This window comes from Microvirga sp. GCM10011540, assembly GCF_042650665.1.
GTDB classification, from domain to species: Bacteria; Pseudomonadota; Alphaproteobacteria; order Rhizobiales; family Beijerinckiaceae; genus Microvirga; species Microvirga lenta.
Genome location: NZ_JBHSBQ010000038.1, coordinates 55,891 through 100,018, shown reverse-complemented (window position 1 = coordinate 100,018; position 44,128 = coordinate 55,891). Strand labels below are relative to the sequence as shown.

Here is a 44,128-nt window from a genome sequence, read left to right as displayed (position 1 = left end):
CGGGCACGCCCACCAGGCGGAAGAGCTCGTAGAGGATGGGCACGGCCACGGCGCCGCCGCCGACGCCGAAGACGCCGGCGAGCAGGCCGGTGAGCGCGCCCGCCAGCAGCAGCGCCACCGCCAGCCATGCCAGATCGAACAGGGGTATGCCATACATCGCGATTACTTCTCACGGCACAAAACGGCCGCTTCAGCGGGGAGACCAGGATCGCCGAACCATAGGGACCGGAGCACACGCCCGCAAGCAAGTGACACCGCGGCGGGCAATGCCTCGCCGCGGTGCTGCGTTACCGTCGCACGGCGCCTGAACGCGCCGTGCGACCCTTCTCGACGTCAGACGACCCGAACCTCGATCTCGCCGATGCCTTCGACGAAGCCATGGAGCACGTCGCCGCGCTTGACCGCGCCGACGCCGGCGGGCGTTCCCGACATGATGATGTCGCCGGGCTGCAGGGTGAACAATCCGGAGAGATAGGAGATCATCTCCGGCACCTTCCAGATCATCTGGTTGAGATCGCCCTGCTGGCGAACCTCTCCGTTGACCTTCAGCGACACGGCGCCCTCGGTGGGGTGACCGACCTCGCTTGCCGGGACAAGCTCAGAGCAGGGAGCGGAGGCCTCGAAGGCCTTGCCCACTTCCCAGGGACGGCCGAGCTTCTTGGCCTCGCCCTGCAGATCGCGGCGGGTCATGTCGAGCCCCACGCCATAACCGAAGACATGATCGAGAGCCTGCTCCACCGGGATGTCCTTGCCGCCCTTGCCCAGCGCGACGATCATCTCGATCTCGTAGTGCACGTCCGAGGTCTGGGGCGGATAGGGGAAGTTGCCGTCGGTCACGATGTTGTCGGGGTTCTTCTGGAAGAAGAACGGGGGCTCCTTCGAGGGGTCGTGCCCCATCTCGATCGCGTGTTCGGCGTAGTTGCGGCCCACGCAATAAATGCGGTGGACGGGGAACAGCTTGTCGCTGTTCCTCACCGGCAGCGTCGGGATCGGCAGCGGCTGTACGACGTAGCCTGCCATGGAGAGTGGCGCATTCATCATCTTACTCCTGCGTAGTATTCGACTTTTTTCTCGATGTGTTCGATGGCTGCCGACATCAGCATCGCCGCAGCGAAGAGGATGATCGTCAAGGCCCAGAAGTTCTCCATGTCGAAGCTGCGCGAATAAAGCTCGAACAGTTCGCCATATCCGATGATCGATACCAGAAGCTGGCCGATCACCACACCCTTTACGCCGCGGACCAGCCCCAGTCGAATCCCTGCCAGGATCTCCGGAAGCGCCGCGAGGAGAACGATCTTGCTGTAAAGAGCGAAGGGAGAGGCGCCGTAGCTGCGTCCCATCTCGATGAGCGAAGTCGGCACGTGACGGATGCCGGCTCGCGTGTCCAGAACGATGATCCATACCGCGAAGAGGAAGACGGTGACGATGACCGTCGTCTCTCCCATGCCGAACAGGATCATCAACACCGGGACCAGGGCCGAGAGCGGAGCGCTCACGAAGATGTTGACCCAGATCCCGAAGAGGTCGTCCACCGCCTTGAGGCGGCCCATAAGGACGCCGAGCGTGACGCCGACCAGGATGGCGAGCGCCATGCCGATCACGAAGCTGTGCAGCGTGATCAGCGCCGCCGCCTGCCAGGTCTGGGTCTGCACCATCGTCACGGCGGACGCCAGGATGCTCGACAGAGGCGGGATCAGGAACATCACGCCGGATTGTCCGACCAGTTCCCAGATCAGGCACCAGACGATGAGGGATGCCATCATGGGCACCCGATAGCCGTAGATTGTCATGGCAGCCTCCTCAATCCACGTAGTGCTTGAGGCCCTGCCAGATCTCCTCGACCGTATCGAGATAGCCCTGGTCGCGGCGGATGGCATCGGGGGAGGCCGTGCGGTCGATCTTCGGCTCGATGATCTGCGAGACCCGCCCGGGCCGCCGCGAGAGCAGCACGATCCGGTCGGACACGTAGACGGCTTCCTCGATGCTGTGCGTGACGAAGATGAAGGTCTTGCGCTCCTTCTCGACGAGCCGCAGCAGATCCTCCTGGAACTTGCGCCGGTTCTGCTCGTCCACCGCCGAGAACGGCTCGTCGAGGAGCAGCACCTCCGCATTCACCGCGAAGGCCCGGGCCAGCCCCACGCGCTGGCGCATGCCGCCGGAGAGCTCGTGGGGGTACTTGTCCTCGAAGCCGGACAGCCCGACCTCGGCGATGTACTTGCTGGCGATGGCCTGGCGCTCGGCCTTGCCCATCCCCTTCAGCTCGAGGCCGAAGGCGACGTTGCGCATCACCGTGGCCCAGGGCATCAGCGCGAAGTCCTGGAACACGAAGGCCCGCTCGGGGCCGGGGCCCGAGACGGGGCGCCCGCTCACGCGCACCTCGCCCGAAGTCGGCTCGATGAGGCCCGCGATGATCTTGAGCAGCGTCGTCTTTCCGCACCCGGAGGGCCCCAGGAGCGTCGTCAGCTTGCCGCGGGGAAAGTCGAGATCGATGTTGCGAAGGGCCTCGACCTCTCCGTATTTCTTGCAGATGCCGCGGACTTCGACGACGGCGTCGGTGGTTGCGCTCTGTTCCACATGAGCGACGGCAGCGGGGATCGACATGTCAGCCCCTCCTCTTTTCGGGACGCAGGACGCGGATCTCGAAAGCCTCGAGGGCTGCGAGCGTCACGGTCGAGACCAGGATGATGGAGACCACGGCGGCATACATCTCAGCGTAGTTCGCCACGGAACGATGATAGGTGATGAGATCGCCGATTCCGGTCGGCGTGATGAGCAGTTCCGCCAGGATGACGCCGATGAAGCCGGCGGCGAGGCCGAGTCGGAGGCCCGCGAAGATCACCGGGCTCGCATCGGGAATAATGACCTTGGTGATCTGCTGGAGCCGCGTGCCCTGGAAGGAGTAGCACATCGCAACCAATGAGGGATTGGCGTTGCGCACCGCCTTGTAGCCGTTCAGCACGATCACCGGCAGGGCGAGCATGATGACGGCGAGGGTCTTGGCCGCGAGCCCGATGCCGTAGACGAAGGTGATCAGCGGAATGAGCGCCGCCATGGGCGCGGATTGAAGGACGATGAACAAGGGCGCCACAAGCCACTCGGCCATCCGCGACAATCCCATCACGGTCCCGAGCACCACTCCGACGGTCCCTGAGATGGCGATCCCGATGATCAGCGGCTGCAGGGTCGAACCGTAGGCCGAGATCAGGCTGCCGTCCGCGATCATCGTCGCGAAGGCATAGAAGGTTTCGAGAAAGGTCGGGAACGCATAGCTGATCGGCACGCGCCCGGCGATTTCCCACACGAGGAAGAACAGGCCCAGGGACAGGATCCGCGAGATCGCGGGGTACCGGGCGAACAGCCGGCCGAGGCCGAGGCCCCAGCCGGCCGGCGAATGGACGGCCCGCACGGGGCCGTTCACGTGGGAGGAGGCCATCATACCGCCCACCTCACATGGTTCCGACTTTGGACAGGACGCGGTCGAGCGAGCGGGTGTCCCAGAAATTCTCCACCTTCAGGCTGGAGGGATCGCCCGTGAGCTGGCCGGACAGGGTGTAGAAGGCGAAGTCGTCCTTGGCCGCAGCCGCGCCGCCGCCATTGAGCGGGAACGCCTTGCCCTTCGCCAGCTCCGTGAAGTACGGGACGATCTCCTCGACCTGGGAGGCCGGAAGGTCGGGCAGAAGCTTGTACTTGGCCCGCCATTCGGTGACGACCGCCGGATTGGCGGTGACCTCGCGCCAGGTGGTGAGGATCGACTCGACGATCTTGTCGACGTCTTCGGCATTCTTTTCAAGGAAGGTCTGGTTCGCGAACAGAGCTTCGTCGGTGGCGTTCACGCCCTCCAGGGGCAGAATGACGAACTTGCCGGGGGCCTGCGTCTCGAGGAGGCGGCGGCCGGCGGCATCGACGATGGTCGCCTTGACGTTGCCCTGCAGAAGAGCGCCCGTGCGCACCTCGGAGCCCGGGATGTAGCTGATCTTGGAGAACTTGATGCCCTGGCGGTCCTCCATCAGCTTCATGATGGCCTCGGTGCCCGAGCCGCGGGAGTGCACGGCGATTTCCTGGCCGTCGAGATCCTTCCAGGTCTTGTAGAATTCCCCGTTCACCGCCGGATAGAACCGCAGCGTCGAGAGCTGGAGGAACATCCGGACCGGCGCCTTGACCTTCTGCACCAGGGCATAAGGACCTCCGACGCCGATATCCGCCTGGCCACTGACGACCGCCTGGGCCGCAATGTCCTCCGACTTCAGGTAGGTGATTTCGATATCGACGCCCTTTTCCTTGGCACGCTCCAGGGCCGTCAGCAGATGCAGCGATTCAACGCTGGCGATATCGCCGAACGCAACCCGGACCTTGGCCTCGGCCGAGGCGATGAGCGCGGCGCTCACGACCAGCGCCGCAGCCCCTGTCTTCAGACCTGAGAATCCTTTGAACATTTCCATCTCCCTAAGCCCCAGGCGGTTGTTCCACCTTCTCGATGGCCGCGTTATTCGCAACCAATGACATAATGGTTACAATTGGGGTGGAAGGCGTGTCAACAAGAAATGGCCTTGACGACCGTTGCACAGTGTTTCATATCTCCAACCAATTCAGTATTGGTTTGGATTATTGGGATGACGTTGATCAGCGAAGCAGGCTCCGAGCGGGGCACCGTCACGCAGCTGCGGGCCTATCTGGCGCAGGCGGAGCTGCCCGAGGACGGGCGCCTGCCGCCTGAGCGGGACCTGTCGGAGGCCCTCGGCGTCTCCCGGACGGAACTGCGCAAGGCGCTGGGCACGCTCGAAGCCGAGGGGCAGATCTGGCGCCACGTGGGCAAAGGCACCTTCGTCGGCAGCCGGCCCATCGACACCTTTGCGGATCTGACAGCCCTGGCGAAGAGAACCAACCCTGCCGAGGTCATGCGGGCGCGCCTGATCATCGAGCCGGAGATCGCGCGCGCCGCCGCGCTCACGGCGACGCCCATGCATATCGCCGAGATGCGGACCTGCCAGGCCCGCACCCGCGAGGCTGCCACGTGGCGGCAGTACGAGAACTGGGACAACCGCCTTCACCGCACCATCGCGGAGGCGGCGCAGAACACCCCGCTTCTGGGGATTTTCGACACTCTGAATGCGCTGCGCCGGGCCGTCACCTGGGGCCGCCTGCGCTCCACCCCGGTGAAGCCGCGCCCCGACCACCACAGCTTCGCCGAGCACGATGCCATTGTCGACGCGATCGCGAACCGGGACATGAACGGCGCAGCCGCCGCGATGCGCGCCCACCTGCAGACGGTGGAGCGCAATCTCCTCGACCGGCAATCCGCTCCCGGGGAGTAGGAGACGGGATATCGGCCGCCGCTTCGGCCGCGGCCCTACCGGAAGTGCTTGGACAGCTTCAGGCCCTGGGCCTGGTAGTTCGAACCCGCCCCGGCGCCGTAGAGAACGGCTGGCCGCTCGGCCATCCGCTCATAGACGAGACGGCCGACGATCTGGCCGTGCTCCAGAATGAAGGGCACGTCGCGGGAGCGCACCTCGAGCACGGCGCGGGCACCCTCGCCTCCCGCACCCGCATGGCCGAAACCGGGATCGAAGAAGCCAGCGTAGTGCACCCGGAACTCACCGACCAGGGGGTCGAAGGGCACCATCTCGGCCGCATAGTCGGGCGGCACATGCACCGCCTCCTTGGAGGCGAGAATGTAGAACTGGCCGGGATCGAGGATCAGGGTCTGGCTCGCGTCGGCATAGAGCGGCTCCCAGAAATCCGCGATCCTGCACGATCCGGGCTTGTCCACATCGACGAGACCCGTATGCCGCTTGGCCCGGTAGCCGATGAGATTGTCGGAGCCGAAGCCCGCCAGATCCACGCTGACGGCCACGCCGTCCTGGATCGAGGGCTCGGCGGAGGTGACCACCCTCTCCCGCTCGTGCAGCGCATGGAGCTCGGCGTCCGAGAGGCGCACCGCCCCTTTTCGCACGCGCAGCTGCGACAGGCGCGTGCCCGTCCGGACGAGGACCGGAAAGGTGCGGGGGGAGATTTCGGCGTAAAGCGGACCGCTGTAGCCCGCTCCGATCGTGTCGAATTCCTGGCTCCGGTCCGTGATGACCCGGGTGAAGACGTCGATCCGGCCGGTCGAGCTCTTCGGGTTTGCCGCGGCGGACAGGTCAGCCGGCAAGGCAAGGCCCTCCTGCAACTCGGCGATATAAACGCTGCCCGTCTCGAGGATGGCGCCGATGCCGAGGTCGATCTCGTGGAAGCTCAGCTGGGCAAGGCGGTCCCGCACCGTGTGGTTGCGACCGGGCAAGAAGCTCGCCCGAACCCGGTAAGCCCGTCGCCCGAGCCGCAGGTCGAGGCTCGCAGGCTGAACCTGATCGGAGGCGAAAGGCGTCTCCGGCCTGATCACGCCCGCTTCCGCAAGCTGCATGATGGCATCAGCCGATTGGATCCCGTCCCTCAACGCAACCATATGTTCTTCCGACGGGCCCCTGCCCTCTTCAAGGTTCAAGCGAGGCAATATCTCTAAGAGATGTTACGGAATTCTCAAGAACTTCCGTCATCGTCCTCCTCCTCGTCCCGGAAGGCGTACCAGGCCAGCACGATCCGGGCCAGGGCGCTCATGAAGGTCAAGCCGGCAAAGGCATAGGCCAGGATGGGGAACCAGGCGGGAACGAGGATCATGGCGAGGAAGAACAGGATCGTTTCCGTCCCCTCCATGAGACCGGCCGAGAAGTAGATCGACTTGATCCCCCGCGTCTGCGTGTCGAGACCCCGCTTGGCCGCAATGGCCGCGAAGGCGAGGAAACTGGCCCCGTTCACATAGAACGACATCAGGAGGACCGCCGCCGGCACCGCGAACGTATCCGGCTCCCGCAGGGCGAAGGCGAGCGGCACGGCTCCATAGACCGTGAAGTCGAAGACGATGTCGAGCAGGCCGCCCCGGTCCGTCCGCTCGGACGAGCGGGCAACGGCGCCATCGAGACCGTCGAGCACCCGGTTGACCGCGAACAGGACCAGCGCCGCCCCATCGAAGCGCAGCGCGATCATCAAGGCGGCGGCAAGACCCGTGACCAGGCCCAGCATCGTCACGGCGTTGGCCGAGACGCCTGCTCCTGCGAGGCTCCGCCCTGCGCGATCCAGGGGCGGGTCGATCAGGCGCCGCGCCAATCCATCAAGCATGATGGTTCTCCCGATGCCTCCGATTGACGAGGCTCCATGGCGGCCTTACCACGGCCTTGACGCCCTCTTCCAGCGCCGTTCTCAAAAGGGAGCACGATGTATCAGGCTGTAACCCGCGGCATCAGCGTGACGGTGACGCCTCGCTACATGCCCGAGGAATCGTCCCCCGACGATGGCCGCTATTTCTTCGCCTACACGGTCGAGATCATCAATACGGGCCTGCACCGGGTGCAGCTCAAGGCCCGCTACTGGAAGATCGTCGATGCCCACGGACAGGTGCAGGAGGTCCGCGGCGCGGGCGTCGTCGGCGAACAGCCCGTCCTGGGTCCGGGCGAAAGCTACAGCTACACGAGCGGCTGCCCTCTCCCGACGCCCAACGGCACCATGCAGGGCAGCTACATCATGGAGACGGCGGACGGCGAAACCTTCGAAGCCGAAATCCCCGCCTTCTCCCTCGACGTCCCGCAAGCGAAACGCATCCTTCATTGAGGTCCGAATGTCTGTCCAAGGTCAGCGGCTGACGCCGCTCGAAATGCTGGCGAAGCTCGTGTCGTTCGACACCGTGACGTCGAACTCGAACCTTCCCCTCGTCGAGTTCGTCGAGAGCTATCTCCAGAGCTGGAACGTGCCCTATGTCCGCCTGCCCAACGAGGCCGGCGACAAGGCCGCGATCTATGCCACCGTCGGGCCTCAGGACCGCAGCGGCATCGTCCTGTCGGGACACACGGACGTGGTGCCGGTCACGGGACAGGCCTGGACCACCGACCCCTTCACGCTGCGCGTGGAGAACGGGCGCGCCTATGGGCGCGGCGCGGTGGACATGAAGGGCTTCGATGCGCTGGCCCTGGCGCTGGTCCCCGAATTCCAGGCGGCGGGCCTGAAGACGCCGATCAACATCATGCTCTCCTACGACGAGGAGACGACCTGCCTGGGCGTGGTCGAGGGGATCCGCCGCCTCGGGCAAGACCTGCCCATGCCGAAGGCCGCCATCGTCGGCGAGCCGACGAGCCTCGAGGTGGTGGACGCGCACAAGAGCGTCGTCACCTTCACCACGACCGTGCACGGTTTCGAGGCCCATTCGTCGAAGCCGTATCTCGGCGCGAGCGCCGTGATGACGGCGGCGGAGCTGATCGGCGAACTGAACCGCATTGCGGACGAGATGATGGAGCGCGGCGATCCGAGCGGCCGCTTCGACCCGCCCTACTCCACCGTGCATGTCGGCACCATCCATGGCGGAACCGCGCGGAACATCATGGCGAAGTCCTGCTCGTTCCACTGGGAGTTCAGGGGCCTGCCGAGCCTCGATCCGCAGGAGATCCCGAACCGGCTCGACCGCTTCGTGCAGGAGGTCGCCCTCAAGCGCCTCAACCGCTTCGGCGATTTCGGCCGTGTCGAAACCCATCTGGAAGTCGCCGTGCCGGGCCTCGCGCCCGAGCCTGGCTCCGCGGCGGAAACTCTGGTCCTGCGGCTCGCGGGCCGCAACCAGACCGAGACCGTGCCTTTCGGCACGGAGGCCGGACATTACCAGGCCGCCGGAATTCCCACGGTGGTGTGCGGGCCCGGATCGATCAACCAGGCGCACCAGCCGGACGAGTACATTACGCTGGAGCAGCTCGAGGCGGGCGCCGCCTTCATGCGCCGCCTCGCCGCCACCTGCGCGAATTCTTAGGCCGATTCCTCGGCCTTCGCGATCTCGGCCTCCACGTCGGCGGGATCGAGATCGTAGAACTCCGAGCAGAACTCGCAGGTAATCCCGATGCGGCCATTGTCGCCGACCATGTCGCGGCGATCCTCCGCCGAGAACCGGCGCATCATGGACATGATGCGGGTCCTGGAGCAGCGGCACTCCTCGTGCACGCTCAGCCCTTCGAAAACCCGCACGCCGCGCTCGTGGAAGAGGCGATAGAGCAGACGTTCGCTCGATACCGCGGGATCGACCAGTTCGTGATCCTCGACCGTCGCCATGAGCGACTTCGCCTCGAGCCAGGCATCGTCCTCCGACGGCGCCACGAGATCGTGGGACGGATGCCCTTCCGGAATGTCGCCCGGATCGAGGTCGGCCTGCCGCAGCCTGTCCGGAGACGAGGGCAGGAACTGGATCATCAGCCCGCCCGCCCGGTAGGTGTGCCGTCCGTCCTCGAACTGCTCGGCGACCGCGAGCCGGACCTGGGTCGGGATCTGCTCGGACTGACGGAAATACTGATGCGCCGCTTCCTGGAAATCCTGTCCCTCGAGCGCGACGACGCCCTGATAGCGGCTGCGGTCGCTGCCCTGGTCGATGGTCATCGCAAGATAGCCCGAACCCACCAGATCGCCGGTCTTCAGCGTTCCCGTACCGAGGGCGTCGAGCTTCTCCTTGTCGAAGCGCGCCATTGCACGCAGGCGATCGGGCGCGTCGAAATCGACCACGATCATCTCGATCGGCCCGTCCGTCTTGGTCTGAAGCTGGAACCGGCCCTCGAACTTGAGCGACGAGCCCAGAAGAACCGTCAGGGCCGCGGCCTCTCCGAGAACGCGGGAGACGGCGGCCGGATAAGCGTGACGGCTCAGGATGGTGTCGACCGAAGCGCCGAGACGGACGATACGCCCGCGCACGTCGAGAGGTTCGACCGCGAAGGGCAGAACGACGTCGTCTTGGCCTTCGAACGGGGCTGAAGTCATGCCTCTGCTGCTCCCAGGCACCACGCCAGGATGCCTTTCTGTGCGTGAAGCCGGTTCTCGGCCTCATCGAAGACGACCGATTGCGGGCCGTCCATGATTTCGTCCGTCACCTCCTCGCCGCGATGGGCCGGGAGGCAATGCATGAACAGAGCGTCTTTCTGGGCCACGCCCATGAGCTTGCTGTTCACCTGATAGGGCTTGAGAAGGTTGTGGCGGCGGAATTCGTCCTCGTCGCCCATGGAGACCCAGCAATCGGTCACGACCGCATGGGCTCCTTCCGCGGCTTCAAAGGCATCGGTCGTCACGACGATCTCCGCTCCTTCTTTCCTCGCCCATTGCAAAAGCTCTGGGCGGGGAGCGAGTTCCGGCGGCGAGGCGATCTTCAGGGTGAAATTGAGCCGGGCCGCGGCGTGAACCCAGGATGCCAGGACGTTGTTGGCATCGCCCGTCCAGGCGATCGTCCGGCCCTCGATCGAGCCGCGATGCTCCTCGAAAGTCATCACGTCCGCCATGATCTGGCAGGGATGGGTCATCTTGGTGAGGCCGTTGATGACCGGGATCGAGGCGTGCTCGGCCAGCTCCGTCACCATCGCATGGTCCAGGGTGCGGATCATGATGGCGTCGACGTAACGGGAGAGGACCCGGGCCGTATCGGCGATGGTCTCGCCGCGGCCGAGCTGCATCTCCTTGCCCGTGAGCATCAGCGTTTCGCCGCCGAGCTCCCGCATGCCCACGTCGAACGACACGCGCGTGCGGGTGGAGGGCTTGTCGAAGACCATGGCCAGGACCTTGCCCTCGAGGGGACGGTCCTTGGCCCGCTCGCCCCGGCGGCGGCGGCCCTTGATTGCGGCTCCGACGTTCAGGACGTGGCGGATCTCCGCACCGGAGAGGTCGCTGAGATCGAGAAAGTGACGGGTCTTCATTCGGCGGCTCCCCGCTGAGCGGTGGCTTTCAGATCGGCCTCGATGGCTGCGCAGGCCGCATCGAGACGGTTCATCGCCTCCGCGACGTCGGCATCGTTGACGATCAGCGGCGGCAGGAGACGGGTGACGTTGTCGCCCGCCGCGATCAGGATGATTTTCTGGGCGCGCGCGGCGGCAATGAAATCGGTGTTCGGCACATGGGTGCGCAGCCCCATCATGAGGCCCGAGCCCCGCACCTCGGCAATGACGGCCGGGTGACGGTCCTTGAGCTCGGCCAAGCGCTGCCTGAGCAGAAGGCCCATGTGCTCCACCCTCTCCAGGAAGCCCGGCTCCAGGATCACGTCCAGCACCGCGTTCCCGACGGCCATGGCCAGGGGATTGCCGCCGAAGGTGGTTCCGTGGGAACCCACGGTCATGCCGCTCGCAGCCTCGGCCGTGGCGAGGCAGGCGCCCATGGGGAAGCCTCCGCCGATGCCCTTGGCGACGGTCATGATGTCGGGGGTCACCCCGGTCCACTCATAGGCGAAAAGCTTGCCCGTGCGGCCGACGCCGGTCTGGATCTCGTCGAAGATCAAAAGAAGGCCGTTGGCGTCGCACAGATTGCGCAGCTCCCGCAGGAATGCGTTCGGGACCGGCCGGATGCCGCCCTCGCCCTGGATCGGCTCGATCATGAGAGCGGCCGTCTCGGGCCCGATGGCGGCCTTCAGCGCCTCGAGGTCGTCGAAGGGCACCTGATCGAAGCCCTCCACCTTCGGGCCGAAGCCCTCCAGATACTTGGCCTGGCCGCCTGCCGCGATGGTGGCGAGGGTCCGGCCATGGAAGGCGCCCTCGAAGGTGACGATGCGGAAGCGCTCGGGATGCCCCTTGGAGGCATGGTGCTTCCTAGCCATCTTGATGGCCGCCTCGTTGGCCTCGGCCCCCGAGTTGGAGAAGAAGACCACGTCGGCAAAAGTGTTTTCCACCAGGCGCTTAGCCAGCCGCTCGCCCTCGGGGATCTGATAGAGATTCGAGGTGTGCCAGAGCTTGGAGGCCTGCTCGGTCAGGGCCCTCACCAGATGGGGATGGGCATGGCCGAGGGCATTGACGGCGATGCCGGCCCCGAAATCCAGATATCGCTCGCCATCTCGGCCGAAAAGCCAGGGGCCCTCCCCCTTCTCGAAGGAAATATCGGCGCGTGCATAGGTTTGCAGCAATGGCGATGTCACGGGGTCGTCTCCGCCTTGAGGGACCCAAGGTCGCACCCTGGGGCCCGGAAAAAGAAAGCGCCGCCCAAGCGGGGCGGCACGGGAACGGATTCTAACGAGGCCGAAGACCCTGTCAATTCAAGAGAAATGATGCGAGACATCACGCGGGAAACGGCCCCGGGGTGAGTTCCCTGGGGAAAACGACAGGGCCTGTTCGGGGACTCTTGCGCCCGAGTCCACCCATCTAGTAACTTCAGAGCCGTCGAATACGACGTTTCGTGCGGCGGTTTTCACCCTCAGGAGCGATCCCAGCAACGCGGTCGGACACAAAAACTCTGTCCGCGATGCATAACGGATTCGGCCCTGAACCGGACGGCCCCGATGGAGGCGGGAAAAGAAATGATAGATGCGGGCGTTACTTGGACGGATGAGAGGGTCGAGCTTCTGAAGAAGCTCTGGTCCGACGGCTTGAGTGCGAGCCAAATCGCGGCAGAACTCGGAAACGTGACCCGCAATGCGGTGATCGGCAAGGTTCACCGCCTCGGCCTGTCGGGGCGCGCCAAGGACAAGGCCGCGTCGACCGCCCAGCGTCCGCGCAAGGCCGCTCGCGCGCCCAGCGCGCCTGCTCCGATCGCACCTCCCGATCGCAGCAACGTGGTGGTGGCCCCCCTCCCGCAGCCTCCGCTGATCGAGGAGGAGCCCGAAATCCTCGCCGGAGACGACGTGGCCATCCCCATGTCCGAACGCGTGACGATCATGGACCTGCGCGAGTCCATGTGCCGCTGGCCCATGGGCGATCCGACCAAGCCGGAATTTCGCTTCTGCGGCGCCCGCTCCATCACGGGCCTGCCCTACTGCACACACCACGCCCGGATCGCCTACCAGCCGGTGACCGACCGCAAGCGTGAACGCAAGCTCGCCCGCGCCTGAGGCGCGACGAGGACCAGGACCGAACCGATAAAAACAAGAGGCCGCGTGAGAATGCTCACGCGGCCTTATATGTTTGAGATTGCCCCGTTCAGGCGCTGACGTTCTGAGGCGGTTCGGAGCGGGCGAATGTCTCGTCGAAGGAATAGCCGGCGCCGCGCACGGTTCGGATCGGATCGGGCTGCCGAGGCAGATTGATCGCCTTGCGCAAGCGCCCGACATGCACGTCGACGGTGCGCTCGTCGATATAGACGTCGTGACCCCAGACCGCATTGAGCAGGTGCTCACGGCTGAAGACCCGCCCCGGGCTCTGCATCAGGAATTCCAGCAGGCGAAACTCCGTCGGGCCGAGGTGGAGCTCCTTGCCGTTGCGCCGGACGCGGTGGGTCTCGCGGTCGAGTTCCATGTCGCCGGCCGTCAGGACGGTTGCGATATGCGCCGGCTTGGTGCGACGCAGGAGCGCCCGGACGCGGGCGAGGAGTTCCGGCACGGAGAACGGCTTGACGATGTAGTCGTCCGCTCCCGTGGAAAGACCGCGGATGCGGTCTCCTTCCTCGCCACGGGCGGTGAGCATGATGACCGGGAGACGCTCCGTCTCGGGGCGGACGCGGATGCGCCGGCACAGTTCTATTCCGGAGAGGCCCGGCAGCATCCAGTCGAGAAGCACGATGTCCGGCACCTGCTCGCGCAGGCGGATTTCCGCCTCGTCGCCCCGCGCGACGGAGTCGACCTCGTAACCTTCCGCCTCCAGGTTGTATCGCAACAGGAGCGTGAGGGGCTCCTCATCCTCGACGATCAGAACACGAGGCCCCATCCTCAGGCTCCAACATTGACCGCAGCATCGATCGAACGGTCGTTCTTGGGCCGGTCGATCGCCAGATTCTCACCGAGCACGAGGTAATGCACCGTCTCCGCGATGTTGGTGGTGTGGTCGCCGATGCGCTCGATGTTCTTGGCGCAGAACAGGAGATGCGTGCAGAACGAGATGTTGCGCGGATCCTCCATCATGTAGGTCAGGAGCTCGCGGAAGAGCGACGTGTAGAGCGCGTCGATGGCTCCGTCGCGCCGCCACACGTCGACGGCCCGCACCGTGTCCTGCTGCGCATAGGCGTCGAGAACATCCTTCAGCTGTCCCAGGACGAGATCACTCATGTGCTGCAGGCCCAGCACGATCTTCTGCGGCTGGAACTCCTCGCCGATGGCGAGCGCCCGCTTTGCGATGTTCTTCGCCAGATCGCCGATGCGCTCGACGTCGCCCGAAACGCGGATCGCCGAAATGGTCTCGCGCAGATCGACCGCCAGCGGTTGGCGCCGCGCGATGGTCAGGATGGCGCTTTCCTCCACCTCGCGCTGCAGCACGTCGAGGCGGCTGTCGGATGTGATGACGCTCTGGGCCAAGCCCTTGTCGTGACGGACCAGGGCGGCGATGGAGTCGACGAGCATCTTCTCGGCGATGCCGCCCATCTCGGTGATCCGTCGCCGGAGACCCTGCAGGTCGTTGTCGTAGGAGCTGACGATATGCTCCGCCATGGAAAGCCTCCCTTGAAGCGCCTCGGTCAACCGAAGCGGCCCGTAATGTAATCCTGGGTCTGTTTCTTGCTCGGGTTCATGAACATCTTGTTCGTCGGCCCGAACTCGACCAGCTCGCCAAGATACATGAACGCCGTGAACTGAGAGATACGCGCCGCCTGCTGCATGTTGTGCGTGACGATCACGATAGTGAACTCGGAGCGCAACTGCTCGATCAGTTCTTCGATCTTGCCGGTCGAAATGGGGTCGAGAGCCGAAGTCGGTTCGTCGAGCAGGATCACCTCGGGCTTCTGGGCGATGGTGCGCGCGATGCACAGACGCTGCTGCTGGCCGCCGGAGAGACCCATGCCCGACTGGCGCAGCTTGTCCTTCACCTCGTCCCAAAGGGCGGCCTTGCGAAGAGCCTCCTCGATGCGGCCGTCGAGTTCGGATTTGGGCAGCTTCTCATAGAGCCTGATGCCGAATGCGATATTGTCGTAGATCGACATGGGAAACGGCGTAGGCTTCTGGAACACCATGCCCACCCGCGCCCGCAACTCGTTCACGTCGACCGAGGACGAGAGGATGTTCTGCCCGTCGAGCAGGATCTCGCCTTCGGCCCGCTGCTCCGGATAGAGGCTGTAGATGCGGTTGAAGGTGCGAAGCAGCGTGGATTTCCCGCAGCCGGAGGGGCCGATCAGGGCCGTGACCTGTCGGTCGAAGAAATCCATGGAGATGTTCTTCAGGCTGTGGAAATCGCCGTAGTAGAAGTTGAGCGCGCGAACCGCGATGCGGGCGGGAGCGCTTGCATCGGCGACGCGCGCATTTCCGAGGGCGCCGCCTGCGGAGACGGAAATCTGGCTCATCGAGCTTGTTCCTTCCTGAAGAGCAGGCGCGCCACCACGGAGAGCGCCAGGATCGACACGGTAATGATGAGAGCGCCGGCCCAGGCGAGTTCACGCCAGTTCTCGTAAGGAGCGAGCGCGAACTGGTAGATCGTGACCGGCAGGTTGGAGACGCCGCCCATCAGGTCCGGGCTGAACCAGAAATTATTGTTCAGGGCGGTGAAGAGAAGCGGCGCCGTTTCACCTGCGATGCGCGCCGTCGCGAGCAGGATGCCGGTCACCATGCCGGACCGGGCCGCACGCCAGGAGATCTGTATGATCACCTTCGACATCGGCGCGCCGAGCGCCGCACCCGCTTCGCGCAGGGAGCCCGGCACGATGCGCAGCATGTCCTCCGTCGTGCGCACGATGACGGGGATGGCGATGATCGCCAGCGCAACGCCACCGGCCCAGCCGGAATACCCGCCCATGGGCTGCACCATGAGGGTGTAGACGAAGAGACCGATGAGAATCGACGGAGCGGCGAGCAGAATGTCGTTCACGAAGCGGATCACGCTGGCGAGCTTGGAGCCGCGGCCATATTCGGCGAGATACGTCCCGGCCAGGACACCGATGGGCGTGGCGACGACGATGCCGAGGAACGTGAGAACCAGGCTTCCGACGATGGCGTTGGCGATGCCGCCGCCTTCCGTGCCCGGCCCCGGAGTCGTCTCGGTGAAGACTGCAAGGGAGAGGCCGCGGGTGCCTTCGACGATGAGCATCACGAGGATCCAGCCCAGCACCGCGATCCCGAGCAGGGTGAAGACCGTGCTGATCACCTTGAGGGCCCGGTCCGCCGTCTGCCGGCTGCGCCGGACGCGCCCCCAGGCGGGAGCTGCCGCAGCCGAAACCTGGTGAGGTGTGGCATCCATGATCGAGCCTCCTCAATGGACCTTGACGCGGGAAATCAGGAACCGCGCCAGGGCAAGAACGGTGAAGGTCACCAGGAACAGGATGCATCCGAGCGCCAGCAGCGCATTGAGATGCAGGCCCGATGCCTCGTTGAATTCGTTGGCGATGCGGGATGCGATGGTCGAACCCGGATCGAAGAGCGACAGGGACAGGCGGTTGGCATTGCCGATCACGAAGGTCACGGCCATCGTCTCGCCCAGGGCGCGCCCCAGCCCCAGCATGATGGCCCCGATGATGCTGACGCCGGCCTGCGGGAGGAGGACGTAGCGGACCACCTCCCAGGTGGTGCAGCCCACCCCATAGGCGCTCTCGCGCAGCATCGTCGGGATCTGGTCGAGGATGTCGCGCGTGATCGAGGCGATGAACGGAATGATCATGATGGCGAGGATGATGCCCGCCGTCAGCACGCCGACGCCCGAGGGGACGCGGGCGTAAAGGACCGTGCCGAAGAAGGGCAGCCCTTCGACCAGGTTGGAAACCGGGATCTGGACGAACTGGGCGAAGAGCGGGGCGAAGACGAACAGGCCCCACATGCCGTAGATGATGCTCGGAACCGCCGCCAGGAGCTCGATGGTGGTCGAGACCGGCCGCCTCAGCCAGGATGGGCAGAGCTGGGTGAGGAAGATGGCGATGCCGATGGAAATCGGCACGCCGATCACGAGGGCGATGAGAGCCGAGGTAAGGGTGCCGGCGATGGCGACCCAGGCCCCGTATTGGTCCCGCCCGACATTCCAGACGCTCGAGGTCAGGAAGCCGAAGCCGAATTCGCTGAAGGCCGGCCAGCCGCCGTAGATCATGGAGCCGATGATGCCGGCGAGGACGACGAGGACCAGCAGAGCCGAACCGTAGCTTGCCCAACGGAAGACACGGTCCGAAGTGTGGTGGGAGGAGCGGCGGGCGATCTGCACGTTTGATGCGACGAGTTGATCAGACACAGCAGTCATCCGCCGCTCCTCACTATCCTTGTTGACCGGTCGGTCGATTACATCTTGTAGACCGGCTCACCCGACTTGTTCTTGATTTCCTTCGCCCAGGCATCGCGCACCTGGCCCACGACGTTGTCGGGGAGCGGAACGTAGTCGAGATCGGCAGCCAGCTTGTCGCCGTTCTTATAGGCCCAATCGAAGAACTTCAGAACCTCGGCGGTCTGCTCAGGCTTCTCCGGGTTCTTGTAGACCAGGATGAAGGTCGGGGCAGTGATCGGCCAAGCATCGGCGCCGGACTGGTTGGTCAGGGAGATGCCGAAGCCCGGAGCAGCCGACCAGTTGGCATTGGCGGCAGCAGCCTGGAAGGACTTGTCTTCCGGCTTGGGATACTGGCCGTCCTTGTTCTGGACGAGAGCGTAGGGAATGTTGTTCTGCTTGGCATAGGCGTACTCGACATAGCCGATCGAGTTCGGGACCTGCTTCACGGTCGCGGCAACGCCCTCGTTGCCCTTGCCGCCCTGGCCGACCGGCCAGCTGATGGTGGTGTTGGCGCCGAACTCCGAATCCCAGGCGTTCGAGACCTGCGAGAGGTAGGTCGTGAAGACGCTCGTCGTGCCCGACGAGTCGGAGCGGTAGACCGGAGTGATCGTCGCATCGGGGAGCTTCACGCCCTGATTGAGCTGGGCGATCTTGGGATCGTTCCACTTGGCGATCTCGCCGCGGAAGATGTCGGCCAGGACTTCACCCGTCAGCTTGATCTGACCGGATTCGACGCCCTGGACGTTGACGACCGGAACGACGCCGCCCATCACCGTGGGGAACTGGAACAGGCCGTTCTTCTCGAGATCGGCACCCTTCATCGGGGCGTCGGTGGCGCCGAAATCGACGGTCTTGGCCTGGATCTGCTTGATTCCGCCACCGGAGCCGATCGACTGATAGTTCAGGCCGTTCCCCGTCTCCTTCTTGTAGGCCTCGGCCCATTTCGAATAGACCGGGAAGGGAAAGGTCGCGCCTGCGCCAGTGATGTCAGCAGCATTGGCAGCGGTCGAAAACGAGGCGACGGCGAGGCCGGCCGCGAAGGCGTAGGACAGAATTTTCACGAAACTTCTCCCTGTTTGTACAAGCGTGGCAGGCAGACCGATCGATGGACATGCCGTTGCCGCCGGGACAGCTAGGATCTTCCGATGTCTCGTCTACGACAGTTGGATGACAGTTCAGTGACAACGCCCGCCGCCAGCATCCGGCCACCCGTTCAAGACAACGTGACCAACGCGAATGAAGTTCAGCCGGCGAAGCTCGATAAATCGAGCAATCAGCGTAGCTTAGACCGAGGCTGCTGGATGGGCGGCGCCCGACGCCGCGAAGACAACGCCTGGGAAAGCAATCTTGACCGCGGGTTCCGGTCTTTGACAGAACGGCTTATTGGGGACCGGCTGTCTCGCCCTGAACCGCCTCCGGGATCGTTACCGTGAAGCAAGCCCCGCGGCCGGGTTCGCTCGAGATATCCAGGATTCCGCGGTGGCGGTTGATGATATGCTTGACGATGGCGAGGCCGAGCCCCGTGCCGCCCTTGTCGCGGCTCTCCGCGACATCGACCCTGTAGAACCGCTCCGTAAGGCGTGGCAGATGCTCCGGCGCGATGCCCGGTCCATAGTCGCGGACGGAGAGCACCACCTGCGGCCGCGCTTCGCCGCCCGAAGGCTGGAGGGGCGCCAACTCGACATCGACCCTGCCGCCGCTCTCGCCGTATTTCACCGCGTTCTCGATCAGGTTCTCCATGACGCGCAGGAGTTCGTCGCGGTCTCCCAGCACCGGCACGGGGCGGTCGGGAAGGCGCGCCTGGATCGTTACCCCCCGGTCTCTCGCCAAGGGCGTGAGGGTTTCGACCATCTGCGCGACGATGGACATGAGGTCGACCGCCTCCGTGGGAAGGACATGGGCCCGCATCTCGATGCGCGACAGGGACAGGAGGTCGTCGATCAGGCGCTTCATGCGGTGCGCCTGCCCCCGCATGATGTCGAGGAACCTCTCCCGGGCGCGGGCATCGTCCCGAGCCGGCCCCTGCAGGGTCTCGATGAAGCCGAGAAGCGACGCGAGGGGGGTGCGCAACTCATGGCTCGCATTGGCCACGAAGTCCGCGCGCATGGCTTCCAGGCGCCGTGCCGAGGTCTGGTCGCGGAAGAACAGGACGACGCCCGACTGCACCCCGATCTGGGATGAGTCGCCCTTCAGCGGGCCGATATGGACCTCGAACGTCCGTTCCGTCGGAACCCGCTCCGAATACTCGATCCGCAGCGGCGCGCCCGAAACCAGGACCTCGTCGATGCCGTCGAGCACGTCGGGACTGCGCAGGGCGAAGGACAAGGGATGTTCGGTCTTCAAGCCCGGCAGCAGCGCGCGGGCGGCCGCGTTGGCCTCCACCACGAGCGCCCGCTGATCGACGAGGATCACCGGGTCCGGGATATGGGCCAGAAGCGCCTCGGCGATGCCAGTCCGCCGCGCCTCCCTCGACTGGAGGCGACTGCGGGTTCCCAGAAGCCCTTCTCCAAGCCCCCGTCTGGAACCTCCGACGGTAGCCGCGAGGGAGATCGAAACGACGGCCGCTGCCAGCAACCAAGCATCCCACTGGCCTCGGAACGCGGCGAGCGCAACGAACACGAGGCTTGCGACCAAGGCGCCGCGAACGGCGCTACGACGGACCGGGGAGCCGGCGCGCTCAGGCTCGTCCTGCGCCCTCATGTCGTCTGGTTCGTTCATCGGAGGCTGAAGATCCGAAAGGAATGGCACGCCCTATTTAGGGGAGACGCCCGCCGGTGTCATCCACGATGCCCAGGGGCCGGTTATTCCGCGAGCGCTTCTTCCTCGTCGGGCTTGAAGGCGTCGCGCGAAATCTTCATCCGGTTGCGGATCTCGTAGGCCCCCAGCAGGGCCAGCGCCACCACGAACGGGACGAGGTAGTAGCACAGCCGGTAGAGCAGAAGGGCGCCGAGAACCGGCTCCCGCGGATAGCTCGAGAGAGCCAGCAGGATCGTGGCCTCGAAGACGCCGAGCCCGCCCGGAGCATGACTGGCCACCCCCAGCATGACGGCAAAGATATAGACGGCCACGAACGTTTCGAAGCTGATGTTGTGGCCGCCCGGCAGCAGGACGAAGAGCACCCCGGCTCCGGCGCAGACATCGACGGCTCCGATCAGGATCTGTGCGATCGAGAGGCGGAACCCCGGCAGTTCGAGTTTCCAGCCCTGAATCTTGACCATCCGGCGCTTGATGGAAACCCAGACGAGATAGCCCACCACGAAAATGCCCGCGGACAGGCCGACGAACTGATTGAGCCAGATGCTCGTATAGACGAGGCTGGCCACGTCGTCCGCCTGCCTGATCATGCTCCAGGACAGAACCAGCGCCATGCCGAGCCAGAAGGTCACGCCGGCAATGACCGTGAGGCTCGCCACCCGCGCCCCGCTGACGCCCTTCGAGGCGTAGATCCAATAGCGGACCGTTCCCGCCGTCAGCAACGGGAACCCCAGGGTGAAGCTGACGGCATAGCTCGTGAACGACGCGAGTGCCGTCGTGCGATACGGGATGTGCAGCTTCAACTGCCGCAAGGCGATGGCGTCGTAGCAGGTCAGCAGACCGTAGCTGACAGCGGTAAAGAGCACCGCCAAGCCGATCTGGCGGAAGCTGGCGGCCGTGAAGGCCGCCTTGAGTTCGTTGGTGTCGATTTCCGAAACAATGTGCCAGAGCACGACGAGGGAAGCCCCGAACAGCAGGATGCTCGCAGCCATCCCGATCCAGGCGAAGCGGTGGGATCGCCGCTCCTTCGGATGGAGTGCGTCTGCCGACGCAATGGCCGGTGGAGAAACCGGATTGGGGCTCATGTCATTCATGAAAAAAGAAACCAGCCTCAGCTCGGGAAACGCCGCCGATCTTTCGACGAGCAGCCCTGCATCTATGTGCTCGAACGGCGAACCACCAGACGCGGAGCGATCCTTAATGACTTTCGGGCCGCGGGGCTACTCCCGGGCAACTTCCGGCCCGGAGATGCCACGGATTGCATCGGGACGACTTGCCAAGCTCTTAAAAGGCCTAGAACTATGGCTTCAACAACGAAGCTGACCGGAAGGCAACCGATGCCAGGGGGACGCGAGTGGACTTGAATGCGACCGAGAGCCAGTTTGCCGTTCTGGCGGAAAGTCTGCCGCAGCTTGTCTGGTCGGCCCGTCCGGATGGATATCACGACTACTTCAACCGGCGCTGGCACGAATTCACCGGTTTGACGATGGAGCAATCCTTCGGCGAGGGATGGACCGGCGCCGTTCACCCCGACGACCTCCCGACGGTCCTCGACCGCTGGCATGCGTCGCTCGAAGCGGGGCAGCCCTATGAGGGAGAATGCCGGATCAGGCGGGCGGATGGACACTATTCCTGGATGCTCAGCCGGGGCATCCCGATCCAGGACATGTCCGGAACGATCGCGCGCTGGTTCGGCACCTGCACCGACATCGACGGCCAGAAGCAGGCGGAGGAATCCCTTCGCACCCTGGAGGAGCAGCACCGGCTGGCGCTCGAGGCCGCCCGGCTCGGCACGTGGAGGATCGATCTCGACGCCGGAACCGTGAGCTGGGATGAAGGAACCTGCGCCCTCTTCAACATTCCACCCGACGGCCTGCACAGCATGCCCCTGGAGGAGGCCATGGAGCGGGTTCATCCTGATGATCGCCAGGCCGTGAAGGAGCACATGGCGGCTGCCACCGCCCCGGGCTCCGGTGGCCGCTACGAGGCGGAGTATCGAACCATCCTCTCCGATGGCAGCGTCCGCTGGATGCGCTCCAACGGATCCGTCCGTTTCGTCGGGAGCGGCGACCGGCCTCGTGCCGTCAGCCTCTCCGGCATCATCAGCGACATCACCGAGCAGAAGGCCTCGCAGGAAGCGCAGCAGCTCCTGACGCGGGAATTGACGCACCGGGTCAAGAACCTCTTCGCCATCGCCAACGGCATGGTTTCCATGACGGCCCGAACGGCCAAGGATCCCAAGGAGATGGCCAATGCCCTGCGGGGACGCCTGAGCGCCCTGTCGCGGGCGCATGAACTGGTCCAGCCGGTGTCGGCCTCAGGCGCTCACGGGGGCTCCGAGGTCGACCTGAAGAAGCTCATCGAGTCCGTCCTTGCGCCTTACACCCAGGTGGAAGGCGGCCGGATCGTCGCCGAGGGCCCCGAGGTGCGCGTGGGCTCCAACACCACCACGAGCCTCGCCCTGGTCCTGCACGAGCTTGCCACCAACGCCGCCAAATACGGCTGCCTGTCCAATTCGGAGGGACAGCTTGCCATCCGGTGGAGGATCGACGGCGACGACGTCAGGATCGACTGGACCGAGGTCGGGGGGCCGCCGGTCCTCGGGCCGCCCAGCTTCGAGGGGTTCGGCAGTCAGCTTGCCCAGAGAAGCATCGCCGGCCAGCTCGGCGGCACGCTGGAGCGCGAATGGCGAACCGAGGGTCTGTGCGTGCACATGGCGATGCCGCTCGGCCGCCTGACCGCTTGACGGCCGGCCGCCGCGATCCTGCCACGGGTGATCCATGACGACCGTTTCTCGCCGCACCCTCGTTCTCGGCGGAGCCCGCTCGGGAAAGAGCCGTCTGGCCCAAGATCTGGCCGAAACGGCCTTCGGACAGCGGGTCTATGTGGCGACGGCCCAGGGGCTCGACGACGAGATGCGGGAGCGCATTGCCCGCCACCGGTCCGAGCGCGACGATTCCTGGACGACCCGCGAGGCTCCGCTCGCCCTCGCCGAGGCCATCCGCCGGGAAACCGCTCCCGAGCGGGTCGTGCTGGTCGATTGTCTGACGCTGTGGCTGTCGAACGTTCTGCTCGCGGGGGCGAACGTGGAACAAGGGACGCATGACCTCGTGCGGGCGGTCGCCGAAGCCGCGGGACCTCTCGTGCTCGTCTCGAACGAGGTCGGCCACGGCCTCGTGCCGGAAACCCCTCTCGGGCGCGCATTCCGTGACGCCCAGGGGCGGCTGAACCAGCGGATGGCCGCAACCTGCGATGCCGTGGTCTTCATGGCGGCCGGATGCCCGCTTCTCCTCAAGCCCGCGCCCCCTCTCCGACTGACGCTCCGGTAAGTGGCTGCTCCGGGTTACCGCACCTTCTTCCTGACCTCTTCCGCGAGAGCATCGATGGCGGCAGGCGTCGACGGCCCGCCACAGATCTCCAGCCGGCCGGCCATGGACAGGCGCCGCTCCGGCGGCACGCTTTCCGTCAGAGCGGGATGAACGAGGAGAGCGGAGCCGTTGTCGACGGCCCGCCCGGCATCGTCCTCCATGAGCATGTAGTCGGGTGGGCGGGTGACGATTTCCTCGAGCCGGGCCACGCCGCCCCCGCTCAGCCCAAGTCGGTCCTGATGCAGGGTGAAGCCCATATGCTGCAGGATCTCACCCATGAGCGACGCGGAAGCAGGCACCCACCCCCTTCTCTGATAGTGCAGGATGCTGCGCCCGTCCGGCACGATGTCCTTCGTGCGCCCAAGCGCGGCGTCGATGTCCGCGATCAGGGCCTCGCCGCGTTCGGGATGGCCCAGGCGCCGGGCGACCGTCCTGATCTGCTCCCGCCCCTGCTCCAGGCTCTGCCAAGGATCGAGAGCGAGCACCTCAAGCCCCTGGCCCTCCAGAAGCGACGTGCGATTGTATTGTCCGAAGGAGCCGGTGAGGACGAGATCCGCGCCGCCGAAGAGGATTGCCTCCCCCTTCCCTTCGTTCATCGGCAGGCCTTCGGCCTCGTCGGCCAGGAAGGAGAGCGACCTGTCGACGGCAAGCGGGCTCAAGGAGGCGATCTGCTCCCTGTCCGCCAAGGCAAGCAGCATCTGATCGGTACAGAGATTGAGCGAGACCACACGCTGCGGCTTCTGCGCGGCCGGAACGCTCCCGGTGCCGAAAAGCAACACAAGCGCCGCGAGCGCAAGCGGACCGGAAATTCGTTTGTGGCAGAGTTGCGGCATGATGGGCAACCCCCTATGAGAGGGACCGACGTTGGTGCCTCGAGCGATCGAGGTGAAACGGGAACACGGTGCGGATTCGTCCTATCCCGTGGCTGCCCCCGCAACTGTAAGCGGCGAGCGGCGATCCTTCATGCCACTGAATCCCCCGCGGCGGAAGCTCGGGATTTGGGAAGGCGGATCGTGCGCCACAACCCGCGAGCCAGGAGACCGGCCAATGTCCGAGTGCAACCCATCTTTGCTCGCGGTGGGGCGGGCAGGAGGTCTCCATGTTTACGCCATCGCGCCGCCTCCTGGCGGCTTCCGTCTCGTTTTGCGCGCTCGTCAGCGGAGCCGTGCAGGCCCAAACCGTGACGGAGCCGATGCTCCTTCCGGACATCGTCATCACCGCAACCCGCACGCCGCTCGCCATCACGCAGGCAGGCAGCGCGATCTCGGTGATCACCGGTGAGGAAATCGCCAAGGAATCCCCGAAGAGCATCGCGGACGTGCTGCGCCGCGTGCCGGGCCTCTCGGTTGTCGAGACCGGCGGAGCCGGCGCCACCACGTCCGTGCGCATCCGCGGCGGCGAGGCGCGCCATACCCTCGTTCTCATCGACGGCGTGCGCGTGAACGATCCGTCCTCGGGATCGGCCGAGTTCGACTTCGCCAATCTGGTCGCGACGGACATCGAACGCATCGAGGTTCTGCGCGGCCCGCAATCCGCTCTCTACGGCTCCGATGCCATGGGCGGCGTGATCAACGTCATTACCCGCAAGGGCAAGGGCGCGCCGCGCTTCACCACCAGCGTCGAGGCCGGGAGCTACGGCACCAAGGCGGTGCGCGCCGCCGTCTCCGGCAGTTCCGGTCCGGTCTCCTATGCCTTCTCCACGACCGGTTTCGACACGGCGGGCTTCTCCCGCTACGGCTACCGTATCGGAAGGATCGAGAACACGCGCTTCTGGCCCCTCGAAGCGGATGGAGCCCAGCGCCTCGGCGCGTCCGGTCGCGTGATTGTCGCGCTCTCTCCCGACGCGGAACTCGAGGTGGGAGGATATGGCAGCTTCAACGGCGCACAGTACGATGCCATCTTCGGCAGTCTGCCCGACTCGCCGTCGCAGTCGCAGCAGCGCCTCTTCGAGGGGCATACCCGACTGACGGCCTATACCTTGGACGGTTTGCTGCGGAACACGATCCTCGTCTCGGCGAGCCGCACGAACAGACACTATAGGGATGTGGGCTCCTATGCCCTGCCGTCCCTGTACTGGTCGAATTCCGGCTTCACCGGCGACCGCGTCGCGGCGGAGTACCAGGGCGACCTGAAGCTCGGCGCCTTCGGCCTTCTCACCTTCGGCGCGAAAGCGGAGCGGGAGCGCCTCACCTCGACCGCCCGGGACGTTCTGCCCTTCGTCACGCCCGAGCGCGAGACGAACGACGCCTCTCAGACGACGCGCTCGCTCTATGCGCTCCATCAGTTCACCCTTTTCGAGAACCTGCATCTGTCCCTCGGGGGCCGTCTCGACGACGTCGAGGACGGCGACCGCTTCGGCACCTGGCGCGCCACGGCAGCCTACGAGGTCCCGAACACGGGCATGAAGATCCGCGGAAGCGTGGGCACCGGCGCCAAGGCTCCGAGCCTGTACCAGCTGTACGACCCCAGCTACGGCAACCCGGCGCTCGAGTCGGAGCATTCGGTCGGCTTCGACGTCGGCATCGATCAGCGCCTGCTCGATGATCGCCTTCTTCTGTCGGCCACGTTCTTCGCCAACCGCTTCCGCAACCTGATCGACTTCGCCAGCTCGGACGAGTGCCGCCCCGACCAGGCTTTCGGCTGCTTCGTGAACGTGGCCCGCGCCACCACGTCGGGCGTCGAGCTCTCGGCGGATGTGGACGTCGTTCCGTCATGGCTGCGCGTCAAGGCGACCTACACCCATCTTGAGGCATTCGATCAGGTTACGGACCTGCGCCTTGCCCGGCGCCCGCGGGACGAGGGCCGCCTCGGCCTGATTGTGACCCCCGTCGCAGGATTATCCATCGAGCCGTCGGTGGTCTTTACCGGCACCCGCTTCTCCTCGACGGGTGAGCAGAACAAGCTCCAGCCCTATGCGCGCTTCGACGTCTATGCGGATTACCGGATCAACGACACCTTCAGTGTCTATGCGCGGGCGGAGAACCTGACCGACGCCCGGTATCAGGACGTGTACGACTACGGCACCGCAGGCCGCTCCTTCTATGCCGGTCTGCGCGCAACCTGGTGAAGCGGCAATAGCCGAACCGACATTGTAGCGGGAGGGCATTCGGGCTCTCCCGCTCCCAAGCCGCCGGCGAAACGGCGCCATTCCGGCCTCTAATTCAAGGCAAAGCCGCCTCCGCTCGGTCCCGCGGCGCCGAGCTGGCAGGGCCGGTATTTCAGGGACCCCGAGAGGGCTTTTCCTGCCCCGGCGACCCCGACAGCAGAGATCGATGAGAAGACGGCCGTCACTGTCCTAGGCGCGGCGCGTCTTCCTATGCCTGCGCGGCCGGTTAGCGAACGGCCGAGGTCGAATCGAGACCTAATTCTCTCCAAGCCATTGAATGTATTCGATTTCAGCCCTTCCAGAGCGCTTCCGCTTAGCCTGAGCGGCCTAGGCCATGAAGCCTAGCCGATGGAGCATTGCCTAGAAAGTTCCGGGTGATACTGTTTCAAAATGCGCGACAGGACGCCGCGATGGGAGGTGGAATGACCCCGGACAAGGTCAAGCTGACCCATTCTGAACATACCGAGCCGTCACCACGGGTCCCTGACTTGAACGAAAAACGACCGCTCGCCCGCCTCGCGGGAGCGATGCGGGATCTTCTCGGGGGTTCATGCATGACTGTAGTCCTGACAGCGTCTCGCGACGCTCGCCAGCCAGCCATTCTTCTGCATAACGACGAAAGCCGTCTTTTGTTTCAACCGCGCCAGGCAATGCGCCCTGGCAACAGCACATGGGGCAAGAAGGCCCTGCTGCGCCTGACCACGAGCATGGCTCTGGGCGCCCTTCTGACGATTGCGACCGTGAGCGCTGCGTCCGACCCGGCCGCTGCCGCGAACGCCAACTCCCTCGCCGCGCCCCAGGCGCAAACCACCGTCGCCCACGCGAACGGGATCGAGGCGATGTCGCATTCCGACCTCGCCAAGGCGGAGCGTCCGGCCCCGACGGCGACGGCCGCCGATCCGCTGGCGGCGATCGTGCCGGTTGCGGCCGCAGAGGAAGGCGACCTGCGCGCCCGCATCATCTCCCTGATGCCGCTCACGGACGCTCCCGAGGTCGAGGGTGCCGACACTGCGGAAGCAGGGGCCTCGGCCGGAGACTATCTGCGGTTCGAGGAGATGCGCGTGCCGCGCTGGATCGTGGATGCCGTCCTGCGCGCCTCCGAGGTCACCGGCGTGGATCCCGTCTACATGATGGCCCTGGCGGACAAGGAATCGAGCTTCATTCCCGACAACAAGGCGTCGTCCTCATCGGCGCAGGGACTCTATCAGTTCATTTCCAGCACTTGGATCGAGGTGATCCGCTCCTTCGGGGCGCAGCACGGCCTGACCGCGGAAGCGGAAGCGGTCAAGGTCGTCAACGGCCAGCTCACCGTGCCGGACGAAGCCATGCGCGAGCACATCCTCGGCCTGCGCCGCAACCCCTACATTTCCGCGCTCATGGCGGCGGAGATGAAGAAGCGGGACCGGGCGAAGATCGAGCAGAAGATCGGCCGCGAGATCAACCGGTCGGAGTTCTATCTCTCCCACTTCTTCGGCGTGGACGGGGCCGGCAAGTTCATCTCGATGGTGGACGAGAAGCCGAAGCAGAGCGCTCCTCGCCTCTTCCCGGCCGCGGCCAAGGCCAACAAGGCCCTGTTCTTCGCCAAGGCCGGCCGCAAGACCCGCCAGCTCACGGTGGCGGAGGTCTACGACAAGATCGACGAGATGATCGACTCGCGCCTCAACCGCTACGAAGGCGTATCCGCCGTGGCGGTGGCCGGCGTCGCTCTCTGAGAGGAGGCATCCGGCTCCTCTGAGCCGGGCCGTTCCTCCGTGGATCGGTCGGTGGACGCGGAGGCTTCGGCGGCTGCGTCCGCCTCCAGCCGCGTCTCGAGAACGGTCGTGGCCGAGCCCGTCGGCAGAATCTCCACGAATCCGCCCTTCGCCGGAGGCCGTGGCAGGAGCCTGATGCGCACGACGATGAATGCCATCAGGGCGAACGAGATCACCGCCGAATAGATGAACAGCCCCCTGGGGCCGATCAGATCCATGGCCAGGGCCCCGAACAGGGGGCCTATCGTGACGCCCACGGCCCAGGAAAACAGGAGTGAGCCGACCGTGGAGACGATCTGGCCGGGATCCACGATATCGCAGGCATGGGCGACGCAGACGGAATAGATGCAGAGCGCCAGACCGCCCCAGGCGGCAAAACCCAGCAGGATGAGCGTTTCCCCACCCTGCGCGCTCGCCAGAAGAATGAGGATCGAAACGAGGCTGGTGCCGCCGGCCAAGCCCGCGATCACATAGCGGCGGTCCGAGCGGTCGGACAGCCATCCGAGCGGCCACTGCATCACCAGGCTGCCGGCCTGCAGCGCAAACAGCAGCGCCGCCGACTTTTCCTGCGTCAGCCCGATGCTGACGCCGAAGACCGGCGTGATGGCGATGACCGGACCGTTGACCAGGCCCACCGCGAAGGCGCCGATGACGGCCGACGGCGCCGCCACGAAAAGGCTCCGCACCCGGATGCGCACGCTGCGCGGGGCGGGAGGTTCCTCGGTCGTCGTCGCGGCGATCGGAAGAAGCGACAGGGACATCACCGCGCTCACGGCCATGAAGAGCCCGTCCGCCTGGATGCTGCCGAGCCCGATCCCGAGGGGAGAGAGCATGAGCGCGATCTTGGTGCAGATCATGTAGATCGACAGGATGCGGCCGCGGTGGCTGGAAACGGCGCGGGCGCTGATCCAGCCGTCCGTCACCGTGAAGATGCACGCGAAGGTGATGCCGGTCAGTCCGCGCAGAATCGCCCAGGCCAGGGTCGAATGGGCTTGCGTCATGCCCAGCACGACGACGGCCGCGATGGCCGCGAGGCTCGCAAAGGCCCGGATGTAGCCCACATGCCGGATGAAGGACGGGGCGAGAAAGCAGCCGGATGAAAAGCCGAGCCCGTAAGCCGCCGCCACGATGCCGATGGACGAGATCGAGAGGCCCTCGGCCTGCATGCGCAGGGGCATCAAGGCCTGCAGAAGACCGTTGGCACCTTGCAGGAGAGTGGTCGCGGCCGTGATCGTCCAGATGAGGGCTAGGGAGGAGTTCACGGGCTCAACGGAAAGGTGGGAGCGGCGGCCGCAGGATGAGCAATGATAGAGGGCAAGCGCCGCCGGAGATCAAGAGCCCATATCCGGCCCGAAGCGCATGTTCGGCGAGATCGGGTATGCCAAGCAGCCTTCGCCCCCGGCATACCGCAGGTGAATTCGAGAAAGGTCTAGTTCTTGGCCGTCTCTCGCCGGAAGCTGGCAAAGAGATAGAAGCCGTTGAACCGAACGCCGGTTGCCGCGGCCTTCCCATCGAAGCCCAGCGGGGCATCGGAACCATCGACGCGCCCGTCGAACTGCCAATGGGGGCCGATTACGAAACGGGGGACGGAGCGCTCTTCCGGTACGGCACAGCAGAGCCCATCGGGCCCGGTACTTCGAAACACATTATAAGAATTCATGTTGCCCTCCTCAGTTATGCCTCGCCGCGAATCGATTGATAATCGAACAGAACGGCAGGACTATGTTCGCTGCCGCACATTGCGGCGCCGGAATCCGGCCGTTCCAGGTTCGGCGACGAGAGGGAGAGCGAGGGATGAAAGTTCAAGGAATCTTGTGGCGAAGCCTCGTAGGGCTTGGCTTTCTTTCGGCCGCACCGCTTGTCGCGCCCGCTTTCTCCCAACCCGCGGCGCCGGCTCCGGAAGCGCCGACCGGCCGCACGGCGAAGTCTGCCGGCTCGGCCACGCAGGACATGGTCGCGGCCGCCAATCCCCTGGCGGCTCAGGCGGGACGGGAAATTCTCGCGGCCGGCGGCAGCGCCGTCGATGCGGCGGTGGCCGTCCAGCTCGTCCTCAACCTGGTCGAGCCGCAGAGTTCCGGCATCGGCGGGGGCGCGTTCCTGGTGTTCTGGGACGGAACGACCATGACCACCCTCGACGGCCGCGAGAAGGCGCCCGCCGCGGCCACGCCCGAGCGCTTCCTGGGTCCCGACGGCAAGCCGATGAAGTTCTACGATGCCGTGGTCGGAGGCCGCTCGGTCGGCGTCCCCGGAACGGTCCGCCTGCTCGAGACCGCGCACCGGAACTGGGGCAAGCTGCCCTGGAAGGATGTGATCGAGCCCGCGGCTCGCCTGGCCGAGAACGGCTTTGCCATCTCGCCCCGCCTCAACGGCCTTCTGACCCAGGAGAAATACCTCCAGAACGATCCGGTCGCCCGCGCCTATTTCTACGAGGCCGACGGCACGCCGAAGGCCGTGGGGACCATCCTCAGGAATCCGGCCTTTGCCCGGACCCTGCGCACCATCGCCGAAAAGGGAGCGGATGCTTTCTATACGGGCGAGATCGCCCAGGACATCGTGGCGACGGTGACGGGCCACGCCACGAATCCGGGCGACATGACCCTCGACGACCTTGCGAACTACAAGGTCGAGGAGCGGGCAGCCCTCTGCGGCCCCTACCGCAGCTACAAGATCTGCGGCATGGGTCCGCCCAGCTCCGGACAGGTGGCCGTGCAGCAGATCATGGCGACCCTGGAAACCCAGGACATGGCGGCCCTGAAGCCCGGGCCGGAGGCGGCGCATTGGATGGCCGAGGCCGGCCGCCTCGCCTTTGCGGACCGCGCCCTCTACATCGCCGACCCGGCCTTCGTGAGCGTTCCGGTCAAGGGCCTGACCGATCCCGGCTACCTGAAGTCCCGCGCAGCCCTCGTCGACCCGAACAAATCCATGGGCAAGGCCCAGCCGGGCGATCCCCCGTTCCAGAAGACCTTCCGGTGGGGCGCATCGGAGGGCATCGAATTCGGCACCAGCCACATCTCCATCGTCGACCGGAACGGCAACGCCGTCTCCATGACCACCACCATCGAGGACGGCTTCGGCGCGAGGATCATGACCAGGAGCGGCTTCCTGCTCAACAACGAGCTGACCGACTTTTCCTTCACGCCCGCGGAGGACGGCAAGCCCGTGGCGAACCGGGTGGAGGGCGGCAAGCGGCCGAGGAGCTCCATGGCTCCGACGATCGTGCTCGACGGCAACGACAAGCTCTATGCCGTCGTGGGATCGCCGGGCGGAAGCCTGATCATCAACTACGTCGCCAAGGCCCTGGTGGGCCTGCTGGACTGGAAGCTCGACCCGCAGGTCGTGGCGGACCTGCCGAATTTCGGCAGCCGCAACGGCCCGACGGAGCTGGAGGCCGGGACGGAGGCCGAGGCCTGGAAACCGGCGCTCGAGGCGAAGGGCCATGAGATCCGCCTGATCCCTCAGACCTCCGGCATCCACGCCATCGTGGTGAGCCCGTCAGGCCTTGTCGGCGGCGCCGACAGCCGGCGCGAGGGGGTTGCCATCGGCAATTAGCACCCGTGTCTCGGGAAGCGTGTCCCTGGCCCTCGACGGATGCGCTTCCCGCATAAAAAACGATTGTTCCTTAAAAAGAACGATCCTACACTCGCTCCATGACCAAGACACGATGTCCCGACTACCATCTCGAGACCCGCCTCGTTCACGACGGCCAGGAGCGCAGTTCCTTCGGCGAAACCTCCGAGGCGCTCTTTCTGACGCAAGGGTTCGTCTATGAGACCGCCGAGAGCGCCGAGAGACGGTTCCTGAACGAGGAGCCGGGATACAGCTATACCCGCTTCTCCAATCCGACCGTCGCCATGTTCGAGCAGCGAATGGCCTCCCTGGAAGGCGCCGAGGCGGCGGCCGCCACGGCCACGGGCATGGCCGCCGTCACCGCCGCCATGGTGGGGCAACTGCAGGCGGGAGATCATGTGGTCGCGGCGCGGGCTCTCTTCGGGTCCTGCCGCTGGGTGGTCGAGGATCTCCTGCCTCGCTTCGGCGTCGGCTGCACCCTCGTCGATGGACCGGACCTCGGCCGGTGGCGTGCTGCGGTCAGGCCCGAAACCAAGGTCTTTCTGCTGGAGACGCCCTCAAATCCGAGCCTGGAGATCATCGACATCGCCGGCGTCGCCAACATCGCCCACGCGGCCGGCGCGACGCTCACCGTCGACAACGTGTTCGCCACGCCGCTCTGGCAGAAGCCCCTGGAGCTGGGGGCCGATTGCGTCGTCTATTCCGCCACCAAGCACATCGACGGCCAGGGCCGCTGCCTGGGCGGCGTGATCCTCGGCTCCGCGGAGTTCATCGAGACGAAGGTGCAGCAATTCCTGCGGATGACCGGCCCCACCCTCTCGCCCTTCAACGCCTGGGTTCTGCTCAAGGGGCTCGAGACCCTGTCGCTCCGGGTCGAGCGGCAGACCGCGACGGCCGGCTTCCTGGCCGACGCCCTGCACGATCACCCGAAGCTCGAGCGCCTGACCTATCCGGGGCGCCCCGACCATCCGCAGGCGGAATTGATCAAGCGGCAGATGCGCGGAGGCTCCACCATGATCGCCCTCGACGTTCAGGGCGGCAAGGAGGGTGCCTTCCGGTTCATGAACGGATTGCGGCTCATCCGCATCTCGAACAATCTCGGCGACGCGAAGAGCCTCGTCACGCATCCCGCAACCACCACGCACCAGCGCTTCACACCCGAATTGCGGGCCGAGATGGGGATCTCCGACGGCCTCGTCCGCCTCTCCATCGGGCTTGAGCACGGGGAGGATCTCCTGGAGGACCTGAACCAGGCTTTGGCCCGGGTCTGACCGATCAGGCCCCGGACGTCAGGGCTGCCCCCACATGCCTCGCCCGCCCGGCTCCGAGGCCGCAGAGGGCAGCCGCGACGCCGAGAAAGACGAACAACAGGCCCGACGAGGCGAAGCTCCCGGTCCAGTCGCGGAGGAATCCGACGATCAGCGGCCCGCACGCTGCGAGAACATAGCCGACGCCCTGAGCCATGCCGGAGAGCTGCGCGGCGACATGGGCATCCGGCGAGCGCAGGATGATCAGGGTCAGGGCGACGGCAATCAGTCCCCCCTGACCGAATCCCTGAAGCACGGCCCAGATCCACACCGTCGAAAGCGGCGCGAAGAGGCAGCCCAGAAGGCCGGTCACGGCGGCGGCGACCAGCAGCACGTTGATCAATCGCTGATCGCGCCCTCTCACGGCGATGGAGGGCACGACCAGGCAGGCGCCGGTCTGAACCAGGACCGAAACCGACACGACGAACCCGGCGGTGATCGCATCCAGTCCCCGCTCCCGCAGGATCGGCGCAAGCCACCCGAAGACGCAATAGGCGAGCGCCGATTGCAGCCCCATGAACAGGGTGACCTGCCAGGCGAGCCTGTCGCGCCACAGCCACGCCCCATGTGATCGCGCCCGGCGGATATGGGGCTGGGAGAACAGGGATTGCGGAGCCCAAAGAAGCACGACGACGACGGCCGGCACCGCCCAGACGGCGAGCGCGAGAGGCCAGGAGCCGCCGAGGACGTGTTCCAGAGGCACCGTGAAACCGGCGGCGCTGGCGGCGCCGGCACAGAGAGCCATTGTATAAAGCCCCGTCATCATGGCCGCGCGGGTCGGGAAGTCCCGCTTCACGAGACCCGGCAGGAGCACGTTGACGACGGCGATGCCCGCACCGGCGAGGACCGAGCCGATCAGGAGCGCCGGCACCGTAGCCAGACCTCGCAGAGCGGTGCCGACGGCCAGGACGACGAGCATCGCCAGGATCGTGCGTTCGGCGCCGTATCGACGGGCCAGTTCGGGGGCGATGGGCGCAAACAGGCCGAGGCACAGCACAGGCAGCGTGGTCATGAGGCTTGCGCCGGAGGGCGACACGCCCGTGCTCTGCATGACTTCGGGAAGGAGAACGGAAAGGCTGGAGAAGACCGGCCGCAGGTTGAACGCGATCAGGACGATGCTGACGCCGAGCAGGACGCGCCCCGCAACGCTCTGGGGCGGGCTCGGCGGCGGCGGCGCGCTGCCGGCCTCCGCATCGATCAGCTGCTCGTCGGCAAGATCCATCTCATGGGGAGACGCGGGACTCTGGCTTGGCTGGGACACGTTCGGGCGACCTGCTGCGAGAACGACGGAGCATGTGCCTATAACGCCTGAGCCGCGGACAGCCAGGGCCGGCCGAGAATGGGAGGGTTGCTCGAAGCTCGTGCAGGTGCGGCGGCTGGCGGCGTCAGGCCGCCCGGAGCCGCGAAAGGAAACCGCCCACGGCAAGGATGAGAGCGTCCGCCTGCTCGCGGATCTGGCCGACGGCGCCCGCTGCGTGGCCCGCCGCCTCCCCTGCCGTCGCGGCAGCCGCGCTGACGCCGGCCACGTTCCGCGACACCTCCCGGGTGCCTTCCGCGGCCTGCCCCACATTCCCGGCGATCTGCCGCGTCGCGGCCGCCTGTTCCTCCGCCGCCGCGGCGACCGAGGCCGAGATGGCGTCGATCTCGCCGATCACGCGCCCAATGCCGACGACGGCCGTCACCGCCTCCTCCGTCGTTGACTGCATGGCGGCGATCTGGGCGGAAATGTCCTCCGTCGCCTGCGCGGTCTGGCTGGCAAGCGCCTTCACCTCGCTCGCCACGACGGCAAATCCCCGCCCGGCCTCGCCGGCGCGGGCCGCCTCGATGGTGGCGTTCAGCGCAAGCAGGTTGGTCTGGGAGGCGATCTCGGCGATCAGCTTGACCACATTGTCGATCCGCTGCGCGGTTTGGGCCAATTCGCCGACCGTGGCATTCGTCCGTTCCGCCATCTGGGTCGCCTGCCGCGCCACGGCGGCGGCCCGGTTCATCTGAGCCGTGACCTCGAGCGAGGAGCGCGTCAGCTCCTCGGTGGCAACGGCCACCGCATCGATGTTTCCGGTGCTCTGCTCGGACCCCGCAGCTGCGGAGAGCGACTGGCTGGCCGTGACCTCCACCGACTCGGCAACGGTATGCGTTGCCGCCTCGGCCTGCTGGGCCGCCCCGGCGAGTGCGCTGACAGCCTGGTTCACCTCGCGCTCCAGGGCGTCGGCGATCGCGAGGAGCCCCGTGCGCCGCTCCGCCTCGGTCTGATCCCGCGTCTGTTCCTGCAGGGCCCGCAGGTGCTCGACCTCCTGTGCATTGGCCTTGAACACCTGGAGGGCCTCCGCCAGGCGGCCGATCTCGTCGCGTCCGCTGTAGCGCAGGGGATCGATCGTCAGATCGCCCTTGGCGAGCCGCTGAACGAGGCCGGTCACGACCACGAGGCGGCGCGACACCCTGAAGTTCACGAACCAGATCAGGCCGCCGACGCAGATGAGGGTCGCCGTCCCGGCGAGCATGAGCAGCAGCATGGCGCGGCGGGCGTGCTCGAGGCTGCCTTCGGCGGCCTGCACCGCCTGGGCGGCGCCGGCCTCCGACAGGCGCAGGGCCGGTTCGAGCAGAGTGCTGGACTGGTCGTAGAACGCATCGAAGCTCAAGGGGAACGACCCCGTGGCGGACGCCTCGAGCATTCCGGCCCTCAGGGAACGGTAGCTCCCGAAGAGCTGTGCCTGGAGGACCTCCGCAATGTCGCGCTGATCCTTGGGAGCATCCGTGCTCTCCAGGGACAGGCGGACCATGTTGAAGATCTCCTCGGCCTTGCCGAAATTCATTTCTGCCTCGGCGACGGCGACCGCGTCCATGGGGGAGCGTGCCGCGCTTGCGATCAGGAAGAAGGTCTGGTCCTGGCTGGCGTATTCGCGCATCTCCCAGGCGAGTTTCTGAACGTTGAGGCCGTGGAGGACGCCAGAGGGCACGGCCGCATCGCGAACGTCGAGATAGGCACCGTAATCGAACAGGGTGCGCGTGAGGGACTTCATTTCCGGCACGAGAAGGCGTGACCGGTCCTTGCTGCGCCTGAAGGCGGTCTTGGTGACCTCGGCATCGATCTCCTGCCGGAGATCGGCGATCTTCTTCACGGCGCCTTCCACGCCGGCCAGAAAGCCTTGGGTCAAGAGGTCCGAGGCCCTTGCCGCGCCTTGGAGCTTCGTCGTGGCCGCATCGAACTTGATCCGCTGCGCATCGAGACGGGAGCGGAGCTCGGGCGTGATCGGTTCGCGAAGGGTGAGCGCGACCTGGGTCAGCACCCGTTCCTGGGAGAGTTCGACGGTCGTCAATCCGAGGAGCTCCCTCAGATGGGCCGCCTCCTCGACCTGCTCGGCCTGGCCGATCGCCGTCAGCTCGCGCTGCAGATCGCGACCGAAGATGACGGAGAGCAGGACGGCGATGCAGATGCAGACCGTCGCTCCCATTAATTTGATGGACATCTCTTCTCAGCCCCTGCCTTCCGCTGCGTCATAAAAACAGGGCAGAGGTTAAGGTCCCGTTGCCGGAGACCCTGTTCGAAACACATTATTCCTAGGAATTCGGGCGTATTGCCTCGGGTCTCCGGTGGTCGTCCGATAGGCAGGCATAGAACTTTGGGATAAACTGTCTTGCCGACACGGATGTCACGGCTATTTTCAATCGATCCGCAAGTAAAAGCGAGCGCTCTTGCGGTCATCGACCAGGACTACGTCCGAATTCGCTTGAACTCCCTATAGAAGTGCCGCAACATGACCTCAAAACAATAATGCCTTCATAAGAAATCAGAGGGGCATGAGGGAGGTCGTTATGACGAAAGCGAAGTCTCCGGAGGCTGGCGCCTCCGGCGGAGCCAAGCAATCACGGCGTCGTTTCTTGCAGGTCACGGGACTGGGCGCCGCCGCAACTGTCGCCGCACCGCAGGTATCCCGAGCGCAGACTGCCACCTGGAAATTCCAGTCCACCTGGCCGAACAGGGATATCTTCCACGAGTTCTGCAACGATTTCGCCAAGCGCGTGAACGACATGTCGGGCGGACGCCTGAAACTGGACGTTCTCGCGGCCGGCGCCGTCGTGCCGGCGTTCCAACTGCAGGACGCGGTCCATGCCGGCATTCTCGACGGCGGCCATGGCGTGGCCGCCTATTGGTACGGCAAGAACAAGGCCTTTGCGCTCTTCGGCACCGGGCCTTCCTTCGGCTGGAATGCCAATTCGTTCCTCGCCTGGATGAACTATGGCGGCGGCTACGATCTCTACAACGAGCTGCAGCAGCAGATCCTGAAGCTGAACATCGTCGGGTTTCTCTCCGGTCCCATGCCGGCGCAGCCCCTCGGCTGGTTCAAGAACCAGGTATCGTCGGCGGATGCGTTCAAGGGCCTCAAATACCGCACGGTCGGTCTTGCGGCCGACCTGAACCGGCAACTCGGCGCCGCGGTGACGATTCTGGCGGGCGGCGAAATCGTGCCGGCCCTGGAGCGCGGGGTGATCGACGGGGCGGAGTTCAACAATCCGTCCTCGGATCTGGTGCTCGGCTTCCCCGACATCTCGAAGAACTACATGCTCCAGAGCTACCACCAGGTCGGCGAGACCTTCGAGATCATCTTCAACAAGGCGAAGTACGATGGGCTGCCGCCTGAACTGAAGGCGATCGTCAAGTACGCCGCCGAGGCGGCCTCCGCGGACATGTCCTGGAAGGCGCTCGACCGCTACTCGAAGGACCTCGAGGCGATCAGGGGCCGCGGGGTCAACGTGTCCAAGACACCGGACAGTGTGCTGCAGGCTCAGCTCGATGCCTGGAACAAGGTCATCGACGAGTTCTCGCAGGACGCTTTCTTCAAGAAGGTGATCGACAGCCAAAGGGCGTGGGTGCAGCGCACCTACGACTACGAGCGCCTGAACGAGCCCTCGCGCGACATGGCCTACGACCACTTCTTCAAGGCCACCTGAAGCGCTGCACGCGAGCCGCCTCTCATCGGGAGGCGGCTCCGGGAGATGGGGCGGCGCGCCCGGCACCGACCAGGGCGCGCCGGTCCTTCGAGGCATGTCCTGAAGACACCCCGAGGTAAGGCTTCACATGGGTTTCGTCTATCTCATCGACCGCATCAACTCCTTCATCGGAAAGGGTGTGAGCTGGTCGATCCTCGCCCTGACCTTCGCCGTCTGTTACGAGGTGTTCGCGCGCTATGTGATGCGGGCGCCGACCGAATGGGCCTTCGACGCGAGCTACATGCTCTATGGGCTGCTCTTCATGGTGGCGGGCCCCTATACGCTGGCCCGCAACAGCCACGTGCGCGGCGACTTCCTCTACCGGTCGTGGTCGCCCAAGCGGCAGGCCTGGATGGACCTCGTCCTCTACTTCCTCTTCTTCTTCCCGGGCATCCTGGCCTTCATCTATGCGGGCATTCCCTTCACGCAGATGTCCTGGCTCATGAACGAGCACTCCATGAACTCGCCCAACGGGCCGCCGATCTATCCGTTCAAGGCGCTGATCCCGATCGTCGGCGTGCTCATGCTCTTCCAGGGCATCGCCGAGGTGATCCGCTGCATCGCCTGCCTGCGCAGGGGCGATTGGCCCCCTCGCCTCCACGACGTCGAGGAGACGGAGAAACTCGTCCTCGAACAAGCCGAACAAGAAGGTCTCAAGAGGGGTGACATCTGATGCTGGCTTCATGGGGTGTGGGGAATCCCGAACTCGGCGTGCTGATGCTCGGCCTGTTCATCGTCTTCATCATGTTCGGCTTTCCGATCGCCTTCACGTTGATGGCGCTCGGCTTCGGCTTCGGATACATGGCCATGGGCGACATCGTCTTCGCCCTCGTGGTGCAGCGGGCCTACTCGGTCATGACGAACGACACGCTCGTCGCCATCCCGCTCTTCGTGTTCATGGGCTACATCATCGAGCGGGCGAACATTCTCGACCGTCTGTTCAATGCGATCCAGATTGCGGTGGGGGGCCTGCCCGGCTCCCTGGCCGTCGCGACGCTCATCACCTGCGCCATGTTCGCGACCGCGACCGGCATCGTCGGTGCGGTGGTGACCCTCATGGGCCTGCTCGCCTTCCCGGCCATGCTGCGAGCGGGCTACGACGTGCGTCTCTCGTCAGGCGTCGTCTGTGCAGGCGGCTGCCTCGGCATCCTCATCCCGCCCAGCGTGATGCTCATTCTCTACGGCGCCACGGCGGGCGTCTCCGTGCCCAAGCTCTATGCCGGCGCCCTGTTCCCGGGTCTGCTCCTTGCGACCCTCTATATTCTCTACGTGATCGTCCGCTGCATGATCAATCCGAGCCTTGCACCGAAGCTGCCGCCGGAGAAGCGCGCAGCCTCCTTCGGCAAGGTCTTCTGGGCGCTAGCCACCTCGTTCTTTCCGCTGGCGCTGCTCATCTTCTCCGTTCTCGGAGCCATCTTCTTCGGCATCGCGACGCCCACCGAAGCCGCCGCCGTCGGAGCGCTCGGCAGCCTCGTGCTCGCGCTCGCCTACCGCTCGCTGAACTTCAGCAAGCTGAAGGAATCGGTCATCCTCACGGCCCGCACATCCGCCATGGTGTGCTGGCTCTTCATCGGCTCGTTCATCTTCTCCTCGATCTTCGCCTTCCTCGGCGGCGACCAGCCGATCGAGAACTTCGTCATGAGCCTGAACCTCTCCCCCTTCTGGTTCCTGATCCTGACCCAGGTGATCATCTTCATCCTCGGCTGGCCGCTGGAATGGACGGAGATCGTCGTCATCTTCGTGCCGATCTTCCTGCCCCTCCTCGACAATTTCGGGGTCGATCCGATCTTTTTCGGCATCCTGATCGCCCTCAACATCCAGACCTCGTTCCTGTCGCCGCCGGTTGCCATGGCGCCCTTCTACCTGAAGGGGGTCTCGCCGCCCCATGTGAACATCAACGACATCTTTGCCGGCGTGATGCCGTTCCTGCTTCTCGTGATCGTCACGATGGCAATGTTCTACGCCTTTCCGCAGATCGGCCTCTGGCTTCCGGAATATCTCTACCGCTGACGCGGCGGCCGCAGGGGCGGGATCCATAACCCGGGCACGAAACGGCCAGGGACGCGGGCTCAGCCTCAAGCTCGCGGGACAGCTGACGGGAACGCCCGTCACGGTCGACCCGACGCCGGGCGGCTCCACACCGACCAACCCGAAGCCCGCGGATCCTCCTGTCGAGCTGAAGCCCGGCGTCAGCTACGACGACCTGATCGAGGGCGGAGACGGCAACGACACCATCTATGGCGGCTTCGGCAATGACGAGATTCAGGGGGAAGGCGGCGACGACCTCATCATCGGCGGCCAGGATGACGGCTATCTCACCTGGAGCGGCGGGTTGGCGGTCGGGATCGGCGACAATCTCTACGGCAATGACGGGCGCGACACCTATCTCTACAAGAAGGGCGATGGCGTCGACCTGATCTGGGATTTTCAGCCCGGTCAGGACGTCATCAAGCTGACCGGCTACACCCTTGCCGATGTCGACGGCTTCACCTTCGTGCGCGATGTCGCGAACCGCATCGCCACGAGCAATCACGACAAGATCGCGATCATCCTCGCCGAAGGCGGGGACGCCATCGTCTTCAACGACTTTCCCGCCCCCAGCGCTAACGACGTCGCCATCGTGTTCGCCGACGGCAAGACCCTGTCGTCCCGTCAGCTCCTCGAACTCGCGGGAGCCAACCGGGCTGAAGGCAGCTCCGCGTCCGGAGCCGTGCCCGGCGCCGGCGCGGCGGCGGGCAGCGCCGCGAGACCGCTCGATCTGTTCGGAAGCAACGGGGACGATACCCTGATCGGCGGCCGCGGAGACGATCGCCTCTACGGAAACGAGGGCGTCAACGGCCTCAACGGCCGCGGCGGCAACGTTCGGGACATCCTGCTCGGCGAGGACGGGGACGATATCGGCTACGGCAACGGCGGCGACGATCTGATCGTCGGCGGCGCGGGCTCGGACAAGCTCTACGGCGCCGGCGGTGCGGATCTCATCTTCGGCGACGACAGCGAGGGCGTCGACCTTCCGACCATCCTGACCTCCTACACGCCGGCAGCCCCCGGCGAAGAGGTCGGCGCAACCGTCCGGATCGTGAACACCTGGTGGGGCGGCTTCCAGGGCGAGATCACGGTCACGGCGAACGAGAGCGTCAACGACTGGGGCATCTTCCTCAAGAGCAAGTTCAATATCGACAGCATCTGGGGCGCCACGACCGCCGGCGAGGCGAACTGGGAGCAGGGTGTCGTCTACGACCTGAACAATGCGACCTGGAACGGCTCGCTGGCGGCTGGCCAGACGACCACCATCGGCTTCACCGCACGCACGGGCGTGAACGGCGTCGTGGATTCGGCGCACCTCCTGGCGGGCCTCGCCATCGTCAAGGGCGTCTCGGCGGATGCGCTTCCCGGGGAAAGCGTCGTCAACGCGCTCGGCAACACCATGCGCGGCTATGCCGGAGCGGACCTCCTCGTCGGCACCGTCGCCAACGACACCTACTACGTCGATCATTCCGGCGACAGGGTGTTCGAGGCGCGCGCAGGCGGGACGAAGGACAAGGTCGTCGCCTCCGTCAGCCATGCCCTGGCGCAGAATGTGGAGATGCTCTCCGCGGCGGACACCGGCAAGGGGATGACCCTCAAGGGCAACTCGCTCAAGAACACGATCACGGGCAGCAGGGGCGCCGACAAGCTTTGGGGCGGCGCCGGATCCGACGTGTTGAGCGGCGGCAAGGGCAAGGATTCCTTCGTGTTCGACACGAAGCTGCGCAAGTCCGAGGTGGACAAAATCACCGACTTCAACGTGAAGGACGATACCATTCGTCTGGACAACGCTGTCTTCAAGAAGATCGGCAAGAACGGAAGGCTGAAGAAGGATTTCTTCACCATCGGCAGCAAGGCGACCGATGCGGACGACCGCATCATCTACAACAGCAAGAACGGCGCGCTTTACTACGATGCGGACGGCAGCGGAGACGGTGCTGCCGTGCGCTTCGCGACCCTCTCCAAGAAGCTCAAGCTGGCATACAGCGACTTCATCGTCATCTGAGACCTGCATCGTTCATGCGGGAGAGGGAAAGGGCGCGGGAAACGCAACACACACTTGCGTGAGAGCGGCCCGAATATCGTTCTTATCCTGCTCCCCTCCTCCGCTCGTATTGCCGCTCGAACTTCGCCGTACTCCGAAGTTGCGGGACATGCTCCGATTTCCCCTCCTCTGCGCGCCTGCTGCCGGTGGTATCGTCATATCGACGTGATGGGGGCGGTGTCCCGAGCGGCAAAGGGAGCGGGTTGTAAGTCCGCTGGCTTTTCAAGCCTTCGTAGGTTCGAGTCCTACTCCCCCCACCGTCACGCCTCTGAAGGCAGCAGCCGCCCGATCGGAGCACCGCCGGAACCGCGGGTTCCGTCTCCACGTTGGCCTCTCGTGTTCATGCCGAAACGGAGGCCGTGATGATCTGCCGATTCTGTCAGCAGGACGTGGACGATCCCTGCCACGACACGCCCGAAATGCGAGCCAGGGCCGAAAGCCACATCAAGCGTTGCGAGAGGGCCCTCATGAGCCAGACCGGCATGGGCGCCGGCTCAGGCGCAGCTGGGCGCGAGTGACGCCATGACGGGCAAAGGCGAAGACCGCGCTCAAGGCTTCGCGGAGCAAAGCGTGAAGAAGAGCGCGGCGCATCCGAGCCAGAGCAGCCCCGACCACCACGAGCAGGGCGACCGGACGCAAAGCGACCGGAGCCTGACCGGAAACGATCACCGCGAGGATTCGAGAGGCTCCGACCCGGACCGCCCGAAACCGGAAGACCGCTACAAACCCTAAGCAGAGGAATAGACCGATGGCCTGCAAAGCTCGAATGAGACCGTCCTGGAAGAAGCGGAAGCGTCGTAAGGATCGGCCTTCAGGATCCCGCGCGGACCGCGTGACACAGCGCAGCTGACGGCTCCCTGTATGCCGCTCCACGGCCCGCTTCGGCGGGCCGTTTTGCATGCTGGGAGGAACCTCGATTTCGCCACCACGTTGGCCCCGCAAGCACACGCAAAATGGAGGCTACGCCTATGATCTGCGCATTCTGCCAGCAGGACGTAAACGACCCCTGTCACAACATTCAGGACATGCAGCAGCGAGCCGAGAACCACATCGACCGTTGCGAAAACGCTTTTGAGAGGCAAGGCGGCGGCTCCCACCCGCAGCGCGCGCCGTCGACCGACATCGCGAGCGGCGGCAAAGCTTGAGGAGTTTTTGAGATGGCCCAGAACGCAGGCAGCAATCAGGGCGGCGTCAACAAGAGCCGCGACAAGAGCGCGGACCGGCATCGCCGCTCCGACAAGGAAACCGGAGCAGGCCAGACCGAGGCGCGCCCTCTCGACCCCGGAACGCGCACGGATGGCGGAGCACCCGGAAACATGACCGGCCGGCAGCGCTGAGCACGCCCAAGCACAGGACGGGCCACGGACAAGCGCCGACGAGACCCGGAACTGCGTCATGAGGAGCGGGCTTCGGCCCGCTCCTCGTCTGTTTCGTCCGCGTTGTGGCCAAATGAAGACCGGATTTCGGAGGCAACCCTCCTGCAAGGCCCTCAGACGATGAAGAAGTCCTCTGCCGTCACATCCAGGTTCTTCTTCACCGTAGCGAACTTGATCGCGTCTCCTCTGCCCGAGCCGTCGGCATCGTAGTAAAGCGCGCCCTGCTTCTTGTTGTAGATCAGGTAGTCGTCCTTGTCCCTCGCCTTGTTCAGGCTGAAGAATCTCTCCTCCAGCTTGATGGGATTGGCGGATGAGCCCTTGCCGAGTTTCTTGAACACGAGATTGTCGAGGTGGAATGCGTCGTCCTCGGATTTGAAGTCGGCCACCCTGTCGACATTCGTCCTGCTGTTCAGCTTGGTCTTGAAGACGAACGTATCCTGACCGGCCCCTCCCCTCAGGACGTCGTTGCCGCCGAAGCCCGACAGGATGTCGGCGCCGCCGCCGGATTTGAGGACGTTGTCGACGCTGTTGCCTTTCAGGATATCGTCACCCGAACCCGTGACGGCCTTCTCGACGATTGTGCCTGAGGCAATCGCAATGTTGTTGGTCTCGCCGGCGGCGCTGCTGAAGGTTCCCGCCTTGAGGTTCACCGTCGAGTCCTCGGAGAAGCCGGACAGGTCGAGCGTATTGCCCTTGCCCTGGCTATAGAGGGTGACCACCGGGTTCT

The 44,128-nt window shown here is 65.3% G+C and carries 42 protein-coding genes, 1 tRNA gene, 1 pseudogene and 1 riboswitch (1 of these 45 cut by a window edge); of the genes and pseudogenes, 20 read left to right on the top strand and 24 right to left on the bottom strand.

The window, feature by feature from the left end:
• Positions 1-333: 333 nt before the first annotated feature.
• From ACFOYU_RS13435 to ACFOYU_RS13415, 5 genes are read right to left on the bottom strand one after another with little or no spacing between them, the layout of a single operon-like run.
• Positions 334-1,038: a fumarylacetoacetate hydrolase family protein gene (locus ACFOYU_RS13435; RefSeq protein WP_377033984.1), complete on the bottom strand. Its 705-nt coding sequence runs from the start codon at positions 1,036-1,038 to the stop codon at positions 334-336.
• Positions 1,038-1,790, bottom strand: coding sequence for an ABC transporter permease (locus tag ACFOYU_RS13430; RefSeq protein ID WP_377033980.1), 753 nt, complete (start codon positions 1,788-1,790; stop codon positions 1,038-1,040). The genes ACFOYU_RS13435 and ACFOYU_RS13430 overlap by 1 nt, the downstream gene beginning before the upstream one ends.
• Positions 1,791-1,800: 10 nt before the next feature.
• Positions 1,801-2,601, bottom strand: a complete 801-nt coding sequence (locus tag ACFOYU_RS13425) for an ABC transporter ATP-binding protein (protein ID WP_226742657.1) — start codon at positions 2,599-2,601, stop codon at positions 1,801-1,803.
• A 1-nt stretch (position 2,602) separates the two neighbouring features.
• Positions 2,603-3,436 carry an ABC transporter permease gene (locus ACFOYU_RS13420; protein ID WP_226742656.1) on the bottom strand — a complete coding sequence of 278 codons (834 nt, stop codon included), beginning with the start codon at positions 3,434-3,436 and terminating at the stop codon, positions 2,603-2,605.
• A gap of 10 nt (positions 3,437-3,446) precedes the next feature.
• On the bottom strand, positions 3,447-4,433 hold the full coding sequence (locus ACFOYU_RS13415; RefSeq protein WP_377033979.1) for an ABC transporter substrate-binding protein: 987 nt from the start codon (positions 4,431-4,433) through the stop codon (positions 3,447-3,449).
• A 177-nt stretch (positions 4,434-4,610) separates the two neighbouring features.
• Here ACFOYU_RS13415 and ACFOYU_RS13410 point away from each other — a divergent pair, with 177 nt between their 5' ends.
• Complete coding sequence (locus ACFOYU_RS13410; protein WP_377033978.1) at positions 4,611-5,312, top strand: FadR/GntR family transcriptional regulator; 702 nt, start codon at positions 4,611-4,613, stop codon at positions 5,310-5,312.
• A gap of 35 nt (positions 5,313-5,347) precedes the next feature.
• On the opposite strand, the gene ACFOYU_RS13405 is transcribed toward ACFOYU_RS13410, so the two are convergent.
• Both ACFOYU_RS13405 and ACFOYU_RS13400 read right to left on the bottom strand, forming a co-directional pair.
• Positions 5,348-6,439 carry a 2'-deoxycytidine 5'-triphosphate deaminase gene (locus tag ACFOYU_RS13405; RefSeq protein ID WP_377033977.1) on the bottom strand — a complete coding sequence of 364 codons (1,092 nt, stop codon included), beginning with the start codon at positions 6,437-6,439 and terminating at the stop codon, positions 5,348-5,350.
• A gap of 74 nt (positions 6,440-6,513) precedes the next feature.
• On the bottom strand, positions 6,514-7,149 hold the full coding sequence (locus ACFOYU_RS13400; RefSeq protein ID WP_377033976.1) for a CDP-alcohol phosphatidyltransferase family protein: 636 nt from the start codon (positions 7,147-7,149) through the stop codon (positions 6,514-6,516).
• Positions 7,150-7,245: 96 nt separating this feature from the next.
• Here ACFOYU_RS13400 and apaG point away from each other — a divergent pair, with 96 nt between their 5' ends.
• A complete protein-coding gene (gene apaG / locus ACFOYU_RS13395; protein WP_226742651.1) occupies positions 7,246-7,638 on the top strand; it encodes a Co2+/Mg2+ efflux protein ApaG in 393 nt (130 codons plus the stop codon).
• A gap of 7 nt (positions 7,639-7,645) precedes the next feature.
• The gene (gene argE / locus ACFOYU_RS13390) at positions 7,646-8,818 is read left to right on the top strand and encodes an acetylornithine deacetylase (protein ID WP_377033975.1); all 1,173 of its coding nucleotides are present in this window, start codon (positions 7,646-7,648) and stop codon (positions 8,816-8,818) included.
• Here the strand turns inward: argE and ACFOYU_RS13385 are convergent.
• The 3 genes from ACFOYU_RS13385 to ACFOYU_RS13375 are packed head-to-tail and all read right to left on the bottom strand — an operon-like array spanning position 8,815 to position 11,938.
• Positions 8,815-9,810: an Hsp33 family molecular chaperone gene (locus ACFOYU_RS13385; RefSeq protein WP_377033974.1), complete on the bottom strand. Its 996-nt coding sequence runs from the start codon at positions 9,808-9,810 to the stop codon at positions 8,815-8,817. The genes argE and ACFOYU_RS13385 overlap by 4 nt on opposite strands.
• Positions 9,807-10,733, bottom strand: coding sequence for an ornithine carbamoyltransferase (argF, locus tag ACFOYU_RS13380; RefSeq protein WP_226742648.1), 927 nt, complete (start codon positions 10,731-10,733; stop codon positions 9,807-9,809). The genes ACFOYU_RS13385 and argF overlap by 4 nt, the downstream gene beginning before the upstream one ends.
• Entirely contained in the window at positions 10,730-11,938 is a 1,209-nt protein-coding gene (locus ACFOYU_RS13375; protein WP_377033973.1) for an aspartate aminotransferase family protein, read from the bottom strand. The genes argF and ACFOYU_RS13375 overlap by 4 nt, the downstream gene beginning before the upstream one ends.
• A 378-nt stretch (positions 11,939-12,316) precedes the next feature.
• On the opposite strand from ACFOYU_RS13375, the gene ACFOYU_RS13370 reads away from it, so the two are divergent.
• Complete coding sequence (locus tag ACFOYU_RS13370; protein ID WP_377033972.1) at positions 12,317-12,847, top strand: GcrA family cell cycle regulator; 531 nt, start codon at positions 12,317-12,319, stop codon at positions 12,845-12,847.
• 88 nt (positions 12,848-12,935) lie between these two features.
• Here the strand turns inward: ACFOYU_RS13370 and phoB are convergent, their stop codons facing one another.
• The 8 genes from phoB to ACFOYU_RS13330 all read right to left on the bottom strand — a co-directional run bounded on the left by phoB (position 12,936) and on the right by ACFOYU_RS13330 (position 20,860).
• Positions 12,936-13,658 carry a phosphate regulon transcriptional regulator PhoB gene (gene phoB / locus ACFOYU_RS13365; RefSeq protein WP_226742645.1) on the bottom strand — a complete coding sequence of 241 codons (723 nt, stop codon included), beginning with the start codon at positions 13,656-13,658 and terminating at the stop codon, positions 12,936-12,938.
• Positions 13,659-13,660: 2 nt separating this feature from the next.
• On the bottom strand, positions 13,661-14,374 hold the full coding sequence (gene phoU, locus ACFOYU_RS13360) for a phosphate signaling complex protein PhoU (protein WP_226742644.1): 714 nt from the start codon (positions 14,372-14,374) through the stop codon (positions 13,661-13,663).
• A gap of 26 nt (positions 14,375-14,400) precedes the next feature.
• Positions 14,401-15,219 carry a phosphate ABC transporter ATP-binding protein PstB gene (pstB, locus tag ACFOYU_RS13355; protein ID WP_377033971.1) on the bottom strand — a complete coding sequence of 273 codons (819 nt, stop codon included), beginning with the start codon at positions 15,217-15,219 and terminating at the stop codon, positions 14,401-14,403.
• The gene (gene pstA, locus ACFOYU_RS13350) at positions 15,216-16,109 is read right to left on the bottom strand and encodes a phosphate ABC transporter permease PstA (protein WP_377033970.1); all 894 of its coding nucleotides are present in this window, start codon (positions 16,107-16,109) and stop codon (positions 15,216-15,218) included. The genes pstB and pstA overlap by 4 nt, the downstream gene beginning before the upstream one ends.
• A 12-nt stretch (positions 16,110-16,121) precedes the next feature.
• A complete protein-coding gene (gene pstC, locus ACFOYU_RS13345; protein WP_377033969.1) occupies positions 16,122-17,093 on the bottom strand; it encodes a phosphate ABC transporter permease subunit PstC in 972 nt (323 codons plus the stop codon).
• Between the two features lie 38 nt (positions 17,094-17,131).
• Positions 17,132-18,175: a phosphate ABC transporter substrate-binding protein PstS gene (gene pstS, locus ACFOYU_RS13340; protein WP_226742640.1), complete on the bottom strand. Its 1,044-nt coding sequence runs from the start codon at positions 18,173-18,175 to the stop codon at positions 17,132-17,134.
• A 319-nt stretch (positions 18,176-18,494) separates the two neighbouring features.
• Positions 18,495-19,814, bottom strand: a complete 1,320-nt coding sequence (locus ACFOYU_RS13335; RefSeq protein WP_377033983.1) for an ATP-binding protein — start codon at positions 19,812-19,814, stop codon at positions 18,495-18,497.
• A gap of 101 nt (positions 19,815-19,915) precedes the next feature.
• Positions 19,916-20,860, bottom strand: coding sequence for a lysylphosphatidylglycerol synthase domain-containing protein (locus ACFOYU_RS13330; protein ID WP_377033968.1), 945 nt, complete (start codon positions 20,858-20,860; stop codon positions 19,916-19,918).
• Positions 20,861-21,222: 362 nt separating this feature from the next.
• Between ACFOYU_RS13330 and ACFOYU_RS13325 the strand changes: the two genes are divergently transcribed.
• Complete coding sequence (locus tag ACFOYU_RS13325) at positions 21,223-22,614, top strand: sensor histidine kinase (protein ID WP_226742637.1); 1,392 nt, start codon at positions 21,223-21,225, stop codon at positions 22,612-22,614.
• Positions 22,615-22,648: 34 nt separating this feature from the next.
• Positions 22,649-23,197, top strand: coding sequence for a bifunctional adenosylcobinamide kinase/adenosylcobinamide-phosphate guanylyltransferase (gene cobU, locus ACFOYU_RS13320; protein ID WP_377033967.1), 549 nt, complete (start codon positions 22,649-22,651; stop codon positions 23,195-23,197).
• 14 nt (positions 23,198-23,211) lie between these two features.
• Here the strand turns inward: cobU and ACFOYU_RS13315 are convergent, their stop codons facing one another.
• Positions 23,212-24,069, bottom strand: coding sequence for an ABC transporter substrate-binding protein (locus ACFOYU_RS13315; RefSeq protein WP_377033966.1), 858 nt, complete (start codon positions 24,067-24,069; stop codon positions 23,212-23,214).
• Positions 24,070-24,084: 15 nt separating this feature from the next.
• Positions 24,085-24,300, top strand: a riboswitch (cobalamin riboswitch).
• A gap of 35 nt (positions 24,301-24,335) precedes the next feature.
• Between ACFOYU_RS13315 and ACFOYU_RS13310 the strand changes: the two genes are divergently transcribed.
• Positions 24,336-26,303, top strand: a complete 1,968-nt coding sequence (locus tag ACFOYU_RS13310) for a TonB-dependent siderophore receptor (protein WP_226742634.1) — start codon at positions 24,336-24,338, stop codon at positions 26,301-26,303.
• Positions 26,304-26,992: 689 nt separating this feature from the next.
• The gene (locus ACFOYU_RS13305; protein WP_377033965.1) at positions 26,993-28,054 is read left to right on the top strand and encodes a transglycosylase SLT domain-containing protein; all 1,062 of its coding nucleotides are present in this window, start codon (positions 26,993-26,995) and stop codon (positions 28,052-28,054) included.
• Here ACFOYU_RS13305 and ACFOYU_RS13300 read toward each other — a convergent pair.
• Both ACFOYU_RS13300 and ACFOYU_RS13295 read right to left on the bottom strand, forming a co-directional pair.
• Positions 28,009-29,355 (bottom strand): MFS transporter, encoded by a 1,347-nt coding sequence (locus ACFOYU_RS13300; protein ID WP_226742632.1) that lies wholly within the window; start codon positions 29,353-29,355, stop codon positions 28,009-28,011. The two genes, ACFOYU_RS13305 and ACFOYU_RS13300, sit on opposite strands and share 46 nt — an antisense overlap.
• Before the next feature lie 167 nt (positions 29,356-29,522).
• The gene (locus ACFOYU_RS13295) at positions 29,523-29,753 is read right to left on the bottom strand and encodes a hypothetical protein (RefSeq protein ID WP_226742631.1); all 231 of its coding nucleotides are present in this window, start codon (positions 29,751-29,753) and stop codon (positions 29,523-29,525) included.
• 134 nt (positions 29,754-29,887) lie between these two features.
• On the opposite strand from ACFOYU_RS13295, the gene ggt reads away from it, so the two are divergent.
• Positions 29,888-31,642 (top strand): gamma-glutamyltransferase, encoded by a 1,755-nt coding sequence (gene ggt / locus ACFOYU_RS13290; protein ID WP_377033964.1) that lies wholly within the window; start codon positions 29,888-29,890, stop codon positions 31,640-31,642.
• Between the two features lie 98 nt (positions 31,643-31,740).
• A complete protein-coding gene (locus tag ACFOYU_RS13285; RefSeq protein ID WP_377033963.1) occupies positions 31,741-32,931 on the top strand; it encodes an O-succinylhomoserine sulfhydrylase in 1,191 nt (396 codons plus the stop codon).
• A 4-nt stretch (positions 32,932-32,935) separates the two neighbouring features.
• On the opposite strand, the gene ACFOYU_RS13280 is transcribed toward ACFOYU_RS13285, so the two are convergent.
• Positions 32,936-34,228 (bottom strand): CynX/NimT family MFS transporter, encoded by a 1,293-nt coding sequence (locus tag ACFOYU_RS13280; protein WP_377033962.1) that lies wholly within the window; start codon positions 34,226-34,228, stop codon positions 32,936-32,938.
• Between the two features lie 124 nt (positions 34,229-34,352).
• On the bottom strand, positions 34,353-36,431 hold the full coding sequence (locus tag ACFOYU_RS13275) for a methyl-accepting chemotaxis protein (protein WP_377033961.1): 2,079 nt from the start codon (positions 36,429-36,431) through the stop codon (positions 34,353-34,355).
• A gap of 346 nt (positions 36,432-36,777) precedes the next feature.
• On the opposite strand from ACFOYU_RS13275, the gene ACFOYU_RS13270 reads away from it, so the two are divergent.
• From ACFOYU_RS13270 to ACFOYU_RS13225, 10 genes and pseudogenes are all read left to right on the top strand, one after another.
• Positions 36,778-37,914, top strand: a complete 1,137-nt coding sequence (locus ACFOYU_RS13270) for a TRAP transporter substrate-binding protein (protein WP_226742627.1) — start codon at positions 36,778-36,780, stop codon at positions 37,912-37,914.
• Between the two features lie 127 nt (positions 37,915-38,041).
• Positions 38,042-38,626 (top strand): TRAP transporter small permease subunit, encoded by a 585-nt coding sequence (locus ACFOYU_RS13265; protein WP_226742626.1) that lies wholly within the window; start codon positions 38,042-38,044, stop codon positions 38,624-38,626.
• Entirely contained in the window at positions 38,626-39,963 is a 1,338-nt protein-coding gene (locus ACFOYU_RS13260) for a TRAP transporter large permease subunit (RefSeq protein WP_226742625.1), read from the top strand. The genes ACFOYU_RS13265 and ACFOYU_RS13260 overlap by 1 nt, the downstream gene beginning before the upstream one ends.
• A pseudogene (locus ACFOYU_RS13255) lies at positions 39,950-40,255 on the top strand (hypothetical protein); the annotation flags it as partial. The gene ACFOYU_RS13260 and the pseudogene ACFOYU_RS13255, both read left to right, overlap by 14 nt.
• A 30-nt stretch (positions 40,256-40,285) precedes the next feature.
• Positions 40,286-41,986: a cellulose binding domain-containing protein gene (locus ACFOYU_RS13250; RefSeq protein WP_377033960.1), complete on the top strand. Its 1,701-nt coding sequence runs from the start codon at positions 40,286-40,288 to the stop codon at positions 41,984-41,986.
• Positions 41,987-42,195: 209 nt separating this feature from the next.
• Positions 42,196-42,282, top strand: a tRNA-Tyr gene (locus ACFOYU_RS13245).
• A gap of 105 nt (positions 42,283-42,387) precedes the next feature.
• A complete protein-coding gene (locus ACFOYU_RS13240; protein WP_377033959.1) occupies positions 42,388-42,543 on the top strand; it encodes a hypothetical protein in 156 nt (51 codons plus the stop codon).
• A gap of 4 nt (positions 42,544-42,547) precedes the next feature.
• Positions 42,548-42,757, top strand: coding sequence for a hypothetical protein (locus ACFOYU_RS13235; RefSeq protein WP_226742623.1), 210 nt, complete (start codon positions 42,548-42,550; stop codon positions 42,755-42,757).
• A gap of 236 nt (positions 42,758-42,993) precedes the next feature.
• The gene (locus ACFOYU_RS13230) at positions 42,994-43,170 is read left to right on the top strand and encodes a hypothetical protein (RefSeq protein WP_377033958.1); all 177 of its coding nucleotides are present in this window, start codon (positions 42,994-42,996) and stop codon (positions 43,168-43,170) included.
• Positions 43,171-43,182: 12 nt separating this feature from the next.
• Entirely contained in the window at positions 43,183-43,362 is a 180-nt protein-coding gene (locus tag ACFOYU_RS13225; protein WP_226742621.1) for a hypothetical protein, read from the top strand.
• A gap of 152 nt (positions 43,363-43,514) precedes the next feature.
• Here the strand turns inward: ACFOYU_RS13225 and ACFOYU_RS13220 are convergent, their stop codons facing one another.
• A protein-coding gene (locus ACFOYU_RS13220) for a M10 family metallopeptidase C-terminal domain-containing protein (RefSeq protein ID WP_377033957.1) crosses the window boundary here: on the bottom strand, positions 43,515-44,128 show its 3' end. It continues 751 nt past the right edge of the window; 614 of the gene's 1,365 nt are visible here — the last part of the coding sequence; the start codon falls outside the window, past its right edge; it ends in the stop codon at positions 43,515-43,517.

What these genes read in the sequence shown, in the direction of transcription:
- ACFOYU_RS13435 (WP_377033984.1), bottom strand. Translation starts at nt 1,038, where the DNA reads ATGAATGCGCCACTCTCCATGGCAGGCTACGTCGTACAGCCGCTGCCG.
- ACFOYU_RS13430 (WP_377033980.1), bottom strand. Translation starts at nt 1,790, where the DNA reads ATGACAATCTACGGCTATCGGGTGCCCATGATGGCATCCCTCATCGTC.
- ACFOYU_RS13425 (WP_226742657.1), bottom strand. Translation starts at nt 2,601, where the DNA reads ATGTCGATCCCCGCTGCCGTCGCTCATGTGGAACAGAGCGCAACCACC.
- ACFOYU_RS13420 (WP_226742656.1), bottom strand. Translation starts at nt 3,436, where the DNA reads ATGATGGCCTCCTCCCACGTGAACGGCCCCGTGCGGGCCGTCCATTCG.
- ACFOYU_RS13415 (WP_377033979.1), bottom strand. Translation starts at nt 4,433, where the DNA reads ATGTTCAAAGGATTCTCAGGTCTGAAGACAGGGGCTGCGGCGCTGGTC.
- ACFOYU_RS13410 (WP_377033978.1), top strand. Translation starts at nt 4,611, where the DNA reads ATGACGTTGATCAGCGAAGCAGGCTCCGAGCGGGGCACCGTCACGCAG.
- ACFOYU_RS13405 (WP_377033977.1), bottom strand. Translation starts at nt 6,439, where the DNA reads ATGGTTGCGTTGAGGGACGGGATCCAATCGGCTGATGCCATCATGCAG.
- ACFOYU_RS13400 (WP_377033976.1), bottom strand. Translation starts at nt 7,149, where the DNA reads ATGCTTGATGGATTGGCGCGGCGCCTGATCGACCCGCCCCTGGATCGC.
- apaG (WP_226742651.1), top strand. Translation starts at nt 7,246, where the DNA reads ATGTATCAGGCTGTAACCCGCGGCATCAGCGTGACGGTGACGCCTCGC.
- argE (WP_377033975.1), top strand. Translation starts at nt 7,646, where the DNA reads ATGTCTGTCCAAGGTCAGCGGCTGACGCCGCTCGAAATGCTGGCGAAG.
- ACFOYU_RS13385 (WP_377033974.1), bottom strand. Translation starts at nt 9,810, where the DNA reads ATGACTTCAGCCCCGTTCGAAGGCCAAGACGACGTCGTTCTGCCCTTC.
- argF (WP_226742648.1), bottom strand. Translation starts at nt 10,733, where the DNA reads ATGAAGACCCGTCACTTTCTCGATCTCAGCGACCTCTCCGGTGCGGAG.
- ACFOYU_RS13370 (WP_377033972.1), top strand. Translation starts at nt 12,317, where the DNA reads ATGATAGATGCGGGCGTTACTTGGACGGATGAGAGGGTCGAGCTTCTG.
- phoB (WP_226742645.1), bottom strand. Translation starts at nt 13,658, where the DNA reads ATGGGGCCTCGTGTTCTGATCGTCGAGGATGAGGAGCCCCTCACGCTC.
- phoU (WP_226742644.1), bottom strand. Translation starts at nt 14,374, where the DNA reads ATGGCGGAGCATATCGTCAGCTCCTACGACAACGACCTGCAGGGTCTC.
- pstB (WP_377033971.1), bottom strand. Translation starts at nt 15,219, where the DNA reads ATGAGCCAGATTTCCGTCTCCGCAGGCGGCGCCCTCGGAAATGCGCGC.
- pstA (WP_377033970.1), bottom strand. Translation starts at nt 16,109, where the DNA reads ATGGATGCCACACCTCACCAGGTTTCGGCTGCGGCAGCTCCCGCCTGG.
- pstC (WP_377033969.1), bottom strand. Translation starts at nt 17,093, where the DNA reads ATGACTGCTGTGTCTGATCAACTCGTCGCATCAAACGTGCAGATCGCC.
- ACFOYU_RS13335 (WP_377033983.1), bottom strand. Translation starts at nt 19,814, where the DNA reads ATGAGGGCGCAGGACGAGCCTGAGCGCGCCGGCTCCCCGGTCCGTCGT.
- ACFOYU_RS13330 (WP_377033968.1), bottom strand. Translation starts at nt 20,860, where the DNA reads ATGGCTGCGAGCATCCTGCTGTTCGGGGCTTCCCTCGTCGTGCTCTGG.
- cobU (WP_377033967.1), top strand. Translation starts at nt 22,649, where the DNA reads ATGACGACCGTTTCTCGCCGCACCCTCGTTCTCGGCGGAGCCCGCTCG.
- ACFOYU_RS13315 (WP_377033966.1), bottom strand. Translation starts at nt 24,069, where the DNA reads ATGCCGCAACTCTGCCACAAACGAATTTCCGGTCCGCTTGCGCTCGCG.
- ACFOYU_RS13310 (WP_226742634.1), top strand. Translation starts at nt 24,336, where the DNA reads ATGTTTACGCCATCGCGCCGCCTCCTGGCGGCTTCCGTCTCGTTTTGC.
- ACFOYU_RS13305 (WP_377033965.1), top strand. Translation starts at nt 26,993, where the DNA reads ATGCGCCCTGGCAACAGCACATGGGGCAAGAAGGCCCTGCTGCGCCTG.
- ACFOYU_RS13295 (WP_226742631.1), bottom strand. Translation starts at nt 29,753, where the DNA reads ATGAATTCTTATAATGTGTTTCGAAGTACCGGGCCCGATGGGCTCTGC.
- ggt (WP_377033964.1), top strand. Translation starts at nt 29,888, where the DNA reads ATGAAAGTTCAAGGAATCTTGTGGCGAAGCCTCGTAGGGCTTGGCTTT.
- ACFOYU_RS13285 (WP_377033963.1), top strand. Translation starts at nt 31,741, where the DNA reads ATGACCAAGACACGATGTCCCGACTACCATCTCGAGACCCGCCTCGTT.
- ACFOYU_RS13275 (WP_377033961.1), bottom strand. Translation starts at nt 36,431, where the DNA reads ATGTCCATCAAATTAATGGGAGCGACGGTCTGCATCTGCATCGCCGTC.
- ACFOYU_RS13270 (WP_226742627.1), top strand. Translation starts at nt 36,778, where the DNA reads ATGACGAAAGCGAAGTCTCCGGAGGCTGGCGCCTCCGGCGGAGCCAAG.
- ACFOYU_RS13265 (WP_226742626.1), top strand. Translation starts at nt 38,042, where the DNA reads ATGGGTTTCGTCTATCTCATCGACCGCATCAACTCCTTCATCGGAAAG.
- ACFOYU_RS13260 (WP_226742625.1), top strand. Translation starts at nt 38,626, where the DNA reads ATGCTGGCTTCATGGGGTGTGGGGAATCCCGAACTCGGCGTGCTGATG.
- ACFOYU_RS13240 (WP_377033959.1), top strand. Translation starts at nt 42,388, where the DNA reads ATGATCTGCCGATTCTGTCAGCAGGACGTGGACGATCCCTGCCACGAC.
- ACFOYU_RS13235 (WP_226742623.1), top strand. Translation starts at nt 42,548, where the DNA reads ATGACGGGCAAAGGCGAAGACCGCGCTCAAGGCTTCGCGGAGCAAAGC.
- ACFOYU_RS13230 (WP_377033958.1), top strand. Translation starts at nt 42,994, where the DNA reads ATGATCTGCGCATTCTGCCAGCAGGACGTAAACGACCCCTGTCACAAC.
- ACFOYU_RS13225 (WP_226742621.1), top strand. Translation starts at nt 43,183, where the DNA reads ATGGCCCAGAACGCAGGCAGCAATCAGGGCGGCGTCAACAAGAGCCGC.